Source organism: Zarconia sp. (assembly GCF_057467645.1).
On the sequence record NZ_JBRJXU010000162.1, the window covers coordinates 1 to 57,671 of the forward strand.

At 48.9% G+C, this 57,671-nt stretch carries 45 protein-coding genes (1 of these 45 running past the window's edge); 20 read left to right on the top strand and 25 right to left on the bottom strand.

Annotated elements, in window-relative coordinates; translation table 11 throughout:
* Positions 1–3,897, bottom strand: a 3,897-nt coding sequence (locus tag AC2215_RS23790) for a WD40 repeat domain-containing protein (protein WP_486812505.1), incomplete at its 3' end; no start/stop codon positions are given.
* Between the two features lie 607 nt (positions 3,898–4,504).
* Entirely contained in the window at positions 4,505–6,505 is a 2,001-nt protein-coding gene (gene tkt, locus AC2215_RS23795; protein ID WP_486812506.1) for a transketolase, read from the bottom strand.
* Between the two features lie 24 nt (positions 6,506–6,529).
* On the opposite strand from tkt, the gene AC2215_RS23800 reads away from it, so the two are divergent.
* Positions 6,530–6,730 (top strand): hypothetical protein, encoded by a 201-nt coding sequence (locus tag AC2215_RS23800; RefSeq protein WP_486812507.1) that lies wholly within the window; start codon positions 6,530–6,532, stop codon positions 6,728–6,730.
* Here AC2215_RS23800 and fabF read toward each other — a convergent pair.
* The 8 genes from fabF to AC2215_RS23840 form a co-directional block, all read right to left on the bottom strand.
* Entirely contained in the window at positions 6,707–7,960 is a 1,254-nt protein-coding gene (fabF, locus tag AC2215_RS23805; protein ID WP_486812508.1) for a beta-ketoacyl-ACP synthase II, read from the bottom strand. The genes AC2215_RS23800 and fabF overlap by 24 nt on opposite strands.
* Positions 7,961–8,106: 146 nt before the next feature.
* Positions 8,107–8,358 (bottom strand): acyl carrier protein, encoded by a 252-nt coding sequence (gene acpP / locus AC2215_RS23810; RefSeq protein WP_486812509.1) that lies wholly within the window; start codon positions 8,356–8,358, stop codon positions 8,107–8,109.
* 430 nt (positions 8,359–8,788) lie between these two features.
* Positions 8,789–10,264, bottom strand: coding sequence for a hypothetical protein (locus tag AC2215_RS23815; protein WP_486812510.1), 1,476 nt, complete (start codon positions 10,262–10,264; stop codon positions 8,789–8,791).
* A gap of 542 nt (positions 10,265–10,806) precedes the next feature.
* Positions 10,807–12,099: an aspartate aminotransferase family protein gene (locus AC2215_RS23820; RefSeq protein WP_486812511.1), complete on the bottom strand. Its 1,293-nt coding sequence runs from the start codon at positions 12,097–12,099 to the stop codon at positions 10,807–10,809.
* Between the two features lie 177 nt (positions 12,100–12,276).
* Positions 12,277–13,323 carry a Gfo/Idh/MocA family protein gene (locus tag AC2215_RS23825; RefSeq protein WP_486812512.1) on the bottom strand — a complete coding sequence of 349 codons (1,047 nt, stop codon included), beginning with the start codon at positions 13,321–13,323 and terminating at the stop codon, positions 12,277–12,279.
* 155 nt (positions 13,324–13,478) lie between these two features.
* The gene (locus tag AC2215_RS23830) at positions 13,479–14,531 is read right to left on the bottom strand and encodes an NAD(P)/FAD-dependent oxidoreductase (protein WP_486812513.1); all 1,053 of its coding nucleotides are present in this window, start codon (positions 14,529–14,531) and stop codon (positions 13,479–13,481) included.
* Positions 14,497–16,755: a hypothetical protein gene (locus AC2215_RS23835; protein WP_486812514.1), complete on the bottom strand. Its 2,259-nt coding sequence runs from the start codon at positions 16,753–16,755 to the stop codon at positions 14,497–14,499. The genes AC2215_RS23830 and AC2215_RS23835 overlap by 35 nt, the downstream gene beginning before the upstream one ends.
* A 387-nt stretch (positions 16,756–17,142) precedes the next feature.
* Positions 17,143–18,507 (bottom strand): peroxidase family protein, encoded by a 1,365-nt coding sequence (locus tag AC2215_RS23840; protein ID WP_486812515.1) that lies wholly within the window; start codon positions 18,505–18,507, stop codon positions 17,143–17,145.
* Between the two features lie 1,099 nt (positions 18,508–19,606).
* On the opposite strand from AC2215_RS23840, the gene AC2215_RS23845 reads away from it, so the two are divergent.
* Entirely contained in the window at positions 19,607–20,698 is a 1,092-nt protein-coding gene (locus AC2215_RS23845; protein WP_486812516.1) for a hypothetical protein, read from the top strand.
* A 6-nt stretch (positions 20,699–20,704) separates the two neighbouring features.
* Here the strand turns inward: AC2215_RS23845 and AC2215_RS23850 are convergent, their stop codons facing one another.
* Positions 20,705–20,917 (bottom strand): DUF6464 family protein, encoded by a 213-nt coding sequence (locus tag AC2215_RS23850; protein WP_486812517.1) that lies wholly within the window; start codon positions 20,915–20,917, stop codon positions 20,705–20,707.
* A 1,175-nt stretch (positions 20,918–22,092) separates the two neighbouring features.
* On the opposite strand from AC2215_RS23850, the gene AC2215_RS23855 reads away from it, so the two are divergent.
* Positions 22,093–24,531, top strand: coding sequence for a right-handed parallel beta-helix repeat-containing protein (locus AC2215_RS23855; protein ID WP_486812518.1), 2,439 nt, complete (start codon positions 22,093–22,095; stop codon positions 24,529–24,531).
* 517 nt (positions 24,532–25,048) lie between these two features.
* On the top strand, positions 25,049–25,627 hold the full coding sequence (locus AC2215_RS23860) for a Uma2 family endonuclease (protein ID WP_486812519.1): 579 nt from the start codon (positions 25,049–25,051) through the stop codon (positions 25,625–25,627).
* Positions 25,628–25,857: 230 nt separating this feature from the next.
* On the opposite strand, the gene AC2215_RS23865 is transcribed toward AC2215_RS23860, so the two are convergent.
* From AC2215_RS23865 to psbH, 4 genes are all read right to left on the bottom strand, one after another.
* Entirely contained in the window at positions 25,858–26,121 is a 264-nt protein-coding gene (locus AC2215_RS23865) for a DUF3146 family protein (RefSeq protein WP_486812520.1), read from the bottom strand.
* A gap of 197 nt (positions 26,122–26,318) precedes the next feature.
* Positions 26,319–26,912: an aminoacyl-tRNA hydrolase gene (gene pth / locus AC2215_RS23870; RefSeq protein ID WP_486812567.1), complete on the bottom strand. Its 594-nt coding sequence runs from the start codon at positions 26,910–26,912 to the stop codon at positions 26,319–26,321.
* Positions 26,913–27,222: 310 nt separating this feature from the next.
* Positions 27,223–27,495: a TatA/E family twin arginine-targeting protein translocase gene (locus AC2215_RS23875; RefSeq protein WP_486812521.1), complete on the bottom strand. Its 273-nt coding sequence runs from the start codon at positions 27,493–27,495 to the stop codon at positions 27,223–27,225.
* Positions 27,496–27,700: 205 nt separating this feature from the next.
* The gene (gene psbH / locus AC2215_RS23880) at positions 27,701–27,892 is read right to left on the bottom strand and encodes a photosystem II reaction center phosphoprotein PsbH (protein WP_486812522.1); all 192 of its coding nucleotides are present in this window, start codon (positions 27,890–27,892) and stop codon (positions 27,701–27,703) included.
* 84 nt (positions 27,893–27,976) lie between these two features.
* On the opposite strand from psbH, the gene psbN reads away from it, so the two are divergent.
* On the top strand, positions 27,977–28,108 hold the full coding sequence (psbN, locus tag AC2215_RS23885; RefSeq protein WP_486812523.1) for a photosystem II reaction center protein PsbN: 132 nt from the start codon (positions 27,977–27,979) through the stop codon (positions 28,106–28,108).
* A gap of 251 nt (positions 28,109–28,359) precedes the next feature.
* Here psbN and AC2215_RS23890 read toward each other — a convergent pair whose 3' ends face one another.
* From AC2215_RS23890 to AC2215_RS23900, 3 genes are all read right to left on the bottom strand, one after another.
* Entirely contained in the window at positions 28,360–28,743 is a 384-nt protein-coding gene (locus AC2215_RS23890; RefSeq protein WP_486812524.1) for an SH3 domain-containing protein, read from the bottom strand.
* Between the two features lie 205 nt (positions 28,744–28,948).
* Positions 28,949–29,254, bottom strand: a complete 306-nt coding sequence (locus AC2215_RS23895) for a hypothetical protein (RefSeq protein ID WP_486812525.1) — start codon at positions 29,252–29,254, stop codon at positions 28,949–28,951.
* An 80-nt stretch (positions 29,255–29,334) separates the two neighbouring features.
* Positions 29,335–29,772 carry a secondary thiamine-phosphate synthase enzyme YjbQ gene (locus AC2215_RS23900; protein WP_486812526.1) on the bottom strand — a complete coding sequence of 146 codons (438 nt, stop codon included), beginning with the start codon at positions 29,770–29,772 and terminating at the stop codon, positions 29,335–29,337.
* A 349-nt stretch (positions 29,773–30,121) separates the two neighbouring features.
* Here AC2215_RS23900 and AC2215_RS23905 point away from each other — a divergent pair, with 349 nt between their 5' ends.
* A complete protein-coding gene (locus AC2215_RS23905) occupies positions 30,122–30,751 on the top strand; it encodes a hypothetical protein (protein ID WP_486812527.1) in 630 nt (209 codons plus the stop codon).
* Positions 30,752–30,912: 161 nt separating this feature from the next.
* Here the strand turns inward: AC2215_RS23905 and AC2215_RS23910 are convergent, their stop codons facing one another.
* Positions 30,913–31,476 (bottom strand): Uma2 family endonuclease, encoded by a 564-nt coding sequence (locus tag AC2215_RS23910; protein ID WP_486812528.1) that lies wholly within the window; start codon positions 31,474–31,476, stop codon positions 30,913–30,915.
* A 103-nt stretch (positions 31,477–31,579) separates the two neighbouring features.
* On the opposite strand from AC2215_RS23910, the gene AC2215_RS23915 reads away from it, so the two are divergent.
* Both AC2215_RS23915 and AC2215_RS23920 read left to right on the top strand, forming a co-directional pair.
* On the top strand, positions 31,580–32,398 hold the full coding sequence (locus AC2215_RS23915; protein WP_486812529.1) for a SirB1 family protein: 819 nt from the start codon (positions 31,580–31,582) through the stop codon (positions 32,396–32,398).
* A 183-nt stretch (positions 32,399–32,581) separates the two neighbouring features.
* The gene (locus AC2215_RS23920; protein WP_486812530.1) at positions 32,582–33,355 is read left to right on the top strand and encodes a transposase; all 774 of its coding nucleotides are present in this window, start codon (positions 32,582–32,584) and stop codon (positions 33,353–33,355) included.
* Positions 33,356–33,502: 147 nt separating this feature from the next.
* Here the strand turns inward: AC2215_RS23920 and AC2215_RS23925 are convergent, their stop codons facing one another.
* Both AC2215_RS23925 and AC2215_RS23930 read right to left on the bottom strand, forming a co-directional pair.
* Positions 33,503–33,961 carry a DUF4168 domain-containing protein gene (locus AC2215_RS23925; RefSeq protein ID WP_486812531.1) on the bottom strand — a complete coding sequence of 153 codons (459 nt, stop codon included), beginning with the start codon at positions 33,959–33,961 and terminating at the stop codon, positions 33,503–33,505.
* Positions 33,962–34,140: 179 nt separating this feature from the next.
* Positions 34,141–36,255: a S8 family serine peptidase gene (locus AC2215_RS23930; protein ID WP_486812532.1), complete on the bottom strand. Its 2,115-nt coding sequence runs from the start codon at positions 36,253–36,255 to the stop codon at positions 34,141–34,143.
* 243 nt (positions 36,256–36,498) lie between these two features.
* Here AC2215_RS23930 and AC2215_RS23935 point away from each other — a divergent pair, with 243 nt between their 5' ends.
* From AC2215_RS23935 to grxD, 3 genes are all read left to right on the top strand, one after another.
* Positions 36,499–37,176, top strand: coding sequence for a hypothetical protein (locus AC2215_RS23935; protein WP_486812533.1), 678 nt, complete (start codon positions 36,499–36,501; stop codon positions 37,174–37,176).
* Positions 37,177–37,312: 136 nt separating this feature from the next.
* On the top strand, positions 37,313–37,573 hold the full coding sequence (locus tag AC2215_RS23940; protein WP_486812534.1) for a BolA family protein: 261 nt from the start codon (positions 37,313–37,315) through the stop codon (positions 37,571–37,573).
* Between the two features lie 62 nt (positions 37,574–37,635).
* Positions 37,636–37,959 (top strand): Grx4 family monothiol glutaredoxin, encoded by a 324-nt coding sequence (grxD, locus tag AC2215_RS23945; RefSeq protein WP_486812535.1) that lies wholly within the window; start codon positions 37,636–37,638, stop codon positions 37,957–37,959.
* Between the two features lie 146 nt (positions 37,960–38,105).
* On the opposite strand, the gene AC2215_RS23950 is transcribed toward grxD, so the two are convergent.
* From AC2215_RS23950 to AC2215_RS23960, 3 genes are all read right to left on the bottom strand, one after another.
* Positions 38,106–38,936 (bottom strand): SAM-dependent methyltransferase, encoded by an 831-nt coding sequence (locus AC2215_RS23950; RefSeq protein ID WP_486812536.1) that lies wholly within the window; start codon positions 38,934–38,936, stop codon positions 38,106–38,108.
* Positions 38,937–38,968: 32 nt separating this feature from the next.
* A complete protein-coding gene (locus AC2215_RS23955) occupies positions 38,969–40,366 on the bottom strand; it encodes a hypothetical protein (RefSeq protein ID WP_486812537.1) in 1,398 nt (465 codons plus the stop codon).
* Positions 40,367–40,872: 506 nt separating this feature from the next.
* Positions 40,873–42,315, bottom strand: coding sequence for a sodium/proline symporter (locus AC2215_RS23960; protein ID WP_486812538.1), 1,443 nt, complete (start codon positions 42,313–42,315; stop codon positions 40,873–40,875).
* Positions 42,316–43,036: 721 nt separating this feature from the next.
* On the opposite strand from AC2215_RS23960, the gene AC2215_RS23965 reads away from it, so the two are divergent.
* Complete coding sequence (locus tag AC2215_RS23965) at positions 43,037–45,493, top strand: GH116 family glycosyl hydrolase (RefSeq protein ID WP_486812539.1); 2,457 nt, start codon at positions 43,037–43,039, stop codon at positions 45,491–45,493.
* 36 nt (positions 45,494–45,529) lie between these two features.
* Here the strand turns inward: AC2215_RS23965 and AC2215_RS23970 are convergent, their stop codons facing one another.
* A complete protein-coding gene (locus AC2215_RS23970; protein ID WP_486812540.1) occupies positions 45,530–46,141 on the bottom strand; it encodes a Uma2 family endonuclease in 612 nt (203 codons plus the stop codon).
* A gap of 204 nt (positions 46,142–46,345) precedes the next feature.
* Here AC2215_RS23970 and AC2215_RS23975 point away from each other — a divergent pair, with 204 nt between their 5' ends.
* From AC2215_RS23975 to AC2215_RS24010, 8 genes are all read left to right on the top strand, one after another.
* Positions 46,346–48,409 carry a dynamin family protein gene (locus tag AC2215_RS23975; protein WP_486812541.1) on the top strand — a complete coding sequence of 688 codons (2,064 nt, stop codon included), beginning with the start codon at positions 46,346–46,348 and terminating at the stop codon, positions 48,407–48,409.
* Between the two features lie 143 nt (positions 48,410–48,552).
* Positions 48,553–49,080: a hypothetical protein gene (locus AC2215_RS23980; RefSeq protein WP_486812542.1), complete on the top strand. Its 528-nt coding sequence runs from the start codon at positions 48,553–48,555 to the stop codon at positions 49,078–49,080.
* A gap of 5 nt (positions 49,081–49,085) precedes the next feature.
* Positions 49,086–51,752 (top strand): DEAD/DEAH box helicase, encoded by a 2,667-nt coding sequence (locus AC2215_RS23985; RefSeq protein WP_486812543.1) that lies wholly within the window; start codon positions 49,086–49,088, stop codon positions 51,750–51,752.
* A 245-nt stretch (positions 51,753–51,997) separates the two neighbouring features.
* Positions 51,998–52,327, top strand: coding sequence for a hypothetical protein (locus AC2215_RS23990; protein ID WP_486812544.1), 330 nt, complete (start codon positions 51,998–52,000; stop codon positions 52,325–52,327).
* Between the two features lie 184 nt (positions 52,328–52,511).
* The gene (locus AC2215_RS23995; protein ID WP_486812545.1) at positions 52,512–53,072 is read left to right on the top strand and encodes a hypothetical protein; all 561 of its coding nucleotides are present in this window, start codon (positions 52,512–52,514) and stop codon (positions 53,070–53,072) included.
* An 80-nt stretch (positions 53,073–53,152) separates the two neighbouring features.
* On the top strand, positions 53,153–55,240 hold the full coding sequence (locus tag AC2215_RS24000; protein ID WP_486812546.1) for a dynamin family protein: 2,088 nt from the start codon (positions 53,153–53,155) through the stop codon (positions 55,238–55,240).
* 203 nt (positions 55,241–55,443) lie between these two features.
* Positions 55,444–57,126, top strand: coding sequence for a dynamin family protein (locus AC2215_RS24005; protein ID WP_486812547.1), 1,683 nt, complete (start codon positions 55,444–55,446; stop codon positions 57,124–57,126).
* A gap of 46 nt (positions 57,127–57,172) precedes the next feature.
* A protein-coding gene (locus tag AC2215_RS24010; RefSeq protein WP_486812548.1) for a Uma2 family endonuclease crosses the window boundary here: on the top strand, positions 57,173–57,671 show its 5' portion. Its footprint extends 251 nt past the window's final position; the window shows 499 of its 750 coding nt (coding positions 1–499); it begins with the start codon at positions 57,173–57,175; its stop codon lies beyond the right edge, outside the window.

The window sequence follows — 57,671 nt, forward strand, 5'->3', positions numbered from 1 at the left end:
ACCTTCAAAGGTTTCCAACAGTTTGATGGATTCTCCCTGACGCTGCCACAGTTGAATCGTGTTGTCTTCACTGCTCGATGCCAAAAACTGACCGTCGGGACTAAAACGAACGCTGTGAATCTGGTCTTTGTGGGCGCGAATCGTTTTGATTAGCCTCCCGTTGAGCTTCCAGAATTTTAAGGTGGCGTCCCCAGCACTGACGACAAATTGACCTTGAGGATCGAAGGTCACTGCATTCACGTCCTGGGTGTGTCCTTTGAGGGTCGCCACTAAGGTTCCATCGAGGCGCCACAACTTGACGGTATCGTCGCTACTCGAAGAGGCGACCAGTTGACCGTCGGGGCTGAAGCTCACATCGAGTACCAAACCGTGATGACTCGATCGCGAATCGCAATTTTTCCCCTTCGCCAGCTCGGGTGTGGTTTCGGTATCCACAAACGTCCGAATCAGTTTTCCCTCTCGATTCCAAAGCTTCACCGTACAGTCTTCACTACCGGAGACGAGGTATCGACCGTCTCCACTAAAGCTCAAAGCGTAGACTTTATTCCGATGACCTTTAAGGGTCGCAATCGGGGTTCCATCGAGTTGCCACAACTTGACGGTGGCATCCCAACTCGCAGAGGCGAGGAGATCGCCATCGGGGCTGAATCGGACTTTGGTCACCGGTTCGTCGTGAGAAAGTTTGCGGGCGAACGTCCCATCGGAGCGCCACAATTTAACGGTACGATCGGTACTGGCACTGGCAATGGTTTGACCGTCGGGACTGAAGCTCACATCCCAGACGCTATCTCGATGGCCTTCGAGACGATTGCGCTCTTTGACGTGGTGAACGGCTTGCTGAAGGGTGGTCAAAATCCGCAATCGGGTTCGATCGTGTTTCTGTTTTAAGCGATCCCATTTTTGCCAAGCTCGCAAGCTCTCCATCAGGGTATCGACCTTGTTGGGGTTCGACAGGAAAAAGACTTCAGCGGCGATGGTTTTGGAAATGACTTCTTGCTGCTTTCTTTGATTTTGCAGTTGTGTATTTTTGGCAACCACGCGCTGCCAGGAGAGGACGGACAGACAGCTCAAACAAGTTAAACCAGCGACAAGCCATTTTAACTGACCATTGCGCCGTTCGAGTTGCCGTTGGCTAATTTTTTGCGCGGCTTCGCTGCGAGCGAGTCTTTTGGCGAGGTTGACTTCGATACGCTGGCGGATCGGGGCGACTAAATAGTCGTGGACGAGTTGGTAGCGTTCTCCCGACTCTTCTCGATGGCGAAAAATCAGACCCGAACCTTCAAAAATATTCAGGATCAGTTCGAGTTGTTGGGGAACATCGAGGGGGGAATGCCTGGGTGTAATTTTAGAAACAAAGGAGGTATTCGAGATTATCGGACTGGACACGCCGATGGCATTCGAGAGTTCCTGTCGGGTTCTCAAGGGACGGTTATTTTTCTCATCCACCAGGGCCGATAAGACTTTCCAGGCGGCTTTGGCGTTCTCCGAACCGCAATCGCGGATAATGTGTACCAGCGATCGCTCAATGAGTTTGTCTTTGGGATTCGACCCCAACAGCCAATATTGACTTAACGAGGTAATATCTTCTTCTTGCAATTGCGCCCCCACCAATTGCAGTTCGATCGGTCGCACTTTACCCAGTTCGCTCGATAAATCTCGTACCAGTTGTTCGATCAGATCGGCATCGAGTTGAAAATGAGTTTTTCGGGTGAGTTCTTGAATAATATTGCGCGCGTCTTCTGGGAAAAAGTTGCCCAATTGATAGCGAATATTTTTATCGAGGATGTTATTGTTAATCGCATCGAGATTGGGAAGCCGATCGAAGTCAAGTAAATAATGAAGATAGTCTTCGCGCAGGGAGAGGATAATTTTGACAAAGGGAAGATTCAAGCACTCGCATAAAAACTCGTAGAAGTCTTTACGATTGGCTTGATGGCCGTAGACAAAGAAGAATTCTTCAAATTGATCGAAAATTAAGACCGTGAGTAAGTTACAACTGATATTTTGCCGCAGTCGATCGAGAATGGCTTTTGGCGACCAGTTGAAGCGCTCGTCGGGTTCTTGCAAATCTGGGAGAGGCTGGCAATCCCCAGCGCAAGCAGCGGTTAACCGCTGCCCCAGTTCTCGACTCCAGTCGGTATAGGTGGGTAACACCACGGGGACGACGGCTCGTTCCCCGATCGCTCTTTGTTGCAAGGTGGGAACCAAGCCGGCATTGAGAATCGAGCTTTTTCCCACCCCAGAATTACCGTGAACGATCGTCAGTTTGTAATCGTCGCGGCTGACGCGCTCGAGCAAGCGGTGGATATCTTGCTGGCGGCTGGCGGCCGTAATTTCCTGGGCAACGGTGGCCGTGCGCGAGGTTTCCCAAGCCGGATTGCGCGTTTGCTGCTGTGGCTGTAGCTGCGCCGCCCCGATAAAGGCGCGAAACCCGTATTGGTGTTCGATTTTGTGCTGCTCTTGCTTGATGGTAAACGCATCTAAATAGCGACCCCGATTGAAGTAGAGCGATCGCAATTCTTGCAAAATTTGGATGTAGAGTTGCGGATCGTGTTGGTGAAGGGGGGTATCGTCGCGGACGCGAATGTCTTTGGCGATTTCGAGATCGACGGTGGCTAATTGAGCGTTACCGAGGTGGTTGCGAGATCGAGCGAGCAACAAGCAATAGAGGGCTTTATGTTGGGGTTTGGGGGTGGCAGCGCGTTCGATAATTTGCAGGGCTTGTTCGGCAAATCGCTTGGCAGATCGCCATTTGAGACGACCGAGAGCCACTTCCGCTAGAAAACCGTAGTCTTGAGCCAGTTGAACGTCAAAAGAGGCTTCTTGGATTTTGGCTAAAGTTTGATGGAGATCTAAGGATTTTTGAGCTAAGGTTTCGAGTTCGCTCCAGGCTTGCAACTGCCGCAGAACCTGACCGAGTTGACCGATCGATTTCGCCACCAAATCCTGACGATTCGATCGCTCGAAGGTCTCGATGCACCGTTCGAGAAATCTGCGCGCGTCTTTCCAGTGACGCTGATTTTGACCCGGATGCAAATCCGCTTTACGGCAGTAACACAGACCCAAGTAGAAGAGTAAAACCCCCTCGCGCTCTTTAAATTGGACGGGGTTGAGGGCGTCGGAGGATGTTGCGCCCTCGATCGGTTCTGCTTGCCAAAACGCCAAACTGCGCTCGAAGTGTTCTAAAGCCAGATCGAGCTGGTCGTTGGCATAGTCATCTCGACCGAACACAAATTCTAGACTGGCTGCCAGAGAGGGCTCTAAACAAATGCCGCGATCTTCTAGGTCTTTTTGTGCCAGGGTTAACACTTGGCGGTGGGGGGAACCCATTGCCAAATTCAGTGCCTCGTTGGCTAAAAAGGGATTCGCACCCACTTCTAGGGCTTTGGAAAAAATTGTTTCCGCTTTCTGGCGTAAAAAATCGATCAGTTCTTGGGTGGAAATTTCAAATTTGATAGAACTGGCTGCCCAACTTTTAAAGTCTGGCGCGTGTCGAATCAGCTTTTCTAAAACCCAATCGTTGACCCATAAAATTAAGGGAAATGGAAATCTCTTGCGAAATTCTTCTCGAACTTGATTCGTTGAGTTCAAAACGCGATCGATTTCCGTCACCGATTCTAAGTTAAAAATGGCTAAAGCCTCGGGGCGATTTTGGCTCAGACAATCTTGAATGGTGGTGTAGAGGGTTTGGACGGAATCGGGTAATTTAAATTCTTTTAGGTCGATGGATAACTTGGTTTTGACTCGATCTGACATTTGCTCTGCCAACCAAGTATAGTTGCAACGAACGAGAATTAGGGCAAACTGACCTTGAGATAGAGAAATAGCTCGGACAAGAGTTTTTAACGAGCGTTCGTTGTAAGCTGCAACATCATCAACAGACAGCAAATTTTTCATGTTTCGCTAAAGCGTTAGAACGAGCTAGAATCGAGCGAATTTTTAAGCACAAATTGATATTGTGTCGCACTAAATTGGTAGGCGAGAGCATTGAGGCTAACTCGTCCATTTTAACGATTGAGACTTCAAAGTGGAATGATGGGTAATACCCACTATGTACGTTAAAAACTATTTTTTTTTATGAATTCACAAAGTTTGCACGATTTTTAGCATCGGGCGATCGCAGGCGACGATATCGTTGTATGCGCTGATGTATCTGCAAGGGGTTGAAATCCAAAATAAACCCGGACATTTAAAGCTACTTTAAAGCGCTCTTCACTTCGATTCAGACACCCCATCGATAGCTCCCTCAGCCGTCTGATACCTTCAGTGAGGGCGATCGCGGATATCTCTGTCTATTTCTATCGTGCGTTCGCTCCTCTTTTCCCAAACTTTACGTTTCCATCGATTTGCGCTCTCTTTACTATTACTTGAAACTTCAAAAAGAACGCACTCAAAACCATCGATCGGGTCGAGCGGACTTCACACTTTTGAAAAAAAAAGGTGGGTTACAACCCACCTTTCTACATTAAACTTTCACAATTAAAGCGATGTTAGAGAATTCGCTCTAGAGTGCTTCTGCTTTCGCAACAACGTTATCGACGGTGTAGCCGAATTTCTCCATAGCGATGCCGCCGGGTGCGGAAACGCCGAAGCGATCGATACTAATGGTATCGCCCTCGGAACCGACGTAGCGCTCCCAACCGAAGCTGCATCCCGCTTCAACGGCCAGACGCTTGGTAACCGCTTTCGGCAGTACGGACTCGCGATAAGCCTCATCTTGCTCTTCAAACAGCTCCCAAGAGGGCATGGAAACGACCCGGACTTTCTTGCCGGATGCGGAAAGCTTCTCGGCGGCTTTCACGCACAGGGACACTTCACTACCGGTACCGATCAAAATCAGATCCGGCGTGCCGTCGCATTCAACAACAGCGTAAGCACCTTTTTCGACCCCTTCAATAGAGCTACCGGCTAAATTGGGTAAGCCCTGGCGGGTGAAAGCCATCAGCGTCGGACGCTTGCGATTGGCGATCGCCACCTTATAAGCTCCAGAGGTTTCGTTACCATCGGCCGGACGCATGACGATTAAGTTGGGGATGGCTCGCAAAGAGGCAATCGTTTCCACCGGTTGGTGGGTGGGACCGTCTTCACCCAGGGCGATGGAATCGTGGGTCATAATCCAAATCGCACCCGCTTCAGACAGAGCCGACAAGCGAATCGCCGCCCGCATGTAGTCGGTGAAAATCAAGAAGGTGGCACCATAGGGAATCAGACCGGAATTATGCAACGCAATCCCGTTACAAATGGCTCCCATGCCATGTTCGCGGACCCCGAAGCGCAGGTTGCGGTTTTCGTAGGCTCCCTTCTGGAAACTTCCGGACACCTCCATGAAGGTGAGGTTGGAGTGAGTGAGGTCGGCAGAACCGCCCACCAGTTCGGGAATCACCTCAGCCAGAGCATTGAGAGTAATCTCAGAATTCTTACGAGTGGCAAGGGCTTTATCTTCAGGGGTGTAGGTAGGCAGTGCTTTCTCCCAACCCTCAGGCAGCGTACCGCTGGTGATGCGCTCGAACTCGGCGGCATCGGCGGCATACTTAGCTTTATAGTCTGCGTAGGTTTTTTCCCACTCGGCTTCAGCTTCTGCACCGCGATCGACGGCTTTGCGGAACTGAGACAGGGCATCTTCGGGAACCACGAAGGGCTCGTGGTCCCAACCTAAATTCTTGCGGGTGGCCGCCACTTCATCGCCGCCGAGAGCCGCACCGTGAACGCCGGCGGTATTTCCCTTACCAGGAGACCCGTAACCGATGGTGGTGGTCACTTTAATCATCGTCGGCTTGTCGGTCACCGCTTTGGCTTCTTCGATGGCTTTGGCGATGCCATCGATATCGGTGTTGCCGTCTTCGACGTGAAGCACGTGCCAACCGTAAGCCTCGAATCGCTTGCTCACATCTTCAGTGAAGGCAACATCCGTGGAACCGTCAATGGAGATGTGGTTATCGTCGTATAGGGCAATCAGCTTGCCGAGTCCCAAGTGACCGGCCAACGAACAGGCTTCCCCGGAAACCCCTTCCATGTTGCAGCCATCGCCGAGAATGACGTAGGTGTAGTGGTCGACGATCGTCGCGTCGGGCTTATTGAACTTGGCTGCTAAATGAGCTTCGGCCATTGCCAAGCCCACACCGTTAGCAATTCCCTGTCCCAAGGGTCCGGTGGTGACTTCTACCCCTTTCGTCTCGAAGTTTTCCGGGTGTCCGGGCGTGACCGATCCCCACTGGCGGAATTGCTTGATATCGTCGATGGTGACGCTATCGTAGCCGGAGAGGTACAGCATGGCATACTGAAGCATGCAACCGTGACCGGCAGACAGGATGAAGCGATCGCGATTGAACCAATCGGGGTTCTTGGGGTTGTACCGCATGATGCGATCCCAAAGGACGAAAGCCATGGGCGCGGCCCCCATCGGTAATCCCGGATGGCCGGATTTCGCTTTCTCTACAGCGTCAATTGCCAGAAAGCGGATGGAATTAATACAAAGTTCTTCGAGTGATTGGGTGGCAACAGCCATAGTCTTCTATCTTATTGACAACGTTTGAGCAAGGACTGGAGTCAGTTGTACGGGATGCAGTTCGGACTGCCCTTTATAATTTCTTTATCATCCCACTACCGGGATGAAGCGGCAAGAGGGCGCGGCAAAATGTCCCATCATCTGGTGATGTTTTCCGATATTGCCTTAAATCCTCTCGATCGCTATTTTGAAAGGCAAATTTCAAGCATACTTCTGGAAGACTAACGTCACGTTATGACCGCCGAAACCGAAGGAATTGGAAAGAGCCACATTCACGGTTTTGGCACGGCTGCCCTCGGAAATGTAGTCTAAATCGCATTCGGGATCGGGTGTCTCCAAGTTAATCGTCGGTGGCATCCGATCGTTTTGAATCGCCAACACCGTTGCCACCGCTTCGATTCCACCGGAACCACCCAGGAGGTGTCCGGTCATGGATTTGGTCGAACTAATGGCAACGCGACGGGCGTTTTCTTCCCCTAATGCCTTTTTGATCGCCAAGGTTTCAGTCTTATCGTTGGCGGGAGTACTGGTTCCGTGAGCGTTAATGTAATCGACGCGCTCCGGTGCCATCTGCGCGTCCTTGAGCGCCAGTTCGATGGCGCGGGTGGCACCGGTTCCTCCCGGAACGGGTGAAGTAATGTGATAGGCATCGCAAGTCATGCCGTAACCCACGATTTCCGCATAAATCTTCGCACCGCGACTGAGGGCGTGTTCGAGTTCTTCGAGGAGTAAGATACCCGCACCTTCGCCCATCACGAAACCGTTGCGATCGAGATCGAAGGGACGACACGCCCGCGCCGGATCGTCGTTGCGCGTGGACACCGCTTTCGCCGAGGCAAATCCCGCCACCGATAGGGGGGTGACGGCCGCTTCTGCCCCCCCGCAAATCATCGCTTGAGCGTAGCCCCGTTGAATTAAGCGGAATGCATCTCCCACGGCGTTGGAACCCGCCGCACAGGCGGTCACCGGACAGGAGTTGGGACCTTTTGCCCCGATGTGAATAGCCGTTAACCCCGCCGCCATATTGGCGATCATCATCGGCACGGTGAAGGGCGAGCAACGAGACGGACCGCGAGTTAGGTAAACCTCGTGCTGTTCTTCCATCACATCTAGCCCGCCGGTGCCCGTCCCGACCATCGTGCCCACCTGTTCTGCATTCAAGTCGTTGATGACAAACTTCGCATCGGCGATCGCCTGTTTGCTGGCAGCCACCGCAAATTGTGCGAAGCGAGCCATACGTTTGGCTTCTTTTCGCTCCATGTATTGATGGGGGTCAAATTGTTTGACCTCACCGGCGATGCGGCAAGCGTGTTTCGATGCATCGAAGAGGGTAATCGGACCGATACCGTTACGCCCAGCTAGCAATCCTTCCCAATATTCTTCGGGGGTATTGCCCACTGGTGTAACCGCACCCAGACCGGTAACAACAACACGTTTGGTTTTAAAGTTTGTCATAATCTCAGTCAGTGGCGAGGGATTCAACACCCAGAATGCAAAACAGAAGAAGGGACTGAGACTTCACGGTGTTGGCTTTGCTGTGCGCGCGCGGAGCTCAGTCATTAATTCAGGCAAGCTGAACTTAGGCGGTGGGGACTGTGATGTTATGCCACAGAAGCGGTTTGCTCTTTGATATAGTTAACGGCTTCTTGCACGGTGGTAATGCCTTCAGCGGCTTCATCGGGAATTTCAATCTCAAATTCTTCTTCCAGAGCCATGACGAGTTCGACTGTATCTAGGGAATCCGCACCTAAATCATTCACGAAGTTGGACTCGGCTGTCACTTCACTTTCTTCAACTTCTAGTTGTTCGACTACAATTTTTGTAACTTGGCTCAAAATGTCGTCTTGGCTCATGGGGATATTTCCTCGTTAGGTTGCGCTCGGGAGCTTGAACGATCGATGGAGATCGACTCAGTCTCTCGAATCGCTTATGTTATCACAGTTGCCATCAAAGGGTTAAAACAATATGACGTTCTAACCACCAGGCATTTCTCATCTTATCGGAAAGCGTGACTTTCTATCGCCCGATAGGTCTACGAATTGAGGAAGGTTTGGGGGAAAAGGCCATGAAAAAGCTTGCCAGGAACATCGTTACGCCACGTGCAGCTTTTCGCTCGAATGGGGATGGAGGAAGGCACGCCGATTCGCCATTTCTCTTTCCCCATGCAAGATTTTAGGCAATTGAGTTGAACGTGCCACTCGTTTGAGCCATGTTTTGGCAATTTTTGATTCGGCTAAATCCTCCCCCAACCCTCAATCGATTGGGGTGAATTCAATGGCAAACTTAACGTCGCGATGAAGACTCGCTTCCAGAGTTGCGAACGCTGACGACTTTACCGAGGAGATCGTACCAAAAACTCGCTCCCATAGAAATCGCAAGACCGCTGACAACCCAACCGATGAAGCGTTTGAGATAGGGGAGCGGCCAGCCTTTGTTTTCGCGGGCTTGTTCGGCGACAAGATTGGAACGCCAGCCCAGGGGAAGCGACGCTTCATCGAGAGAATCTTTCACTTCTTGGGATAATGCTTTGAAATCCTGGGCGGTGGGTTGACGACCGCCGGCGACGAATTGACCGGCATTTTCGGTAATCGCCGCGCGCAAGACGGAGTTTTTCGACAAACTTTCAGTGATGTACAAACTATCGGCATTGGTTGCTACGGCAACAATAATCCCAATTAATACAGCAATCCCTCGGGCATTACGCTTGTAGACGCCAGAGGAGCGGCTCATGGAAGCATCGAACCAATTTTCAATTTGTAATTGCAGTTCGGACACCTCATCTTCAATGTTTTCTTTTCGAGATTGGATGCGATTGCCTAAAGCCGCCAGACTATTTTTGACGGGTGCGGGCAATTCCGGCAAACTTTCGATGACGTCGGTAATGCCTTGATGGGATGGGCTATTTTTATCTTCGAGGGCTTTTTGCAATTCAGAATACATTTTGGGCTTATCCTGAATCATCTCTACCACTTCATTCATGCTCGGTTTTAAGGATTGAATTAAGACCGAGCGTTCGGTTTCGCTATAATTTCTATCTTGAATGTACTGAACCCGATACAGGAAAACGTTGAGGTAGGTTTCCGGCTGTTCGATATAGTTTTGACAATTTTTCAAAAAGGTATCGAGCCGTTGATTCATCCGATCGAGGGTATTGGGTAAGTTGACCCGCCGCGTGCCAAAATCTTGGACGCTGGTTTCCCAGTCTCGATCTAAAGCTTCCAACTCTTGCGTGACGATCGAACGAGCAGAATCGCTTAGATCGATCGCTTTGAGAATTTTTAAAATATCTTTGAGCTGTTGCTGTTTGAAATCTTCCAGGCGAGCCATCGTCACGGCTTGACCGATTTCTTTTAATTTAAAAGTGTCGATTAAGGTTGTGGCAAAGGCTTCAGCAGGAATGTAAGAAGGAGCGCTAGAATCTTTTGTAAAGGGATTTTCCGCACCGGTTAAACGATAGAATAATGAAATAAATAAGTTAGCAAACTTGCGGAATCCAATTGCCAATCTACCTTTGGCTTCTTGGTTTAAACTACTGATGAGCGGATGGTGATAAAGTCGATCGCTTAAATTTTTAATCTCTTTGGCATTGGGAGAAACTTGACCGCTAGCGAGCATAATCTCGATCGAGTTTTTGAGATGTTCTGCCCGCCATTGCAGCAACGTCGTAATTAATTCTTGAATTTCTGAGGCTAACAGGCTTAAAGTTAAATAGGTAAAAATTAAGCCGATAGCAATATCAACAACAAACGGTAGATTCATCCTGCATTTTTCTCCAACTTGACTCGGTCAGTAGACTTTCGCAACCCTCACCAAAAATTAAAAGGAACCCAGAACTCGTGACATTGAAGGCTCTTTTCCTTTTCCGCTCGCCCTTTTTTTGACTTCTCCAAACGTCAGTTTTCCTGAAGTTGCCTCGCCCAAAAGCCCATTCTCCGTAACATTCGGCGGGCTGGAAATTCGAGGAGATGATGTGGACTCGCACATCGAGAGCAAGGGTACAACACCGGGGTGAATCTCCTCGCGGGTGAGGAGGGCGCTCTATTTCTCACCCTCATCCGAAGCTGTCAGATCTAAAACTGACGTTTCTCAAAAGGGTCTGATGGCTTCATCCAGTTTAACCCGCACTCGGTGCGATTTGGGCATCGAACACAGCCAAAAGTATTGTTGCGAAAGGGGTTTGACCGTTACCTCCCTTCACCCCCAACATCCACCTTCACGAGTATGCATCCATCGCGAGGGCAGTGGCGATCGCTTGGGTTTCAAACCCTTTTTTCTCGGTTTGTCGAGACGAGGCAATCGTGCTAAAAATAGTCATTGGCGATCGAATCAAACACCGTTTCCATCGCAGCGAGTGCCTTTTCACATAATTCCTGGGAAATACACAACGGCGGATTGATGCGAATCTTAGGACCGTAGCACATCATAATGATGCCAGCTTCGATCGCCCGTCGGAACAATTCCCCGGTAATTTCCTTCTCCACAGGACGGCTGGGGTCGCCATCTCGCACCAGTTCGATGCCCAGCATCAACCCCGTCCCGCGAACGTCGCCGACAAAGGAGTAGCGTTCTTTAAACCCTTGAAGTTTTTCGAGGAACCACCCACCCACTTGCCGGCAATTTCGATCGAGTTCTTCTTCGACAATAATTTGCAGCGTTGCTAGAGTCGCTGCACAGACGATGGGGTTGCCGCCGAAACTTGACGAACTGCCGCTGGCTTTCGCGAAGGGTTCGGCACTAGAAAACTCGTCGTTGGAAATCAAACCGCTGATAGGTAAACCGTTCGCCATTCCTTTGCCGACGATGACGACATCGGGATCGATTCCCGGCGCACTAGAGGCAAACATCTCCCCAGTTCGACCAAATCCGGTGATGATTTCATCGACGATGAGTAAGGCGTTGTAGTCTGTGGCAAGCTGCCGCAAGGCGGGTAAAAAGGGCGGTGGCGGGACAACGTTGCCGTTAGTTCCCTGAATGGGTTCGACAACGATGGCGGCGAGGTTTTGGGCGACTTCTCGTTCGACGGTTTCTCGGGCGAATTTCACGCATTCGAGGTTGCAATCGGGGTAAGTTAATTTGAAGGGACAGTGGTAGCATTCGGCGTAGGGAACCTGGGTGTAGCCGGGAGGTAGGGGTCGGTAGTCTTTCTGAAAGTCAACGCCGCACAGTCCCAAAGACCCTAAGGTTTTGCCGTGAAAGCCGCCCCAAAAACTTAAGAAACTGGTTTTTTTCGTATAGGATTTTGCCAGTCGCAGAGCAGCTTCTACCGCTTCGCTACCGCAAGAAAAGAGCTGGAAGCGATCGAGATTTTCGGGAGTAAGGGTCGCCAGAAATTGCCACAGTTCGGCGCGCACTTTGGTACTGAAGCTGCCGACGATAACTTTCTGAAGTTGTTCGGTGACGACTTTAATAAAGTGGGGGTGAGAGTGACCGATACTACAGACCCCAACCCCAGCAAATAAGTCGATGAAGGCGCGTCCTTCTTCATCCCATAAAATTGCCCCTTCTCCTCGATCGAGAACTAGTTGCGATCTCGAGGCAATTTGTTGGATTCCAGGCATTAAAAACTGGCGATCGATTTCAAATACTTCTGACATTTTTTTGATTAGATATAATTTATATTAATTTCGATTGTGTCATCTAATATGATTAAATTCTTAAAATAATTATTTTATTTTAACTCTGTTTTTACTAGTGTTTTGTTTATTTTTAATGACACTTTCTAAGTTAATCAAAAATTAATTTTTTATAAAAATAAAATCTAAAAACAACGACTAAACCGCGATTTTTAACGTCGGGCTATAAGTTTCTAGAGGCAACCAACCCCCACCATTTTTACTCGATAGATGAGCTTTCTCGATTGCCTCGGCAACGAGCCCCGCCTCCAAAAGTGACTCTGGCTCGAAATTCCCAGTTTTAATATGTTGTTGAACATCGCGAATGACAGCTTTAAACCAACTCGAATGGGATGGATCGTCGAAATCCGTGGGAACAATGCAAGCTTGATAATTACCGTGACGATCGATGAGCGTGACATCATCATTATCGATACAAATTTCTCCCAATGTTCCCTGCACCCGGAACGAAGATTTACGCGCCGATCCGATCCAACTCAAACTTATTTGCAATAAAATGGGATGCCAATCCAAACAAATTAAAGCTGTATTTTCAGTTTCATATTCGTCGTTTCCTAAATTTTTAATATGGGCAGAAACTCGTTTCGGACAACCACCAAAAAGGGAATGAGCGATCGACATTAAATGAACGCCGTGGTCGATGGCAATACCGCCACCCGAAATGGGTCGATCGCGCCGCCAGTGGGGTTGCCATTCGGAAACGCCCCGCGCGTGACTGACTCGAAAGACTTGAAATGACGCAAACAGCGGATCGCCAATTTTCCCACTTTGAATTAACTCCGCCGCACGTTGAACGGATGGAGCAAATTTATAGTTATGACAGGGATAGAGCAAGCAATTTTGCTCCCGTGCAAATTGCGATATCTCCTCAAAACTCGCTCGCTCGATCGCCAACGGTTTCTCACATAAAACGTGTTTTTTCGCAGCCAGGGCTTTCCGGGTTGCATCCAGGTGAAAGGCATTGGGAGAACAAATATCCACTAAATCGATGTCATCCCCTTTATCTTGCAACAAATCCTCGATCGATTCGTAAACGTCGATATTTGGATGCAGTTTCAATGCCACTTCTCGACGTTCTAAAACCGGATCGACCACAGCTATTAGACGCAGATCGTCACAAGACTGATACGTGGGTAAATGACCGTTTTGAGCAATAAATCCGAAACCAATCAGCGCAATTTTCACTGTTTATGCCGAGTTTTGAGGGAAAAATGTTAAGTATCCTATGATACAACTCTTCTGTGGCTTGGAGAGCTTCGGGGGCTTCGGAAGCATCGAGAGCATCGGGAGCATCGGGAGCTAAATCTTCTCCCGTTTCTCCCCTGCTCCCATTTCTCCAATTACGCCACCCAAACCGGTGGTTCGGGCAAGGTGGCGTAAAGTTCGCGCAACCGCACCAAATCGCTGCTAAACCAGCCATCGATCCACTGACGGTATTGTGCGACGATCGCATCTTCCCAAGCGCCGTGTTGCAAAATCTTAACGATCGCCTGTCCGGCCATCATTCCCGACATCACTGCTTTGAGAACGCCGTGGGAGGAAGCCGGATCGAGTACTGTTGCCGCATCTCCGACGGTAAAATAACCCGGTCCGGCTGGCTTGGCGACCGCTCGCCAGGTGACATCGGCCCTGCGGATTCTCCCCTTGGGAACCAGCCCGGCAAACTCTTGGGGCATCCAATCTTGGTCCAAAAACTGGGGAGAGAAAAATAGGCGAGTCCATTGATAGAGGTGGGGCCGTACCTTTGCCGTCCACGTCCAACCGCGATCGTCAGCAACAATAGCTGGGGCGCGATCTCGGGCGGGACAGTTGCCTTCGCCGTAGCCGTAGTAAGCCGTCAGCCGGGGGGAGTAGCGAATCACTTCCATTCCCAACTGCCGCGCCAGCCAATGTCCGCCTCCTGCCGCATCGATGAGGAACTGCGATCGCACGGCCCCAACAGAGGTTTGCACCCCCGCCACGCGCCCCCCTTCGACGAAGAGATGCTTCGCCCGACAGGGTTGGAGAACTCGCACCCCCAAGGATTGGGCCCGATCGAGCAACATCGAGTCTAAATCGGCGCGCCAAGCCTGGAACCCCTGCCAGGATCCCGTTCGATCTTCACCGAAGGGAACGAAATGACGAGTTCCACTCCACTGCACCCAATTCCCCTCATGGCGCAAGAATCCCGCTTCCCGTACCGGTTGGGCGACTCCTAACTGTTCCAATAGCGGTTCGATGCCGGGGTGAAGGGTTTCCCCCGGGCGTTCGCGGGGAAATCGCTGCCGTTCGAGCATCATCACATTTAACCCATGCTGAGCGCACCAAATCGCGGCCGCAGACCCGGCAGGTCCGCCGCCAACGATCGTGACATCCGTCCTATAGCGTTCTAACCGCTTCCCAGATTCCATCATTTTGCAGTACCAAAACTTGGGGTAGAGACCCCACAAACACAACAATGCGAGCGCGAATTTCGTAATGAACTTTGCGCAAATCCGCCGGATGGGGCAGTTCGCCGCCGCGACGGATAAATTCAACCCGATATACGTCCCCTTGCAGCCGAATCCCGGTTTGCGCCTCGGCTTCCTGGCGTTGCGCGGCAGTCGTTCCCACCTCCCGGAATGAGAGAACCGCCCACAAGTGCTTTGCCGAACCGCCAATCCTCGCCCCGCCATAGGCCCGCGCCATGGTTAAAACTCGGGCGGTATACTCGCGAACGTCTACCTTCCCCGTCAATGCCAGGGAGAACTTGCTATCGAGGGTATTCTCTACATAATCCACGTAGTCAAAGCGGGTGTATTCCACCACCGGTTGGTTTTCCCGCAAGACCACGCGGGGACCATCGACTCCATCCCAAGCGGAATCGTGAATTTCCGTGTCCGTCAGGGGGCTGACGGTGGGGAAAATCTGAGAGAAGCTGCGTCCGGCATCGGGGGCAACCGCCGGCCAAAAGGTACTCAAGGCCGCGCAGAGTTTGGCATCCTCGGGGAACGGACTGCCCAACCCGTAAGCTGCCAAATGCTCCGTATCCCCGGTGCGATCGCGGCTGGTATCCCATCCCGGCGCGAACACCCCAGCCGCCCCATCGGGGAGGTAGGCGTGGCGTTGGGTATCCCCCAGACTCGAGGGCATCTGCCGCACTTCCCCCTCCAGCACCATAGACACGATCGCCGTTACCGTATCGTCTTCAGGCCGAAAATCCGCTCCATTTAACTGGAGGTTCGGGGCGAGGCGTTCGTCGGCTAAGGTCAGCGGCGGGGTTTGCCACAGGGTCGATCGCAACCCCTCCGGTACTCGCTGCAACCACCACTCCATGAGTTCTCGCTGGTCGCAGTTGGGGTAGAAATCCGGGGCCGTCACCATGGAATAAGCCGGGATGGTACGGGGCAAAGCTGTGGCTAATTGGGGACAGGACACCTCGATCCACCCATCGCCGGTAAAGTCGATATAGTGTTGCGCCCGATAGTTCCCCCGGCGCACTTCGTCGGCGACATCCGGCACTTGGTTTAAGTCTCGACTCCGGCCGTCCGGGAGGATTTGATGGCGGACGTGGACGTATTCCGGGGCGCGGCGCAGTCCCCCGTCGGGTTCCATCAGTAGACTGGGGGCCCAAGGGTTACGGGGATTGGGGGGTACGCGGAAGGTGAGGGGTTGGTTTCGATACTGGGCAGCTTCGATGAAGTTGGGATGCACCACCGGAACCAATACTCCCGCCCCATATTCCCCATCGGCCGACCATTCGGCAATTGAGTCGGTAAAGATGAAGGGAGGGTTGCTAATATCCGGTTCTCCCCAATCGCTGTCGTGACCTTGGTTTTTGAATTCGAGGTGAATGCGCCGAATTTTTTCGTTGACGTGGTGGGCATCCAACGTCACCCCTAAATCCAAGCCGCGAATGCATTCCGGACCGTCGAAAAGTTTGTGCAGGGGAACCCAAAATTGACGATCGCGATCGCTAATTTGTCCCCCTCCGTAGAGTTCGGGATGCTTCTGGCGGAAGCTGAAATTCATCGGTCCGAAGGTCTTTTCTTCCCCCCCACGCTGGACGGCAATGTAGGCAGAATACCGGGCTGGCAACACCCGAAAGGCGCGATCGTCTCCTTCGACAAAGGGTAAAAACCCCCGACGGCGATTATCGTATCGCGGGGCTGCCGTTCCCACGCGGGCAACACCCGTTCGGGAAAAACACAGATCTGCATGTTGGCGGTGGACGGTTTCCGCACCGGGACGGTATTCCGAGGCAAATACGACAATGGCCATCAAGTCCCCCTCGGCCCGATTGATGAGGTCGGCTAGGGATGGGGGACGAACGCCGAAGACGTAGTTTTCGATCGCCTCAATTTCTGCAAGGGTGGGAAATAGGGTTAAATCTTCCCCATTTGCCCCCTGGGTGACGTTGGGAGATGCCAAGGCGTGGAACAGCAAACTGCGGGCGGGATTGCCCGGTTCGATACCTCGCCTCCCTTCAAAGGCAAAATCTTCAAATCCAGGTAGGCTGCGATCGATATTCGGCAGTTCTCGGATCAGTTCCGCCGCTAAATCCGGGGCGGTGATATCCAATCCGTGGCGCAACATTAAATCGCCCCAGCCAGCAGTTGATAGGCGATCGCAAATTTGTTTAATGGTATTGATTAGCATTTTTTTATGGGGTGTAGGGAATGGGGAATGGGGAATGGGGATAAGGGGTGACTGTAGGGGCGCGCGCATTTGGGCGATTAATTTTTGCTCAAACGACACCTCATCAATCCAAATGCTTCGCCCTCTCCGGGTTTAGGGGAACAACGAAGAATATAGGTTTTGGGAGGAGACCCCCCGATTCCGGGTTTGACAGTCAATCTTAGGGGGCGGACAGAATCATCCCAACCCAACACGACTCGCGCCATGCCGCTCACCGATAACCGAACGAAGAATCAACGTTACGGGAGGGCGTTAGCGAAGCCATGCGTGAGGGCTATAGCATTCGGGCGCAGATTAGTCGCGAGCAATGGACTAACCTGCCGAATGCTTTGCCCCTACAGACCTCCATCAAACAACCCCGGAAAACTTCAATAAGTCCACCATCCCAAACTCTCCACTGCGCTGACCGAGGGTCGGTTTCCACATCGGGGCCTGACGCAGGAACGACATGCGATCGCCCTCCAACATCCCGATAAAGACCTCTGCGACGATGCGACCGCCCACGGGACCGAGGGTGCGACCGTTGGCGCGCTTATCCGCTTCCCGGAGAATGTAGAACCACAGTGGCGTGCGGTGTTCCATCCCCACACCCAAATCTGCCAAATCTGAGAGTTCGTCCGACCCTAAGGGATCGAGGAACATCGCTAAGGCCACCGCTTGTCCCGAAGGCAAGCTGAAGGTGAGGTGGCGCAACAGGTTCCGCTGGGCGAGGGAACTGGGGTTGCTGGGCATATTGGGGGGAATGAAGGGCAGGCGGAACAGCGGACTCGATAGGGTGGTGTCGATGCGCTTGCTGTACTGCGGGGTACTGCCGTCGATGCTGAAGAAGGTGCGCCAATCCACTGCCCGATCGGCATCGATGCGCTTATCTCCAGACAGGTCGTTGCTTCCCGGTGCGCCGAAAATGGGAACCTCGGCACCATTATTGAAGGTCTCGTTGATTTTGAAGCTGGGTCGCACTTGGCTGTGGCCGAAGCGATAGGCGGCGACGGAGAACTCGACGGGAATGAAGGGTTGGTTCGCCCAGTGGTAGAACCGGCGACCCCGGAACAGAACATCTTCAACGACTTCGGGTCCGACGAGGTTGGGTAAGAATTCGTGCAACACCATCCACTGATAGTGCCAGCGCACTTGTTGCTGGGCTTCTTCTAAGTCTGCCCCTTCTGCGTCGATGACGGCGTTGTGGAATTGAATGAAGGCGGCGTGCAGTTGGGAAACGATGAGGTTTTCGTCGTTGCGCGGATCGCCAATTAGGGCGACATCTTGGGAGTTACGGGGCAAATCGTTGGGGAAACCGGGGTCCGTGAGGAGTTTACCGCTCATCGGTCGTCCTTTTTCATAGAGGAACGGACTGGCTTCGGCACCGGAACCGTAGAGACTATCGAGTTCGAAGACGGGGGTGCGGAAGTTTTCGATCGATTCGGGATCGACGCGCCGTTCCAGACTGGAAGTGGGATCGAATGTGAGATCGTGGTCGATAAATTGCCCGAGAAAGGTAGCCCCGGATGGCAAGTTGAAGTTATCGAGATTGGCATCATCTCCTTTATCCATCGGACCCCCAGCTTTACCCACTTCCATGAGGGCTTCTCGCACCCGTTCGGTATCGGGTAAAAAGGGCGGCAGGGAGGGAAAGAGTCTGCCGAATTTTCCGGTGTTAAAAAACTTAGAACGAGGGGGAACGATATCCCGTAAAGACATTTGACCGTGTCGCATTATATTCTCCTGATGCGTGTGGGGGGAAATTATTGAAGTCGCGAGAAGGTTTGGTTGATGGGTAGAATTTGCACCCGAATGCTTCGCCGACTCAAAGGGCAATACCAAGGCAAAACTCAAAGGACAAACTTAAAGTGCAAACGTCGCTTTTGATGCTGGATTTCCAACTCAAGAGGGTTGCCAGGTTTTAATAAATTCACAAATTCAATTTGACCTTTGGTCTTCAGATCGGACCGTAAATTTTGATGGTTTGTCCGAGTCGCCTTGATGTCATATATCTATCGACAACTTTTGTCCTCTATCCGGACTATCCCCTGATTCTTTAGATAATTTATCGTTGTTATTTCTAGTGTGTCCTCTGAGGGGGAATCTGACAGTATCCTCGAGGGGTACTTCCTGGAAATCTCCCACGCCTCGGGCAATCTATCGCCACCGCGACATGACTCGCGAACGTTGGCAGGAGGGAAAAGACCTCGGGAAGATGACACAGTTGTCTGAATTGTCAAAGGTCGTCGTGGTGAGTGCGATCGCTTTAGAAATCCTGTTGAGTGAGTCTCGTTTCTCGACCTGGTTTTTCGATCGCGACACTCGCATCTCCAGCCGCGCATTGTGTAACGAAATATGTCACGAAATGTGTCGGTGCGCGCCCAGACCAAAAACTCCAGAAAATCAGATTGGAGCGAGAATGGCGATGGGTTGCAAAATTCTAAGCTCTCGCAGCCCGGAAAAAGTTAGAGAAAATTATCAAAATTTTCCCGAACGAGCGATAATTATTAAAAAAAGCGAAATAAACCTCGATCGACATTCGATTGGATTCTATATCCTAACGATCGGTGCGATCGATGAGGGGATCGATTTTTCTAAGCTACTTAAACATTAATATAATATTTTAAGAATTTCAACAATTTGCGTTAAAATTTAAATTCATAATAAAACGATACTGAGTTCTCAAAGATGCATAGCAAGAGCGGTGGTTGTTCCATCGAACTTCTATGCCAAGTTACTGCGGCAAAATTCAACTCAGCGGCGTGGAGATCGATACAAGTTCTAGAAACGCGGGTTGAGCCAACCCATCTCATCTGTCTATAGGAAAATACCAATGTCTACATCTACCTTGGCCGGTCATAATTCAGCCAATGAAACCCTTGCCAAGCAATGGGCGAAGAAATACGTCCAGAACCTAGAACTTGAAACCCAAGACGAGCAACTTTCCGATCGACTCAAACTCACCAAACTCGTCTCCCAAGCCGGACGAGAACGCACCGCGCAAACCCTCTGCGATACTCTCCGACTCGTCAGCGCTCAAGCCTGGAATAAAACCGAAGCGCTACTAGCGAGGGAAGTTCAGCGACATCACATCGATCCCAAACTCATCAATCCTTGGGATATTGCCGCCGACTCCTTTCGCATCTACGATAAAGTTTTAGCGGTCTACACCCAACAAGCCAAGCCGCAAAATATTTCCGTTTCTGTCGCCATGGGGGCGGGTAACGGTTCCGGGCATTTCTACGAACAGGAAGTGGAAGTGGAAACCGATCGCGTCCCCCCCAGCCGCCTCGCCACGATCGTCGGTGGGGATATCGGCGTCATTCGCAAAAAGTATACCGCCACCGATCCGCGCCTAATTGGGTTTGTGAGCATGCAGTTTCACTACACCAGTCAAATGTTGCTGGAGTTACTCTCTCCGGTGGAACAAATGCTGGTGGGATCTTATTTCAAAGTCATCGACGACCACCTGTACATGCCCCTCCAACGGGCTTACGAAGCAGCCGCCAATCTCGACTACAATTCGCCGATTTTGCAAGCGGTACAGCATTGGTTACCCTTGGGAACGGAAATCGCCACCTCCGTGTGCGGGCGCGCCGTCAGGCAGTATCCCAACTACATCAGCTATACAGGTAAACTCAGCAACCCCGTGGTGCGGATTTCAAGCATTCGAGATGTGGAAATGTTTCAAGTGTATCTGTGGGTTTGCGCCCTCGAAAATAGTATCGACGTGGTGCAGGAAGAGCTGTTCCCGTTGTGCGTGATGCTCTATCCCCCCCTCAAAGTCAACTGGCATCTGGTGCGATCGCTCATCGATTTACTCTACCAAGAAGTTCGCCATCGCCTTCAACCGACAGAACTCAATATCTTCAGTTCCTATCTCCATGCCTTAGAAACCATGTTCTCGCCGGAGGTTCTTGGGTAAAAACGGTCAGGTTTCGGGGTCGTAGTCCGAGCAAGTCGCGCAAGGGCCGCCAGGATTGACCGCACAGAGTAGAAATGCCGAACTCGCGTTGTAGCGGCAAGTTCGAGTCCGATCGATCCGACCGGACAATCGCCAAATGCGCTGGCGATAATCGTTAATTTGGCGCTTGATGCGGTCGTGAGACAGGATTCGCAGTCTCTGCTCGATCGAAGAGGACATGATTGGGCGCTCTACATTGATATTGGATTCGTAAAATCTCTGAATTTAACATCAGTTTTGCTTAAGCTACCTCGCCGGGATGTAGACTTTGGGTGACGTTCGGGGGTCGGCCAACCTCTTGAGAGCAAAGCGACCACACTGGCTACATCTGGTTGCTCAGGAGGAAAGTACTCTATCCCCATTCTCCATACCCCATTCCCCGCCTTCACTGGAAACAGTTTTATCCAAAACTGACGTTAACTTAATTTTAACTCTCCCATTGGGCGATCGTCGAAATGACGCACGCTCGATCGTTCGTTGTCGATTCTCTTCATCTTTTCATATTTCCTCCCCCTCTCTCTCCGCATTTTTACCCTCTTCTGGATTGCTCGTATCTTTGACCCTATCCCACATTCAGGAAATTCGATCGAGCGAGAATTAAAAATGATGGTAAAAGTTTAGTCAATTTTGCCAAAAGTTTCCGGAAATGCGCCTCAACTCTTGAAAATAAATATATAAACAGATAGCTATAGCCAACGATCGATAGAATCAGAGAACCACTCTATTCTGGTAGGCCGTCAGTCGATCGCATGAGTCAATCAATTGCAAGCGATCCGCGATCGCAGAAGCGAGATCGCTCGCTCGACATTAACTCCAAACATTATTAAAAGCGATCGATCTTTCCAGATCGGCAACTTTTACATTCTTTGTAAATGGATCGCAAACGAATGAAAAATCCTGTCAGGGCTAGTTGAGCGATCGGTTCAACCTGTCGATCTTTAGCCTCCATAATTTGCAAGCAGCATTTTTAAATCGCCCAAAGCGTTCAGTATCAATCGATGTGCGAGTTTTAACCCAGTCACGGTCGATCGACGATCGACAATTTCCACATACATCAACTGTTAAGGATTTTAGGCATTCATCATGCCGATAGTAAATCATTTAGGTTCGCCCAATTCCAGGTCTCGAAACTGATTTTTTGGGGCGAGTTATATCTTGAAATCGATAAAATGTAAACATTTTGTGGAGAGAATTGAAAAAAAAAACAAACGCGCTATACTCTAAGCATTCAATTTTTCGGAAAACCGAAATTCTGAAATACATTTCTGTAACTAATTGAGTATTTTTGTGAGTTAAAGCGACCTTCCACAGGGTGTTTTTACCAAAATGGCCAACCTTATCTCTGTGGAAAAATCATGGCAAACATTACAGGCACGTTAATTCCCGATCTTATTATTCCCGGCAGTAATCTAGCAAACGGACAGCTCATTCCCGATCTGCTTGATGATGATATTATCGAAAGTCTTGACGGAGATGATGTTATTGCTGCGTTATCTGGTAACGATCGTGTTTCTGGCGGTAATGACGACGATTTAATATTTGGAAACAGCGGAGACGACACTCTAGAAGGAAATTCCGGTAACGACACACTCTTCGCCGGACAAGATAACGATCTCGTATTTGGAGCAGATGGCAACGATTTGCTTTTTGGCAATCGCGGTCAAGATAATATTCGTGGTGGTATTGGAGACGATACAATTTTTGGGGGAAAAGACAACGACCTCATTCAAGGGGAAGAAGGAAACGACGTTCTTCACGGCGATTTAGGAGCTGACACTGTTAATGGTGGGGGTGGAGACGATACGTTTGTGGTGGCTCGTCGCGCTGATGCTCTCGATGCAGCTTCCACTGGCGGCGCTTTCGAGCAGGATGCCGATGTCTTCCAAGACTTCCGCGAGCAAGGCAATGACGTAATTCGCCTCGAAGGAGGACTGACCTTCGCCGACTTGCAGTTCACCGACCAAACAGTCAACGGCGTTTTCACCGGCAATGCGATTATCCGCGATGGGGGCGGTACGGGGAACTTCTTGGCGGTGGTTGAAGGACACAAGGCCGCCACACTGGCAGCCAACCCCCAATGGTTCGTCACCGACCCCCCCACGCCTCCTACCGGCACACCCGGAACCACGGACTTATCCGTCACAAAAACCGTGACACTGGCGAACGATGTGGATATGGACGGTCAGTTCGACCCCGGCGACACCGTTCAGTATAGCGTTCAGGTCAATAACGCCGGACCGGCGAACGCTACGGGCGTTCAACTCACCGAGACCCTCCCGACAGGTGTTACCTTCGTCAGCGATAGCGCCACCAGCGGCACCTACGACAACTCTACTGGCATTTGGACTGTGGGCAACGTCAATAACGGTGGTTCCCAAACCCTGACGGTACAAGCCACCATCGATGCGGGGGCCACCGGAACGATTACCAATACGGTAACGGGTTTAACCGGGGCGCAAACCGACCCCAACGCGGCTAACAACACCGCCAGCGCACCTTTCATTGTTAGCGTTGCCGGAGATGGAGATACGGAAGACCCCAGCACCCCGGAACTCGTGGATGGCGAAACTATTGTCGTACAGCAAAATGGGGCGACGGGTTTCTTCGTCCAGGCCACGGATAATGCCGGCACTCCCACCTACTCTGTTACCGGAACCACCCGTAATGGTTCGACGGTGCTGACGAATGTTGTCGATGTCAATTCCACCACTGGAGAACTGACCGTCCTCGATGCCTCTCAATTCAACGGCAGCGACTTCCTGGATGTGGAGATTACTGCGACCGATGCGGCTGGAAACACCACGGCCGGGACGATTCGCATCTTCGCCAACATCAACGAAGCGGTCAATTCTGTCAACTCCAAGATTGGGGATGGCATGGATGATAGCTTCGGCGATACGGCAGTGGATACGGTGTTGGTGGGACCGGGGAACTTTGGCACGAGTACCATCAGCAAATCGGTAACCCTGCGCGGTGCGAATAGTGGCGTAGATGGAGATAGCAGCAGTCGCGGTGACGAATCTGAGATTGCCGGACTTGTCAGTTTTGTCGGCTCACCCACCAACGTCACCATTGATGGATTCGAGTTCAATGGTAGCGGACGCATTGATGGTAGCAATGCCGGCAATGGTCTGACGATTGAGAACAATGTTTTTGACGGTTCGATGGACGATGCGATCGAGATCTTTCCTGGCGCTGGAACTTTGATTACCAATGTGGCGATCCGCAATAACCTGATTCAGAATACTTTAGAAGAAGGAATTGATGTCCATCGCATTTCCGGGTTGATTAGTGGTAATACTTTGGAGAATATCGATATAGGGGGTTTCGAAGAGGGTATCATTCTGAACGGAAATGTGAATGGTTTAGTGGTTTCCGATAACGACCTCACCAATATTGAAGGCTCAGGAATCCTGCTCACTGGGGGAGCGGCTAATGGGCTTACCATTCAAAATAACCGAATCGATATGGCCAACCAAGGTAACTTTCCGGTTGATGGGGGCATTGATGTGGTTGCTGACGGTCATACCAACTTGATGATTTCGGGCAACGCAGTAACTAACACCAACAATGGCGCGTTGTACGTTGAAGGGGTTGGGAATCCCGTGACGGCAAACGGGAACATCTTCGACGATGCAGATGCCACAGCAGACGGTATGGCTCCTGCTTCTATCTTCAATGATGACCCGATGCAAAGCGTCTTCAGTATCGGCAACACTCTCGCCAACAGCGTACCCATCGGTGCGGGTAACATTGCTGGAGGCGGTGCGGCTGATGTGATGTTGCTTGCTTAATTCGCGGCCTTTATAGCCAAGCGCATAACAGTTAGGACGAGTGAGATTCCGGTTTAGTTTTTAGAAATCGGGTAGGGGTCAACGGCCATTGACCCCTACAGTCCTTGCGTTACCAAATTGAATGTCCTAAGCGCGCCGCACTTGGCTATACATTCCTAAAAATTGTCTGCGCATAACCGAACAATTCCACCTCATCTGAGGTGGTTTTTTGGGTTGTGGATGGGTGGGTTTTGACGGAAATGGGCGGGATATCTTCGTATGATGTAGGGGTCGGTTGAGCCAACCCATTAGGCCTGCACCCAGCAATAGAATTCAAAATCATATGACATAGACGATCGAATCATCCGGTTTAACCATGACGTATCGGGGCAGATTTTCACCAAAATGCGCATTCATCCTTTTTCGTGCTGTATTCGTTGGGTAAATTCATGGGCGGGTCGTAGATTAACACTATCGCTCCTGCTCTCGATCTCCTTCGATACAATCAGTGTAGCGAGTGGTAGGGGACACATCTGAAATGTCGATCGAACTGACCCGGCGCAAATTTACTGTCGCAGAATACCATCTGATGGGGGAAGCGGGGGTATTTTCCCCAGGCGATCGCGTCGAACTCATTCGTGGGGAGATTATTCAGATGGCAGCCATTGGCAAAAGGCACGCAACTTGCGTTCGGCGACTCATCTATCGATTAAGAGATTTACCGAAAAAACAAGCTCTTATCGACGTACAAGATCCTGTCGAACTGCCACCGGATAGCGAACCCCAGCCGGATGTCGTGCTGTTGCAATTTCGCGAAGATTACTACGAAACTGCTCATCCTAGGTCATCGGATGTATTGCTCCTTGTCGAAGTGTCCGACAGTACGATCGAATACGATCGCGAGGTCAAAACTCCCCTCTACGCTCAGTCTGGCATTCGAGAAGTGTGGATCGTTAACCTCGCAGAAGATTGCATCGAAATCTATCGCCAACCCACTGCTAACGGATATCAATTCGCTCAAAAAGCCCATCGAGGAGAAATGGTTTCTCCCCTGGAATTTCCCGAATTCGAGATCGATGTCAATTTTGTGTTAGGGACTTCAAGCGCCCAAAATTGACGATTCTTGCTTCTGTGTTTAAAACTTATAGTCAGGTCGGTGGGCAGTTCGATCGCAAATGTAAAAATACAGCCACTGCACTTAAAACTGCCCACCCTACAAATATTTGCTTGCGATCGAACTCTCTGAACCCGCGCCTGACGTTAAGACCGTTTCTAGCACAGCAAGGTGTTTGCTGAGTACTGAATGCTAAGTGCTGAATGCTAAGTGCTGAATGCTGACAACGTCCCTTAAAACTTCGCCCGAATCGTAAAAGAATAGTCTCCTCCCGGTTCGAGTTGGTAATCCCATTTTTCGAGAAACCGACCTAGGGGTTCTTGAATCAACGCTCGACCTTGAGAGGGTTGGATAATCAGGCGATCTTGACGGAAGCACCACCGGAACTGCCACGCGAAGTCTCCCGCGATCGCCTCCCCTTCCAAGAAACCCTGCGGTATGGAGCGATCGGTAATCCGAATGTGGGCTACGGTTTTAGGCAATCGATTTCCACTCACCCCGACACTGCAAGCTAAACAACTAACGTTAGAGGTATTGGGAAACCGAAATTGAAATCGTTGAAACGCTGATTGGCCGTCGATTTCAAGGATTTGTAGCTCAAAACGATAAAAGCCTCGCCTGGAGAGGATTTCAAGGATTTTCGAGCCGATCGCCCAACAACTGTGTTGAATGAAACGTTGACTTGACTGTTGAATTACATGTCATTCGCGTTACGGCTATTGTACAGACTCATTGCTTTTTCAACACCCTGTTTCTGGCTCATTTCCACCGCATCCATCACTAAGTTAAGAACCTTTGACGCGAGAGAGGCTTCTGTGGGGGAAAATTTGCCTAACACGTGGGAAATCGAGTCGGGGTTGTCGGCGTCTGCGGGTTTACCGATGCCGATGCGCAAACGGGAGAAATTTTGGGTATTCAGGTGAGCGATCGCGGATTTCATGCCGTTGTGTCCCCCAGCCGAACCCGATAGCCGCAGCCGTACCCGTCCCAGGGGTAAATCCATCTCGTCGTAGATAATCAGGACCGATTCGGGGGGTAGCTTGTACCAACTGGTAACCGCACCGATCGATTCTCCCGATCGATTCATGTAGGTTAGGGGTTTGAGCAGCCGGACTTTCTCGCCGTTCACCCCCCGTCCTTCAGCAAATTCTCCCTTAAATTTACGGTTTTCGGTTAGAGTCATCTGCCAGGATTTCGCCAAGGCATCGATGGCCGCAAAACCGATGTTGTGTCGAGTGCGATCGTACTTTTTTCCCGGATTTCCCAACCCAACTATGAGCTGGGGAATGACGAGGGGAGGTGGAGTTACTTTTTGGGATTGGGAACTTTGAGGCTTGGAATTTTGAGGTTGGGAATTTTGGGTTGGGGATTCGGGCACGATCTCAAATGACGCTCAAATGATGCAGAATTTTTGATAATCTCTCGGTCGCGTTGGTTTGCCAATGCCAATTTTCTAACTCGATCGAGTTAGCACTTTGACAATCAACTCAACGGAAGAAACTCAAAGGATTCCGAGTACGATGTTAAGCCAGTAGAAGGTCGATGGATGACACCTTCCAAATGCACTCGAAATGCCATGTTTTCAATCTCGCTCGAGATTAACCTTCAGAGGAGCGAGAATTTTCCTCGGAAGCCGTTGCCGTTGCTTTCTCGGTGGAGTTGTTCGTACTCACTTGGGGTTCGTTTCCCGAATCAAGCTGTTTGACTTCCCGTTCTAACTCTTTTTCAAAATCTTTGGTGGCATCTTGAAAGCCGCGAATGGCTTTACCCAAACTGCTACCGATTTCCGGTAACTTTTTCGGTCCAAAGACCAACAAGGCAAGAACCAGAATGACGGCCATTTCGGGTAAACCAATGCCAAAAATATTCACGTGTTGCCTCCTGCGTTTTAATCGCTTGTCGATCGAGCGGTATCGTTTTGACTTCGATCGGGTGTTTTGCTTCGATCGAGTTGATGCGATCGCCCGATAACGAATATCACAAAAAATCCCGGCTGTCAACCGGGATACCGATCTAAATATTGAAACCGCATCCGAACAATAGACTCCAAATGAAGCGTTCGGTGTGGCTCTATTTCTACATCCAGTTCACATCTACATTCTCGATGATGAGGGAAGAGTTGTAAATCTGTAAGATAATCAGCAGAAAAACAAAAAATAATCCCATAAAGACTGCCATAACCGGCGTAGTGCCCCAACCCGGCGCAACTTTACCGTATTCGGAGTTTAGAGGCTTGAGAATATCTCCCAACCGAGTTCTTTGTGCCATAACTTACCTTGAGTATGTCTTGACGATATTTTTTAACGTTTCGTAATATTATAAGGTATAGCAGCTCGTATCTTAAATCAACTTATGGAACCCGCAACAGTTCTTAGTGTTTCGATCGTATCCGTCGTGATCGGCATTACAGCCTTCACTATTTATACCTCGTTCGGTCCGCCCTCGGAAGATCTCAGAGATCCCTTTGACGATCATGACGATTAAAAATCCCTTGCATAAAGATCGCTTGAACGAGTGTGAAAACCAAATTGAATCCAAGTGAATCCAAAAGTAAATGCCATCCTCTGTAAGGATGGCACTTGACTCGTTCAAAAATTCAGATAGCTTGTTGTCGTTGTCTTGAAGTAATATCCACGAGGGATAAAAGTGGCTGTTGCTAGATTCTGATTTGGACGCTTCTTTCTACGATGTCTTGTATCGAGTAGATATCAGTGTCAACTGAGCTATGCTCTACCTTACCAGTGAGCGGAGTAAGGGCAGTAGCCGAGGGTAGACTGACCGAAGAGAGAAGCGGGAATGTAGCCCTGATTGCCAACGCTATCAACGATTTCGAGCCACATATTACCGTCGAAGCCATCAATATTGCGACGTACCAACGTCACCTCTTCGTTGGGGTACATTTGAGCCACCACATCGCCATCGTAGCTAGGCATATCGCGCAAACCCACATAGTCGTCAGAGCTGATATTCATCCGACGGCAGACATTCATCACCGGACCCGATTGAGCGATGGTGTCTTCAGTGGTCTCGGGGGTCGCTGCAGCAGCGCTAACGGGAATCATGGAGGTGGCAGCTAGAGCAAGAAAAATTGCGGAAGCTTTAAACTTTTGCAAGTTCATCAACTGTAATCCTTAGATATTTGCTAGATGTTTGCTGTGTTCGTGATTCAAATCTAGCCTCACCAAAAATGAAGTGTCTTCAGTATTTTTGCGACCGTACTTTTGCGGTCGTATTTTTTCTAGATACCGATCGTATTTTTGAGGAGAAAACAATACATCGATACCAAAAACCTCTGTTTTTTCATTTGTTTCGATCGTAGAGATTTTAGCGCCCCACGATACAGGCAATCAACTCCCCCAAAATTAAACAAACTATCGAATAAGATCGAATTAACCACTGCCAGAATCGATCGCCCCAGCGACGGGACAGCACGCCTAACAACCAGCCAACTCCCAAACCGATACCCAACCAGACAATAACGGCTTCCAACTCCACCCTCATGACACCGGAAAGTAAATAATTCCCAAATCCGATCGCGAACGCTCCAAAAAATCCGATCGCAAATCCCCAGATAAACCGAACTCTTGCATCTAAAGCAGCGGATTGACGATCGCTTATTTTTCTTCTCATCTTCAACTCAAACCTTTCACTCGAATTTTTTTCTCTATTTTCTAGAGTTTCTATTTCGAGGATAGCCGAGTTGCATTGCTTCACTCTCCGCTAATCTGCACCGATACCGTTCGGCTGCGGGGGCCGTCCAACTCGAAAAATAAAACCGATTGCCAAGTTCCCAATCCCAATTTTTTATCGATAACGGGAATCACCTCGCTGGTACTCAACGTCATCGCCATCAGGTGGGAGTGAGCGTTTTCCGGTTCGTCGGGAGGAACCACCCGTAAGTGCAAGTCATTGTGCAAATACTTGTCTTCCGGTGGGGCTAACTTTTTTAGGTAAACTTTGATATCGTCGAGCAATCGGGTTTCGTATTCGTTAATCGCAATGGCGGTGGTGGTGTGGCGAGAAAAGACCAAAACTTGACCGTTGGTAATGGGACTCGATTCGAGCAGTTGGGTAATTTGCGGGGTCAGGTTGTAGATACCGATGCCGGTTTCAGTGTCTATATTGAGAATATGATGCTCGATCGACATATCGGATGGGTGCAGAGTTTGTGCGAAAAACTAGATCGATGGTACATCGGTAGGTTTGTTCGAGGCAATTGATGCTCGATCGAGAAAACATATCGAAAAATCGTTCTAGAGGGCGATCGCATCACAATCGATAATTATCGATCGCATTTTCAAAAATGTTTGTAAAAAATGTTTGAAACCATACCCAGTTCTCGATCGGCACGATGGGCATTACTGCACGATTTTATCGATCGCTGGTATAGCACTACGCATTTAGGTTAGGACACGACTATCTCTGTATTCCCCTCGGGGTGTTGAGCAATTTTCCTGAATGTCCTAACGGACTTGCGTAACGCTATATCCACCGGTGATGATGAATGATGGTTATCCAGAGGCAGAAATCATTGCTGCCGAACGCAGGCTTCAGTTGAAATTACCAACAGCATTAACCGAGTGGTATTTCTTATTTGGAAATCGATACGATCTCTGGCAAACTCAGGATTCTCTTTGTCCCCCCAGTCAGTTATATCTCGATGAAGATGGGTTGCGATTCTATTATGAAAATCAGGGCTGTTTTCACTGGTCGATTCCTACTGCTAACCTCGATGATGACGATCCACCGGTGATTCTCGATTTGGGCGGAGATTTAATGCAAGTCAACAGCAGTGTTTCCGAACACGCGATTCAACGACTTTTATACGAGACGAAGTTTCACTATTTTGGGGGTAACGGAACTTGTGGTTCTAAAATTTTTCAGATCGTTGCAGAAAACTTTTGTCGGTGTGCGTTACCAATTTGGTATGTATTTGGTGCCAGTATTCATTTTTTTACCCGTTCCGATCTGATTATCGAAATCTGGCACTATAGAAATGAAGCGGAACCTTCGGATTTATGGTTTACGACTCGAACGAAACAACGCTGTCAGGAAATGGTCCAAATTTTTGAAAACAGTGGTGTTTTTTTTGACACGATATTAGATGATAAAATTTACCTGTCCTAGTATATATAGCATTTCTCATACTTGTGAGGTACACCTTAAATTACACAGCCATTCATTTGAAAAATCGATAAGCAAGTACTGTACCTCATGAGTGTGAGAACCGCTATATATATAAATAAAAATAGATGATAATTGTGTAAAACATAAAAAAAATGAGTTAATTAATCTAACAGCCATCCGAATAATTCTTCAATCGTCAATTCTATTTCAGTGGCAAATGAGGGAACGGGTAGCTGCTGTTCGGGTCGATCGAAAACTAAGATTTTATCCTCTTGAAGATAGACAAAAACCGTTTTCTCCTCTGGATCGATAAGCCAGCCCATTTGGGCACCAAAACTGATACAGTGCAAAATATTTTTGGTGACTTTAGTTTGACTTTGACCGGGAGATAAAATTTCCACAGTCCAATCCGGTGCATAGGGAAAAATATTGGCAACTTCGCCATTGTCGTCTCTGGCAATTCTATCCCAAATAAAAACCGAAACATCGGGCACGATCGACGCACCGCCAAACGTACAGGGCAGTTCGGAAAATGCTCGAGCAATTTTAGCTCGTTTCAGAACCAGATTTACCGTTGTTGAAAACTCAGTTTGAATCGAGCTATGTTTTCCTTGAGGCATAGGTTTTGAGATGATTTCCCCGTTAATATATTCACTAGGGGGTTGAGTTTCGGGTAATTTCAAAAAATTTTCCAACGTCAACGGTTTAGAGAGAGCGCGTACCATTTGAGTCAGACTTTAAACGTTTCAGTGAATTTAGATATTATAAACGATCTCATTTTTGAGATAATTATAAAAAATATTCTCATCAAAAAATTAACCCTAAAACGTGGATTTTTCCTTACCCCGACAACACTTTTATCAAGCCATCCACCCTCGAGACGATCGCATCGATTTAGGCGTCGCTGCCTTGTGTATCGCCCAAGAAGAGTATCCAGAACTCGATATCGAAGAATACCTAAACGCCCTCGATACAATGGCTTTGGAGGTGCGAGAACAGTTGCCCATCGAAGCCTATCCCCTGCGCGTCATCCGCTGCATCAACCGCTACCTCTACGAAGATTTGGGCTTTGCGGGCAATCGCGATGACTATTACGATCCGCGCAACAGTTTCCTCAACGAGGTACTCGAACGGCGTACGGGAATTCCGATTACGCTGTCACTGGTGTATCTAGAAATTGCCAAACGCATCGAGTTTCCCATGGAAGGAATTGGGATGCCGGGACATTTCCTAATTCGTCCGGTATTTGAGGGTTCCGATATTTACGTCGATGCCTTCATGGGTGGTGAGGTGCTGTTTCCCGAAGATTGCCAAGAACGCCTCAGCCAAATTTTCCAGCAGCCAGTGGAATTGCGATCGGAATTTTTTCAACCGGTGAGTTCTCGTCAGTTTCTGGCGCGAATGCTGATGAATCTTAAAAGCATTTACCTGAGCCGCAAACAGATGACAAAAGCCCTTGGGGCGATCGATCGCATTCTGTTACTCTTTCCTGAAGCATCGACGGAAATTCGCGATCGCGGTTTGCTCTACTACTATTTGAAACATCCCGAAGAGGCGGCACGGGACTTGCAACGATACCTGGAACTGCAACCCCAGGCGGAAGATGCCTCGGAAATTGCCCGTATACTCGATGGATTGCGGGGGTAGGGTGTGACGCGGGGAATTCGGAATTCGGAAAAGGGGAGAATCGAGCAAACCCAGAACACTGGGTAATATCAGATCCGGGTAAAGAACTGGAGTTTAGACAAAAGTGCGATCGTAGAGCACTCGACTTGAGGGTCGAGCACTCAATGGGGGAAGCTCAGATTACTCACTAATCTCAGTCAACCCATGAAAAGTTTGACCGGGCTGAAAGAATTTCGCAACCGAGCCTACTGCCTACTGGGTAATGGCAAAGATGGCTTATTCGATTTGATGGATGCGACCATCACCACTAGAAGTGTACCCAGCTTTGCGGAACTCTCACTCTCACCAGTATTTCGTCGGCAATGGTCGAGTCGCCCCCTGGTACTCGGGCGGAGTCAGCTACCGAGTGGAGAACTGATCGAACTCTACGCAGAGCACTTGCCTCAACCCCCTCAAAATACTCAACTCGTGCTCGCCGGAGACCACACCGCATGGTCGAGGCTGTGGTCGCCAACCCTCAAGGAACGTACCTATGAACATCAACCCCAGAACCGTCCGGGAGCTAAACCGGTAACTGTGGGGCAAGGTTACAGTACGATAGTTTGTATCCCCCAAATGCAGGGAACTTGGGCACTCCCCTTGGTGCACGAGCGTATCACCAGCTTTGAAACGCCTCTTGAAAAAGCTGCATTACAGCTTAAACAGGTCTGTGAAGTCCTCCAGGAACGACCGATATCGTTGTGGGACTCAGAATACGGTTGTGCTCCCTTTGTTCAAATGACGGCAGCTCTCCCTTGTGACAAACTCATGCGCCTACGCTCCAATCGGGTACTCTACGGTCCACCTCCAGATTATTGCGGTCGCGGTCGCCCCCGCAAGTATGGCCAGAAGTTCAAGCTTCATGATGCGACGACCTGGTGGCATCCCCACGAGGAAACCGATGTAGAGGATGAAAAACGGTTATTCAACCGGATTTGATATAACGCGGTGATGCGCACAGCACAGAAAGAGCAGCATCAAGGGAAACCTAGAAGACGGGAGCAAGATGCTCCCACTGTGTACGGTTGACTCCTCTCCTGCTTCCCCTGCCTCCCCTGCCTCCCCTGCCCCCAAACCAAAGCTCCCTCAAGAACCGGAGGATTGAAGGCGGCGGAGTTCGTTCTCGATGTCGGCTTTGAGTTGAGCGTCGTCACTTATTCTTTGGGTCACTTCATTAAAAATGGTGACGTTTAACTGTTCTCGTTCGACAATTTCTTTGGCTTCCCGGCAGTAGTTAACGGCAATGCGTTTGATTTCGCCGCGCAACCCGGCAACGGTATCGGGATTATCGCAAATCACTTGAGGTGGGGGAGCGTCGCTGTTGGCTTCGGCAATTTGGTCGTAGGCGGTTCGGCGCAGTCGATCGATTTCTAAAACCGATCGAGCGTAGGCAGCAATGGTTTGTTCTTTATCCAGAACGGGTTCTCCTACCGGTTCGGTTTCCGCGATCGACTCATCGCCGGCCGCACAACTGGCTAACAGCGTCGAACCGAGGGCAATGGCGACGAGCGTTTTTATCCAAACAGGACGGGAGGATTGACGCATAGTTGTTACCTTTGGTGAGGATGAGGAAGATGGGGAGATGCTCAGATGCAGAAGCTGGTGAGAAGAGCGTCGCCACTGACTCATTGTCAATTGTTCATTGTAAAAGGTCTGGGGGCGATCGGATTTCCAACTCTCTTGCGAGACTCCCCACGTCCCCCTTCAGATTAAACTCCCAGAATTTAAACTCCCAAAATCAATTTCCACCCATTGAGCGTACCCGTATCTCTCGGAACGCGATCGATAACTCGCAGTTGCCAATCTCCCTTCGCCGAACGACCCAATAGGGTTTTGAGAATCGGCGAATTGCTTGTGGAGTAGCGGGCGCGCAATTCCTTTTGACACCCCAAACTGCGACCTTGCAACAACACCGGAGAATTGCCCGGCGCGATTAGGTAAATTTCCACATCTCCTAAGAAATCGTGTTCGAGATACACTTCCACTTGCACGTCCAAAACCGATCGCGAATCTCCCACGCGAATCCGACTGGTGGCACCGCGCGCATCGTTATCGGGAATGGAGTAAGCGCGATCGTTCCGTCCCTCCAGGCGCTGGCTGACTGGGGCGACAGTGGCATATTCCCGCTGGGCCGCCCGCACCGCTTTGTAGGCATTCACCTTACCGTAACCGAACCATTGGGAATGGCCGCTGCTGTCGTACGTCCCCAATTTATGTCCGAATTGCAAATCGGCGGCGGGATCGACGATTTTATCGGTCGTATCCTGCAAAATCTTCTTGACCTCAAACGCCGTTAACTCCGGATTCACCGATAGCACCAACGCCGCCACCCCAGCTACCACCGGACAGGCACTCGACGTACCCCCAAACCCGCTGGTGTAGTCCCCCGGGTCGTACCCCGCTGCCCCCAAGCGATCGGCCGTGAATACCCCCAAACCGGGTAAATACTGGCGCACTTCCGGGGGCGTACTGATAAATCCAGTCGACTGAAGCCACATTCCCGGTGGGGCGTTATTACTCGGGGCGGAAACGGAAATATTCGGTCCCCAGTTGCTGTAGGCGGCCTTCTGATTCAAGCTGGTGGTGGCAGATACGGCAATCACATCCGGATGCACCGCAAAACCGCTCAGCCATTCTGTCCGACCGGCGATCGCATTGCGCGGCCATCCCCGTTCGTTGACAATTCCCTGAGTCGGACGGTTGGCATTCCCCGCAGCAAACACCACCACGCAGCCCTTGCCGTTACGACCCTGGGTTGCCGCCCGCGTCACCGCCGCCCGTTGGCGCAAGGAGAGGGGGAAGTACACCGCACTCGCCCCCCAGCTACAGGAAATCACGGCCGCCCCGTGGGCGATCGCCCAATCGAACAGTTTCTCGATCGAAGCATCATCTAAATAGCCCGAGGTGCGAATGGGCATCAACGCGCAACCGGGGGCGACGCCAACCACACCCTGCCCGTTCTCTTCGGCCACGCAAACCCCGGCACAGGCGGTTCCGTGATTATCAGAAGCCCGTCCGGGTAGGGGCAGGAAATCCTTATCCTTGAAATCGCGGGGGGCGACAATTTTACCGGGGCCTTGAAAATCCGGGTGGTCGATTTCCACGGAATCATCGGTCACCGCGATGACAACAGAGCGATCGCCCCGCGTAATATCCCAAGCTTGTTCGACGGAAATATGGGAGTTGCTCGCCAGTTGGCTGCCGCCGGTATGGTGCAAGTACCATTGCCGGGGGTAGAGGGGGTCGCGGGGGCGGTAGTGGGCGCTGGTGGGAAGAATAATATTCGGTTCCGCCGTCAACACCCGAGGGTGGCGCATCAAGCGATTGGTAATTTTGACCGGATTTTCCGTGGCTTGCTTTGTCACTCGATAGACGTAGGTGTTGGGAATACCTAAGATGGGTTCGACTTGGCGCAATCCCACCTCAAGAGCGATCGCTTCTTGTTCCTGGGTGGGCGTCTCGGGGTCGAATTGAACGACAATCTCGTTGGTGAGGTAAATCGGCGTTTCCGGGTCTTCTCGAATTTGATAGACGTGGCTGGCAAACCCAACGCTGTCCAGTTCTCGAGCGCGAGAAATGGCTGTTTCGAGTTCGCTGGGTATGACGGTAAATTCAATCAGGGGAATCCGATTGCCCGAACCGAAGGGAATAAATTGGTATTGTTCGATTCCCATGGCATCGATGACATCCGACGATTTCGCCCCCGCAGCAGTCGCGACCGTAAAGCGATCGTTTACCTTATAGAGAATCAGCTCTTCTCCCCCTCGCTGGAGGATAACGCCGATATTATCGTCGGCAACGCCAACACCAGAAAATTCTGCGATCGGGTCACGTGTCATAATTGTGCATCCCTATTTTGAGTTATCGAAATTGTCCGCTTAGGGCAGAGAACTCAGGAGAATTTGGAATCGGAAATTCGAACTCACTTCCAAGAGTCGATCTCTCCCGAAGCCTCCCCCGCGATTGCCTGCCCCCTTCGCCTCCGAAGCCTCCCTCTCCCACCCCCCCATTCCGCAACGAAATGTTACTATAATCGGGAACTTGCCTAAATGATGTTCTTACCTCAGCATCAATTAAACCTCATGAGATCTGAAACTGCTCGATACCTCAGATATATCATCGGCTCAATGTCCGTGCCAATTCTGGCAAGCTTTGTCTGTTCGGTTCCAGCTGGTGCCTGGGAAAAACCCAGTTCCTCGGCTCAGTTGCCCGCCACGGAAGAGAGTCTAGAAATTATCGAACTCGATGCAACCCCAGAATCCCTCGATCCCGATGCAGAGCTGACCCCGGACGAGCTTCGACCCTTATCTCTCGATAGTACCGTACTGAGCTTGCCTGGAGCGGAGCGTTTAATTGAGGAAGCCAAAGTCGCCGTCGGGCAGCAAAATTACGAGCTAGCGTCCCAAAAGCTACAGGAAGCGCGGCAAATCCTCAATCAGTTATCGACGTACTATCAAGAGTTAGCTGCCAGTTTTTCAGGAATCGATAACCGGGTATTCGAGAGTCAGCGGGATATGGCCCTCCAAGCGGCTCAACTGCGCGATCGCGCCACCTACGAACTCGCCGTCCTCCACCGCGCCCAAAATAAGCCGGAACTCGCCGTGCCGCTGCTGGTGCAGATTATCCGCTCCCAAAATCCCACCCGCGATTTGGGTCAAAATGCTTATCGCCAACTATTCGAGCTAGGGTTCGTCGATGCTCCCTATCCCCGTCCCCGCAACGCTCAAAGCGCCCCTTCGACGTTGAACGCTCAAGAGTAAACCTGCCGGGGTATTATCTTGGCGATCGTATCGATGACCTCGAATTTCCACAAACTACGACAATTTAGACTAATTAGACTTAATTAGATTAAATTAATAATTGACGTAATTATGCCCGCGAAATGGAGGTGACAAGATGATGAATCCCGATCGAGTTGAGGAGATGATTAAATCGGCGCTAGCAGATGCTCGCGTGGAAGTTCGCGATCTCACCGGAGGCGGCGATCATTACGAGGCGATCGTTGTTTCTTCTGCTTTCGAAGGAAAATCTCTGGTGAAACAGCACCAACTCGTGTACGGCGCGCTCCAACAAGCGATGGCATCGGAAGCCATTCACGCCCTCGCCCTGAAAACCTACACGCCTGAAGCTTGGGAATCCGCCGTTCGAGCCGGATAGTTCCGTTTTTTTCTCCTCAACCATTTCCAGACCCGCGACACTTTAATTTTTCAGAAAAAATAATGACCCCCGAATTAAAAGAACGCATCGATACCCTCATTAAAAGTGAGAAGATTTTCGTATTCATGAAGGGCAATAAACTGATGCCCCAATGTGGTTTTTCCAATAACGTGGTGCAAATTCTCAACGCTTTGGGAGTGCCCTTTGAAACCTTTGACGTTCTCGAAGATATGGAGATTCGTCAAGGCATTAAAGAGTATTCTAACTGGCCGACGATTCCCCAAGTTTATGTCAATGGAGAGTTTTTGGGCGGTTCGGATATCTTAATCGAAGAGTATCAAAAAGGCGAACTGCAAGAAAAGTTAGAGGTTGCCCTGGCTTCGTAAACGGGTTGGCTTCGGGTTGGGCGCGATCGCCGTAATTCACCTCGATCGAATCACGACACTATAGGGGTCAACGTCTGTTGACCCCTACCTATTACTACACCTATCCCGTAACAAAACAGGACGAGTTTCAGAGTCGGTGAAGGTTTCTATTTCTGGAAGTGAAAAAATCCCCATTTTATGATGTCTTGATTTCCCGCTTCAATCCATGAATTTAGGCGATGGTTCATTTTCTCGAAAAACTCCTGACTCCATATGCTTTTCTCTTCGCTTTGTATCTCTTTCATTTTTTCCAATAATCGTGAATAATTGATGACAATGTTCTGGGATAGGTCAATAACCTGTATTTCTGATAATATAGTTTTGACAGCTAAATCTCTGTAAGTTTGACGTGGATAAAAGTTGGTTATGGTGGAATAAAAATCTTTTAATTGCCGCTGGTCTTCTGAGAGATTGTCATTACTTGTGACAACAGAGAATATCAACTGACCGCCATCCACTAAAATCCGTTGGACTTCTTGGAAAACTTGAATAAGATTATTACTGTGAAAAATTGCATCTTGAGACCAGACAATATCGAAAGAGGAATCTGGGAATGGTAAATCCTCGAAACTGCCCTCACAAACATCTATAAAGCTGGAGAGTTTCTGTTCTTGGTTCCGCTTTTGATTTTCAATATTTTGTTTCGTACTAATATTTAAGCACGTGACATGGCATCCATATTTTTTGACCAAAAATCGTGCGGCTCCACCGTAGCCAGAACCCAAATCTAAAACGCGAGAGTTGCTGCTAATTTTGACAAGGGATGCCATTGATTCTACAGTTCGCTTTTTAGCGATTTCTAGTGGTTCGTCTTCCCGTTCGAATAAACCAATGTGAACGTGTTCTCCACCAGAAACCTTTTGGTAGAATAAATCGGTATCGTCTGTATCGTAATAATTTTGATTTAATTGAGCAATTTCTGAGTAATTTGCACCCATAACTAGCCTCTAAATTAATAAAATAAGATATACTAACGGATTGACGAAAAAAAGTCCATCGGCAATCCCTGCTTTTTTTGTCGCTCGACCGCCCATTCCGGTTCCGGGTTCAAAGACAAAGACATCGTGCCATCTTCAGCAACGTTATACACCCACTCATACCCCGGACACACGTTAGATTCGAGGTTGGGAAGGGTTGTAGGCCATTTTCCCGTTTCGGCAGCCAAGGCCTTCGCCTGCACGATTTTCTGAGTCAATTCCAAATCCAGCATATGCTTTTCGGCTTTCACCACCTGATTTAGAAAAGATAGCAGTCCAATTTTGTTTGCGGGGATATTCCAAGCGGCAGGCTGTTGTTTACTCTCGACGACATCAGAGGCGCAGATATTCGGCGGTTTCGCTTGGTACTGTTCGATACCGTACTTCTGGACTTGGTACGAATCAATAGCCGTGAACCGCAGCCAGGGTTTAGTAACCGGAGATAGCAGCATTCCCTTAACCTTTTCAACTGTGCCTTGAAAGCCAGCCTGGATGGTGTGAGAATCTCCAAATTGAACCGTTTTAAAGATTTCTCCCGGGGCAATGTTACGGGTAGCATTAAATATCAAAAAAAATTCCCCGTGAATGGATGCAAGCATCGACTGGGAGTAATTGTGTGCGACTAAACGTTCTTGCCATTCAACCGGCAAATTACCCAATTTTCGCATCGTTCCCGCGAGATAGCGTCCGTTCATCAGACCAACCAATTGACCGATGAGGTAGGGATTATCTTGGAAAGAGGCGTGAATTTGCCAAGCGGCTTCAAGCATTTCCCGCGCGGCCTCAGTTTTTCCTTGGCGCTGTTTTTCGAGAATATCTAAAGCAAGGATTTGTTGCAGGTACATACTTGCTAAGTAACTCGGCAGCGCAAATTCGTAATCTCCTTCTAAAATGGGAGTGAGATTGGTTTGCCAAACTGGTGTGCCTTGACTGGCAATGACTTGCCGGATTTGTTCGAGGGTGGCGGCGTTGGTTTTGAGATATTCTTGAAGTGCCGTTGGAGGCGGATCGATTTCGTTCGTGGGTTTAGCGATTTGTGCGTCAATGTATTCTTCGAGTGGATCGGAAATAACTTCCCAGGCTTGTTTAGAACTGGGTTCGACCTCAATATTTTCAATTTGTGGCGCATATTCGCTGTTGGCATCTTCGGGCCAGGAATACAAATCGAATCCTAACTTTGCCGAGAGGGTTTTGAGGGCGATCGCCGTTTCGTTGTACTCGGTTTGGACCGGAACCTGTTGGGTAAAAGCTTCTAATTCTCGTTCGATTTCTTGTTCTCGTCCGTCGGCAACATAATTGGCTCCCACGATCGAGATGGTGGTGAGTCCGATGGCAGCCAAAGCCGATCGCTTAACGATCGGATTGTTGAGAATTTTGAAGATTTTTTTCATGGATGGTTAACGAACGCTCAACGAACGATTGCAAGAAAATTTTTCAGATTTCTACAAAAAACGATCGATAATTTTTCTCTAGATTTGAATATTTACGATCGCAATTCAGAGTTTGAATATATTATTGAATGTTTCTCCTAATTACGGTTTTAGCTATAACTCAGATTGAGTGTCAAGTCTTGGATTGGCGAAGAGCCAAGGCCAAGATTCGATTTTGTCATTCACTGATATTTCGTAAATCTTCGATGGAAACGATCCGTTTTCTGATTCCATATCTTTTTGCTTCTCCCAGTTGGCAATGTAAGTCGATATCGTAGTTGGAAAATTGTTCGTGATTCCATATCTCTACTGAGGTGCAGGTTGCTCTAAGATTCTGGGATATAGTTTAAGACTTGATAATTTTGTGCGATCGAGATCTCCAGTACATCATTTTGGAGATCTCGATCGCATTAATGTTGACACTAAAAGCGATCGCCAACGGTTTCAGGTCTGGGCGAGATTGTTAACTAATGAGTTTTGTCGATCGGCGATCGAAAAATGCTCTTCATCAACACCTCATGCAGTAACAACCCGACGACAAAACCCGGAGCAATTTCGTAGAGGACGTCGCTATATCCTAAAACTCGCCAGACGATCGTGGTGGTTAATCCGGCTAACATTGTCGTGCTTAAAGCCAAGTAGTGTGTCCGTGTTTTGATTAAGATAATCAGCATGGCTGGACCGATCGAACCGGCGACAGCACCCGCAGCAAATAGAATTAAAGAAAATACGGTTGCAGAAATATTCATCGTTGCAATCACAGCCACAATCCCAACTAAGAGAGTTGCCGCTTGTTCGTATTTGATGCCATATTTCTGGGACATCTTGAGATGAAAAGCAGGGGAAATATCTCTAGCCAATGCACTCGAACAAACCAGAAGTTGGGAATCTGCCGTTGAGGCAATTACAGAAAATACCCCCGCTAGCACGATTCCCACGAAGACTGGCGGAAAATTTTGCATTGCATAAAAGGGTAAGGCTTGTTCGGGGTCATTAATCTCGGCAATTAACACGCGGCAAATAATGCCGAACAACAGCATCGCAATCCAGGTCGAATAGACATAACCGAGATATGTCCACCTTGCTTGTTTGGTTTCCTGTGGACTTCGACCTGCGAGTAATCTGACTAAAACTTGGGGCTGAGAAATATCAAATCCGAAGCCAAAACAGAAAAACCCCACCATCAAGGCAAGTAGTTCCCAGGGGTTTAATCCACCAGTCAAACTGAGGAGATTCGGGTCGATGTCATTGAGCCTGGAGAGAATCTCTGAAACTCCACCCCCAGCGATTAGGGCAACAGCCAACATCCCAAAGGCAACAAACATCACCACAAATGCCTGTACCACGTCAGTCCAAATCGATGCTCTGAGTCCTCCAGTCACGCAATAGACCAGAATTGAGCCAGCGGCGATCGAGGCTCCAATATTGGGGTCAATCCCAAAAAACACGTCCAAAGTTTTAGCAGCAGCAGCAAATTGTCCGGAAGTATAGGCTCCAAGAAAGACAATCGTTATTAGAGCAACAATCAGAGTAATCAAGCGTTTCCCTTGAGGGTTTTTAGCGGTTGCTCCCAAGAATTCAGGAACTGTTTGGGAGTTTTGCTCCACAGAAAGGTGATTGACTTTATCCGGAAAAAATGTCCAAAAGGTTAGCTCGCCTAAGAAGGTTGGAAGAACAATGAGCAGAGACGAAATTCCCGTACTGTAGGCGACTCCCACGGCTCCCACCATAATCCAGCCACTGTTCCCCGTCGCTCCCGCACTCAGCCCGATAAAGATTTTGCTAAAGGAGCGATTTCCGAGTAGGTAGTCTGCCTCTGTATTGTTAGAAATTTTGGCAGCAATAGCACCAATCCACAAGAAAACGATTACAAAAACTGTGAAAGTAAAAATTGTAATGATATCGTTCATCTAGAATTATTTCTTGTGAAGGTGTTAATGAGGTAAGATATTTTTTTGCTCGGTAGAAATTGGGCTAATTGAAATAAAATTTATCGTGATTAATGTATTATTTGTTTTGATTTTATTTTTTGTGTTATCCAATAAAATTGTTAGCCATATTTTTATTGTCTAGATAAAAATCGAAGTCAGACCAGAATATTTCATTTTCTACCCTTCTCTAGGAGAGGGTGCTTTGGGCTGTACTTTTTGTCTGGATAGCTTGCTACCCCAATAAATCGTTTTCCTTTATTGCTTAGACCATTGCATCCCCATTCAGTGAGAATCCATTCATGACTCAGTTCAAGTTGACTAGGGGAACAACCGACCCATGCCGCAACAGAGCTCTAATATTGATTTGGGTTTCAAGATTTTAATCAAATCTTCATAAAGGGAGAAATTCATCTTGAATGCATTCATGATTTCATTATAGAAATAGGTAAATTTGTTATATTTTGATTGGCTTAAGTTTATGTTATTTATTATCTGACTAGTACCGATGGGATTATATCAGTAAATAAGAGAGTTACAGCAGAAAAGCTAAGAGAAGATCGGCCTCGGTTGCTTTGAGGATGTACGCAAACACACCAAATAATGAGAAAATAGCGCCTAAACGTCAATCTCGATCGAACTTTCCCCTCAATCCGGACTCAATAATCTCGATCGAGTTACGAACTTTCCTATAGTCGTTTGTATGCCATCGATCTTCCCACCCGCTCAACCCACCATCCCCCCGCACACCTGGAATCGTCCCATCGGCTTGGGTTGGGAAAAACCCTATACCGTTCGCTACAGCAGCAATCTCGATGATGGTCCTTGGCATGGGATGCCGTTGGGGGGATTTGGTGCTGGTTGTATCGGTCGTTCTTCGAGAGGGGATTTCAATCTCTGGCATCTCGATGGGGGAGAGCATATTTTTCGCCAACTCCCCGCCTGTCAGTTCAGCATCTACGAAGAGGCGGCCGGAACGACTCAATCCTATGCTCTGTGTACCGAAGCCCCTGAAGATGGTACGCTGTCGGCATGGAACTGGTATCCCCAAACTCAAGATAAAGATGGAAAGTCCGTCGATACCGGAACCTACCACGCCTTGTATCCCCGCAGTTGGTTCGTCTATCGCAACGTCTTTAAAGCAGAGATTACTTGCGAGCAGTTTTCACCGATAATTCCGGAGAACTACCAAGAAACCAGTTACCCGATCGCAATTTTCGATTGGACGATCCACAATCCCACCGACGAACCCATTGTCGTTAGCATTATGCTGACTTGGGAAAATATTGTCGGCTGGTTCACCAACGCGATTAAATCCCCGGAAGTGCGGGTTCGCGACGATGGCAGTCCGGTGTATGAATATCAGTCGAAGTGGGGAGATAGCGAGGGGAACTTCAATCGCTGGGTGGAAGACTTTTCCCGGTTGGGTTGCGTGATGAACGGGGGAAGCTTGGGGGAAGAACCCGAAGAAGGGGAAGGACAAATTGCGATCGCCACGGTAACCAATCCGATCGTCGAAGTCTTCTACCACAACTGCTGGAACCCCGACAGCGACGGCGATGAGGTGTGGCAGCATTTCGCTACCGACGGGTCTTTGCCGGGTCAGGAAGACGAAACCCCCACCCCGCCAGGAGAACGCTTGGCTACGGCGATTTCCGTTCGTACCACCATTCGACCCGGCAGAACCCGCAAAATCCCGTTTCTGCTGTCCTGGGATTTCCCAACCACCGAATTTGCCGCCGGAATCAAATACTATCGCCGCTACACGGACTTTTTCGGTCGCAACGGGCAAAATGCCTGGGCGATGGTGCGCACGGCCCTCAAGCATTCCGACACTTGGAAGGAAGAAATCCAAACCTGGCAGCAGCCGATTTTGGATGATGAGGGGTTGCCGGGTTGGTTCAAAATGGCCCTATTTAACGAACTCTACGACCTTACCGATGGGGGCACCCTGTGGACGGCGGCCGACGAATCCGAAGCCATCGGCAAGTTTGGGGTGTTGGAGAGTTTAGACTATCGCTGGTACGAAAGTTTAGACGTGCGCTTGTATGGATCGTTTGCGCTGCTGATGCTGTGGCCGAAGCTGGAGAAGTCGGTGTTGCGTTCCTTCGCACGGGCGATTCCTACCAGCGACGATACACCGCGCGTCATCGGTTACAACCAAGCTGCCGCCATTCGCAAAGCCGCCGGGGCTACCCCTCACGATCTCGGTGCGGCTAACGAGCATCCTTGGGAACAAACTAATTATACGAGCTATCAGGACTGCAATCTGTGGAAGGATTTGCCCTGCGATTTCGTATTGCAAGTGTATCGAGATTTCTTGCTGACGGGGGGAAAAGACGATCGCTTTTTATGGGATTGCTGGCCGGCGGTGGTAGCGGCGTTGAAGTATTTAAAAACCTTCGATCGCGATGGGGATGGGATTCCCGAAAATGGCGGCGCGCCAGACCAAACTTTCGATGATTGGCGATTGCAGGGGATTAGTGCCTATTGCGGTGGGTTGTGGTTAGCGGCGTTGGAGGCGGCTGTTGCGATCGCCGAATATTTGGCCGCGCATCCGGAACCCTACGAATTTTCTCCGGAAGAATCAGTAACCCCACCCGATCCAGAAGAGATGGGGAAAGTGTACCAAACTTGGCTAGAACAGGCAAAACCCCTCTATCAAGAAACCCTCTGGAACGGTCGCTACTATCGCCTCGACAGTAAAAGCGGATCGGAAGTGGTGATGGCCGATCAGCTTTGCGGGCAGTTTTACGCGCGGCTGCTGGGACTGGCAGATATCGTCCCCGAAGAATGCGCTGTATCGGCGCTGCAAGCGGTCTACGAGGCGTGTTTCGTCAAATTTAATCAAATTAGCTCAAATGGGGGCGATCGCCTGGGAGCGGCGAATGGGGTGATGCCTGACGGTTCCCCGGAAGACCCGAACGCCACTCATCCCCTGGAAGTGTGGACGGGGATTAACTTCGGGTTGGGGGCCTTTTTGATGCAGATGGGAATGAAAGAGGAAGCGTTTGAGATGGCCCAAGCTGTGGTGGGGCAGATTTATGCGGGGGGTTTGCAGTTTCGGACTCCGGAGGCGATTACGGCAGTTGGGACGTTCCGCGCCTGTCACTATCTCCGGGCAATGGCGATTTGGGCAATGTATTATCAAGTGCGGTGAAATATTTCTGCGTTGTGAGATATTTTCCCTTTACCCCTAAAAATTGATGCGGCGATAAATTTCACTCATCGGCACTTCCACCTTTAAACTGTGCAAAACGATCGACCCCTCGATACCTTCATAAACTTGCCAGGATGCACGATCGTTTCCTTCACGATCGAGATTGTAATACTGCTCGATATAGGGTTCGGTTTGGCTGACGAGTAAGTATTCTTCAAAGCTGGGAATCGATCGATATTTTCTGAATTTGTCGCCTCGATCGTACCCTTCCGTCGAGGGAGATAATACTTCCACAATCAGTAAGGGATTGAGAATTTCGTCGGTGCGATCGCCGTTAAATTCCGGTTCGCCATGAATAACAAAAACATCAGCATAAGTTCCACACTGATATTCGGGAATCCAGATTCGCAGGTCGCTGTTGTACGTTTGAAAGTGAGTATCACGCAGAGTCAGGTTCAAATGGGTTGTGATGTCTACAGTAATACGGCTGTGGGCTGGGGAACCTCCAGGCATGGCAATTATTTCTCCGTTGCAGTATTCGTGGCGTTCTTCGGCTGTTTCTTCGAGCGCCCGATATTCTTCTAGACTGAGGTGAGTTTTGGTGACCTCTGCATCGATATTGGCGGGAGTTGTTGGGGTCGAAACCACGATCGCACCTCCAGAATAGCTGGTGTTTCAACTATTATGAACGAAACAGACAAGCGGCGCGTCCTAGTGCCTCTACGCGGAATGAAAAATGAAAAATTCTTACTAAATCAGGTATGACAATCAAAAAACCGGTCGATGAGTGGCGATCGCCTATAAATCCCCCGATACAATGATGCGCGTCCGTCTCGCATTCCTCAGACGATCGTGAAATCTGCAAGCTTTCTAGAAAATTTAGAGCAAGTGGCCGCGGTTCGCACTCAAGCCGCCAGTTGTTTGAGCGATATCGCCCACACCCTCTCCCAAGCGCAACAAGATAGTAAATCTGGTTCGTTGGAAGTCAAACGGGAAATTGAAGATATGACCGTGGCAAGCGAAAATCTCCGCAAAGGGCGGTTTCGCTTGCTGGTTCTCGGGGATATGAAACGGGGGAAAAGTACGTTTCTCAACGCGCTGCTGGGGGAGAAACTGTTGCCCAGCGATGTCAATCCTTGTACGGCCTTGCTGACGGTGTTGCGTTACGGAACCGAGAAGCAAGTGACCCTGCATTTCAACGACGGCAAACCGCCTCAAAAGCTGGATTTTAAAACCTTCAAACGGGAATATACCATCGATCCGGGGGAGGCGAAACAGTACGAACAGGAGCAAAAATCCGCGTTTCCCGATATCGATTATGCAGTGGTGGAATATCCCCTGCCTCTGTTGCAACAGGGGGTGGAAATTGTCGATAGTCCCGGTCTCAACGATACGGAAGCCCGGAACGAACTATCTTTGGGGTATATCAATAACTGCCACGCCATTCTCTTCGTGTTGCGATCGACTCAACCTTGCACCCTAGGGGAACGGCGCTATCTGGAAAATTATATAAAGGATCGGGGACTGACGGTGTTTTTCCTGGTCAATGCCTGGGACCAAGTGCGCGAAAGCCTCATCGATCCGGACGACCCGGAAGAAATCGAAGAAGCGGAATACAAGCTGCGGCGGGTGTTTAAGTCCAATCTAGCCGACTACTGCAAGGTGGAAGGTCACGATTTTTACGACGAACGGGTGTTTGAGATTTCGGCGTTGGATGCCCTGCGCAAGCGCCTCAAAGATGCCGATGCGGACTTGGCGGGAACGGGATTTCCCAAGTTTCTCGATGGGTTGGGGACGTTTTTGACTCAAGAACGGGCGGTGTCGGAACTGCGGCAGGCGAGGACACTGGCGCGGCAGGGAAACGATCGCCTCCAGGAAGCCATTGACGTGCGGGTTTCATTGCTCGATCGCGATGTGAACCAATTGCGGGAGAATATTGCCGCCGTGGAACCGGAATTCGAGCAACTGACATCCATTCGCGATCGATTCGGGGCAGAAATTCGCAACCTTCGCGACGGCAAAGCCCAAACCGTCGCCGACTCGTTTCGCAGTTACGTGCTGAATTTAGAGCATACCTTCGAGGCGGACTTCCTGCGCTACCAACCCAACTTGAATATGATGGATATTCTCGATGGCAATCGGCGGCGATATTTCGAGGAAAATCTCAAACAAACTTTCGAGCAATATATTAACGATAAGATTGCCGATTGGAGTTTGGAAGCGGAACGAGAAATCGATCGCGGTTTTAAGGAACTGTCGCAACTGGCGGCGCGCTACGGCGACGATTATGCCAAAGTCACCGATACCATGACTGAAAAACTCACCGGGCAACCGGTACGGACAAAAAACCTCGGTTCGGTGGATGAAAATGACGCACCTTCCTGGGCATCCTGGGCGATGGGGTTAGTATCCCTGGCTTCGGGGAATTTAGCCGGGGCAGCCTTGGCGCAAGCGGGGTTTAATTGGAAAAATATCCTTCTGAATATGGTCGCCGTCGTCGGAATTGGCGGGGCGATTGCCACCCTTTCGGGAATCGTGTTGGGCCCGATTACCCTGATGCTGATTGGGTTGGGAGTAGGGGCGCTGCAAATGGATTCGGCGCGCAAAAAGCTGGTGGGCGCGACGAAGCAGGAGTTGGTGAAGTATTTACCGCAAATTGCCCGAGAACAATGGCAACCGGTTTACGATGCGGTGAAGGAATGTTTCGATGCCTACGAACGTGAAGTGGGCGATCGGATTAACGATGATATCAACGCCCGGAAGGCAGAGTTGGAGAATTTAGTCGAGCAAAAAGAGCGGTTTGAAATCGATCGAGAGGCGGAAGTGGCGCGATTGCAACGGTTGGGGACGGATGTGTCCGATCGAGTGGCGCAGTTGGAGGCGGTGTATCGGGAGTTTTTGGCAATGGCGGATTAATTCAGGTATCGGGTCTACAACTCAACGATGGGATTGGTTGATTATCCAAGCCGGCTAGTAAAACGGTTAAAATCTAAGGAGGCTAGAAACTGCTCAAAATTAGCCTCCTAAAACACCATACAAACTTTTAGGTCTGAAGAAATATGGAAATTTCCAATATTAGTTTCTTGGCTCTACACAAATTTGAAGATGATACTGCTATACGTGGAGCAATTTTAGTGACCGATCGAGACACTAAACCGATAGAATTCAGAGTAACAGCACCAGTTCGTCCAGAGAAGTTTCAAAAGATACTTTACGGCGAACTATTGGATGAGCATATATCCGTTGAGCTAATTGGCTTACCTTTATTAGATTCTTTAGAACAGACTCCAGACGTAGTGATTACTCAGAATCATTTATTTTTAGGAATGAATAAAAAGCAAGAAATTCCGACGATTCTCATGTTGAAAGAAGATGAGCCTAATTTTCAAAAAGGCATAGCTACTCAACAACTGAATTTGCCCGACTCTACAGTGAAAATTGCAACTAATCTTCAATTAGAGCAAGAATTAGAAGAGATAACGCACATATTACAAGACATTTTCACCAAGAGGAATTTAATAGAACCATTTGAGCGTCTGAAAAGTGCATGTACCGATATACACGAGCGTAAATTAGGTGACAGTTAACATCTATGTTTCCGATCCGAAGCATTGCAAAACTTATTACTCGTTCCGCCTCAGGTGTTAAACCGCCAAAGATTTACTTAATTTCAAGTTGGAAGACACAAACTGCAATTGTTTATCGAAAAAGTTTTCGATTATCCGCTCTTTCGATTTCAGATAATATTTGCTTAACCCTTGCTAAAACTAAACTATCCAAAAATCTTCTATTTGAGTATTCTAATATTTTTGAAATTCAAGATTTTTTATGTGTTCCTAAAAAATTAGATTTATCTAATATTGATATTTTAAAACCATCAGTTATTAATTTTACTGATTGGTTTTTAGAAAGAGTAGATATCTCGAAAAATTACTTTAAATTACCAGGGAAAACTAAAACTTTTAAATACGATCGCATTGATACATTTATTCCTAAAATATTTAAAGATTTATTCGATTTGTTGACCGTTCCAGAAATTCTTGGACAGTATTTTGGTCAAGTTCTAGATAAAGATCACGATAACGAAAATTTAAATGTTGCAAGACGTAAGATAAATCAAGACAAAATTCCAACCCAAGTACCTAGTGAATGGGATATTTTAAAGCCCATTTTATTACCTCCCCTCTCACTAGAGTTTCCCCAAGAGTTAGATTTTTATTGTGAGCTTCGTGGTTATCAGCAACAGGGAATTAGTTGGTTGGTAGATCGACCATATGCTTTACTAGCGGATGAAATGGGGACTGGAAAGACAGTTCAAGCAGTGAATGCTTTACGTTTGCTATTTCGTCAAGGTAAGATTCGTTCTGCATTACTTGTATGTCCACCGGCGGTCATTGGTAGTATTAATTTAACGCTTGAAACTGGAAAGTCTGAAGGATGGAGTGGACATTTTTATCATTGGGCTTCAGAGCTTGAAGTTACTGTTATGCATGGTGGAAATCGAAAGCAGCGAAAAATAGCTTGGGAATGCCCATTCCATATTTATATTACAACATATGCAACACTTCGTGGAGATCTAAAAAATAATCTTTTACCCGAACATAAAAAGTTTGATTGTATAGTTATAGATGAAGCACAAAAAATAAAAAATAGCGAAACTAAAACCTCAAAAGCTATTCGTTCTTTACAATCAGAGTATCGTTGGGCACTGACAGGAACGCCAATTGAAAATAAAATAGATGATGTAAAATCCTTATTTGCTTTCATACATCCCAGTTTATTCAGAGGTGGAGTTGAGTATTCTCCTGAAACTGTAAAAAATTCTATCGAACCCTATATGCTACGTAGATTAAAGCAGGATGTTTTGCAGGATCTTCCTGATAAAGTTCGACAAGAAGACTGGCTAGAACTAGATCGAAATCAACAAGCAGATTACAACCGAGCACTAGAAGCTGGACAGCGTAAAATTGAAACATCTTTAGGTGTGGAGACAACGGCTCAAGTTCAAAAACATATCTTTGCACTACTGGTAGAATTAAAGCAAATTTGTAACTTTGCCACAGAAAAGTTAGAAAGTCCTAAAACAGAGCGTTTGCTCGAATATATAGAAGTTATTTCCGAGAATAATCAAAAAGTTTTAGTATTCTCACAGTATAAAAAAGAAGGCACTGATAAAATTGCAAAATTATTCGATCGTCATGAAATTCAATATGTTTTGTATACAGGTCAGCTTTCTAAACAGCAAAAAAATCAAGCAGTCAGTGATTTTCGCAGCAACCCAGATATTACAGTATTTCTTGCAACGATTGATACTGCTGGTTATGGCATAACACTTACTGAAGCCACATATGTTATTCACTTCGATCATCCCTGGAATCCAGCTAAGATGAATAACGCGGAGGATAGAACTCACCGAATTGGTCAAATACATGGTGTAACTATCTACAGCTTTTGGATGACAGGGACTATTGAAGAGCGGATTAGTAAAAAATTGACTGAAAAACTTCAATTAGTTAAAAATACTATTGATAATTTAGCTGTAGAAGTAATTGAAAATGCTATATCTACTGAAGATTGGCTGGATATCTTTGGTGTTCAGAACAACGATCGAACAATTCCTGTAGAAGCAAAGTCAGTCGATAAACCTGAGCCTAAAATACGTAAAAATACAAAAGCACGAGCCAAAACTAACTCAGCAGAACTACCTAACTCAAAATCTAGTCCATCTATTAAGTCGCCTACAGAGTCTAACCAAATGTTTAACGATCGCCTTCGAGCAGTTGAAAAAAATATAAATCTTCTTAGCCAGCAAATAGCTGATCGAGAGGAAGCAAAAAGTATTGCCCCCTTTGAGGATAAAGCTCGTATCATGTTAAGTATTCAGAAGCTACGTGAAGAGATGCTTCCTTATGAAAAAGAATACTGGGAGATTCTAGCTGCACGGGCAACTCAGATGCAGATCCCTGAGCAAGAAGCAGAAGTTGTAGTGGCAGAATTCGTCGAGCAAGTCGAAAAACTCCAAACTAGCAGTCAGTATCCTCCTGAAGTGCTGGAACTTTTGCAGAAAATTTATCTTGAAGTGAGTAAACCCGGAAAATCAGATTCGGCCAAACTTACGGGTGTATTATCAATGTTTCCACCATTTATCAACTTAGCTTACGAGGTTGACATTGACCCCAAACGTCTTTGTAGTACTCACCTGCCAACATTTACTAATTGGTACATGGCTTTAAGTCGAAAGGTACTCAAGTCTGACTGAGTTGTGACTTAGTGGACACACAGATGTAAACCCGATCGCATCTCCACTTTCCGACAATCCTCCACACCAAAAAGGCGATCGTTAAGAACTTTCAAGAATCGAACGGGGTAGACACAGGAGCACTACCCTGTTCGATGTGTTCAACCACACGAGGTTTACCCCAACTCTCCCATCGATCGCATAAAAAAGACTTGTTATATTGACAACAAATTGTCAGCGCATCTCAGCATCAAGGAGGAAAAACGATGGCAACACCCGAAGATCGAGAACGAGAACTCGAACGAAAAGAACGAGAACTGCGCGAAAGAGAACAAGCCATTCGTCTCAAAGAACTCGAAGACGAACTGAATAAATCCAGCGATCCACCCTATTACGAGACCGAAAAACACGAGAAACCGGAAGGGAAACTAAAGCGGTGGTCGAAAAAACTGACGAACATCGCTCAGTTTTGCGGCATTACGATCGCGGTGATCGTCAGTATTAAAATTGCTGCTTGGCTGACCACTGTAATTCTCGTTGGCGGAGTGGCATGGGTGGGTTACAAGCTGTTTGTTGAAGGCGATCGATCTTCTTAAGGCAACAGATGATGACAGAAAGTAACAAAAAAGTGGTTTCTGCATAATCGAGCTAAAAAGTACTGATAACTTCATGGCAGATCTATTGTTCGATCTCCGTCCGCTATTACCTCACCCATTCCATCGACGGTGAGTTACCCCTTTTTACCGGTTGACATCTAAAAACCATCGTAGGTTCAATATTATGAAAACCTGGCCGAAATGGCTTCCCTCTGCCAACTCCTGGATGAGTGCGGTTCTACTCGTCCTGTTGATGCGGGGAATCTCTGAAATTGTCAAAATTATCATGAGTTTGGGGGATTCCCTCGCTCAGATCGTCCCCAATTTAAGACTCGTTCTTTACGGCGCGGCGCTGCTATCGCCAATTGTGGCGATAGCCGTAACTCACCATTTACTCCACGGCGTTTTCGATCGCTGGTTTCCCGAAACTCGCATCCCCGAAGTGAATCCGACACGGGGTGTTTTTCCCAGTTTGATGAGTTGGTGGGAAGGTTTTTTTGGCTGGCAGACGATTGCGCTGATTACCCTCGTGGGGAGCTTGTTTCAGTTTCTTTTCGTTCCGTCTTTCAGTTCGCTGTCTTATCCTCTTTTTCATAATGTTTTCGGTACGTGGGACGAGCTAAAAGAGTTTTTTAAAGTGACCAATCTCGTTCGCATTTGTACGGCAGCCTATCTGTATCAATTCGAGCATTTAGTTCGTCAGCATTTGATGAGCGTTGGCGCACAAGCTTCTTCGGAAAATTGAGTCAACCATCGAACTCAAGATTTGATAACTTACGGTGCATCTACCCAAAAAAACAAGTAAATTCATAGAGAGTCATTTGAATGGGTAGTCAAGTTAAAACTGATTCGTTTATCGATAATCTCGATCGATTTTCTCAAACTCGATGGGAAATTGCCGATCGACTCAGCCACATTGCAAAAACGATCGAGCGAGGAGAAGAGGCAGGAGAAACGCGATCGGGAAAATTTGAACTGGATACAGAAATTGCCGACTGCAAAATGGCAAGCGAAAACTTAAAAAATGGGGTTTTCCGCTTACTGGTATTGGGAGACTTAAAGCGCGGAAAAAGTACGCTGCTCAATGCATTACTCGGTGACAAACTTTTACCCAGCGATGTCAATCCCTGCACGGCCATTCTAACCATCTTGCGCTACGGAACCGAAAAGCAAGTTACCCTCTTTTTCAAGAACGATCGACCCCCTCAAAAACTTGATATTAAAACCTTTGCCCGAGAGTACACCATCGATCCAGACGAAGCCAAGACTCTCGCAGCCCGCAACCAGCTTGCCTTTCCCGAAGTAGACTACGCAGTGATTGAATATCCTTTACCACTGTTGAAAAAAGGGATTGAAATTATCGATACTCCCGGTCTTAACGATACAGAAGCGCGAAATCAACTCACTCTCGGCTATCTCAATAAATGCCACGCAGTTCTGTTCGTTCTCGATGCAACTCAACCGCTAACTCTCGATGAGCGTCGCTATTTAGATAATTATATCAAAGAGCGAGGATTAACGGTATTTTTTATTCTCAATTTTTGGGATAAAATTCGCAAAGCGGCTGTCGATTTAAATGACCCAGAAGAACTCAAAGAGGCAGAAGCTAAAATTCGGACAGTATTTCAAACTAATTTAGCGCCATACTGTCAGATTGAAGGGCAAAACCGTTATGACAATCGCGTTTTTGAAGTGTCGGCATTAAATGCATTGCGCCAGCAGCTCAAATTTCCCGATCGCCCCCTGGAAGGAACCGGTTTACCGGCTTTATCAAACGCGATCGATCATTTTTTAACCCAAGAACGCGCCGTTGCCGAACTGCGTCAGGCACGCACCTTAGGTCACCAAGCCCATTCTCGCCTCCAAGAAGCGATCGCCCGTCGCATTCCATTATTAGATCGCAATGTAGAAGAATTGAAGCAGCAAATTCAATCCACTCAACCAGAATTCGATCGACTCAAAGAGATTCGCGATCGCTTCCAAGCCGAAATTCACCAAACTCGCGATTGTCAAGCCAAAGCGATTTCCGAGTCTTTTCGATCGTACATTTTAGACCTGGGCAAAACCTTTGAAACGGACTTCGTTCGCTACCAACCCGATTTGAAGTTTCTCGATGCTCTCAGTCAAGGAAAAAGGGACGAGTTTAAAACTCAATTCCAACGGGCTTTCGAGCGGTATATAAACGAGAAAGTTCTCGCCTGGGAACGCAGTGCAGAACGGGACTTAAACGCAGCCTTTTCTGGGTTGGCGCAACGTGCCCAAAGTTACGGTACTCAGTATGCCAAAATTGTCGATTCCATCTCCGAAAAATCCATCGGGAAAAATGTTCGCGTCGATCGCAACCTTGAAGATGAAAACACCACCCCCGGATGGGCAAACTGGGCGATGGGTTTCGTTTCTCTCGCATCGGGAAATGTCGCTGGCGTGGTACTCGCCGGGGCGGGTTTCGATTGGAAAAATATCCTCGTCAATTATTTAGGTGTGATTGGGATTAGCAGCTTTTTACTCATTTTTTCCGGAGGTTTGTTGGCTTCGATTGGTATTTGGGGCATTCCCCTACTCGGTTTGGGAGTCGGCGCGTTTCAAGTGGATAAAGCCCGTCAAGAGTTGATTCGCGCCACCAAAAAAGAGTTTGTCAAATATCTGCCGCAACTCGCCCGAGAACAACAGCAGGGGATTTACGATATCGTCATCGCCGGTTTTGAGGATTACGAACGAGAAGTTATCGGGCGCATCGATAGTGATATGGCTTCGCGCAAAGCCGAACTCGATAATTTACTCGAGCGGAAAGAATCCCATCAAATCGATCGCGATGGCGAAGTCGATCGTTTACAACAATGGGAAACTGAGGTTCGTTCCCAAGTCGAGCAACTCGACGGGATTTATCGAGGTTTCCTGGCACGAGCGAGTTGATTTTGGGTAAACATTTATATTAGTCGTGAGAGGGAGATGGGGAGAGGAGGAGAGGGGGAGACGCGGGGAGGAAGACAAGGGAGAATAACAGATTTTTCATTTCAATTGTCAATTTTCAATTTTCAATTAACTCTCCCCCTGCCCCCAATTCTCCCGAAGCCCCATTCCCCATTCCCTTAGATACCTACCCACTGACAATCTCAATGCCGGATCGTTCTCAAAACCTCATCCATCACCTTCAAACTGCACTCGGCGTTCTGGAATTGGACGACACCTCGTCGCTGTCGCAAGATGTGCGGGCGATGGCAGAGGCAGCGGATACCTCTCATTCGTCAGACAATTTTCAAATTGCGGTTTTTGGTCCGTTCAACTACGGTAAATCGACGCTTCTCAACGCCATGCTGGGGCAGCGAACGTTACCCATCGATTTGATTCCCACCACGGGGGCAGCGATTCGCGTCTGTTCTGGGGAGCAATTGACGACAAAAATTACCCTCAAAAATGGCAGACAAATTCAAGAGGATGGTATCGAGATTTTAAAAGAGTACGCCATTCTCGACGATCGCCGCCGAATGCGAGAGGATGTGGAATCGGTGGACGTGTGTTGTTGCCATCCGTTCCTCAAAACTGGCGTAGAATTTCTGGATTTACCTGGAACGAACGATCGCAGCCAACAAGATGACTTAGTTCGCGATCGCCTCTTAGGCGCAGATTTGGTGGTGCAGGTTCTCGACGGGCGGCAGTTGATGACCTTGGGAGAGCGGGAAAACCTGCGAGATTGGCTGCTCGATCGCAATATTACCACGGTCGTATTTGCTGTCAATTTCCTCAATTTAATGGAACCGGGCGATCGCAAAAAAGTCTTTAACCGCCTCTGTTTCGTTGCCGAAAGCTTTCGATCGCAACTGCCGGCTGGGATTAGCAACCTCTACCGCGTTGATGCCCTCCCCGCCTTGCGCGCCCGCTTGAAGGGGAACGCCGCCGCTGCCCAGGAGACGGGACTTCCAGCCTTTGAATCGGCACTGCAACATATCGTCTCGACGCAACTTTCCAACGGGACAACCAAAACCGAGAATCGCGTTTCTCGCTGGCGGGCGATCGTCGATCGCATTAAACCCGAACTGCAAGCCAAAATCGCTACCCTTGATGGGGAAATTGCCGCCAGCGAGCAGAAGCATCACGGCAAACGAGCCATTCAGCAAAAAGCTCAAAAACTGCTGCAACAAAGCCTGCAAGCGAGTCTCTCGGATTTCCAAGGTTGGCTGTACGCCCCCAAATTGGTCGATCGCTATCGAGGGGAACTCGCTGCTGCCATCGAGCAAGATCGGTTTTACCGTTGGGAAGCCGAGGTCTTTAAACCCACCGTGCGAAAATACCAACAGGCGATCGATGAATGTGTCGATCGCGCCTGCGAATTCTTCGGACATCCCCATCCCGGTAAACTCTCTCTCCCCTTCCCCAGCGACCCGCCAGCGCCTCCTAAAGCGACTGCAAGTTCCCCCTCATCTACCTCTTCTAGCGAGCCTTCTACGGTCGCTGCAGCGACGGGATTTGGATTTATTTTTGGGGGGTTACCCGGTGCGGCGGTTGCTGGTGGGACGACTTACGTTCTCAAAAAACTGCTCGATCGCGATCGAGCTCAATCGAAGAGTGCACCCACCGACGGCGAAATCGCTCAACTCTGCGAAACCGCCGCCGGGGAATACTTAGAATGCTTCAGCCGCGATGCCTTTGCCACCCTCGGCGAGTACGAAGCCGCATCCGAAGCCGTGACGCAACTGCCCCCAGAAACTGCTCCACCCACGAATACCCCCGCGCACCATCAACGACAACTCTGCCAGCGGGTTTTAGCTGACTTGGAAGAGGCTTTAGGGGCGATCGAGTAAAGTTGCGATAAATTAGTGAATATTGAGTGCCGACACGCAAATCGTCATGTTAGCCACCTCCCCCGATCGCAACATCACCTGGGAAAAGTTACCCGATGATTTCGTACTGCCCGACGACCCTGTGGATAATATCAACCAACCCGCCCTGGCTGCGGCTTTAACCGAAAGCTTGCAGCTTGCCGGAAAACTGCCCGAAACCGCCCTGACGTCCACCAACTACGGCATTTGCGCCACCCTCGACGGCAAATTTGTCGTCAAAGCCCCAGATTGGGCCTATATCTCCCACATCACCGTTCCCCGAGAGGAGGTGGTTCGCAGCTACACTCCTCGCCTTCAGGGGGAAATTCCAGCAATCGTCCTGGAGTTTCTCTCGGAAACCGACGGTGGCGAGTATTCCGTCAAGGAAACCTATCCGCCGGGGAAATTTTTCTTCTACGAACGGATTTTGCAAGTGCCCAATTACGGGATATTCGATGTTGAAGCGGGGGCATTAGAACTCTATCGTCTCGGCGAAACTAAGCGATATCGTTTGGAATCCGCCAACG

Excerpts from the sequence above, each read along its gene's own strand:
- AC2215_RS23900 (WP_486812526.1), bottom strand. The coding sequence starts at position 29,772 with ATGTCGATCGAGCATCATATTCTCAATATAGACACTGAAACCGGCATC.
- fabF (WP_486812508.1), bottom strand. The coding sequence starts at position 7,960 with ATGACAAACTTTAAAACCAAACGTGTTGTTGTTACCGGTCTGGGTGCG.
- AC2215_RS23815 (WP_486812510.1), bottom strand. The coding sequence starts at position 10,264 with ATGAATCTACCGTTTGTTGTTGATATTGCTATCGGCTTAATTTTTACC.
- AC2215_RS23855 (WP_486812518.1), top strand. The coding sequence starts at position 22,093 with ATGGCAAACATTACAGGCACGTTAATTCCCGATCTTATTATTCCCGGC.
- AC2215_RS23935 (WP_486812533.1), top strand. The coding sequence starts at position 36,499 with ATGAGATCTGAAACTGCTCGATACCTCAGATATATCATCGGCTCAATG.
- psbN (WP_486812523.1), top strand. The coding sequence starts at position 27,977 with ATGGAACCCGCAACAGTTCTTAGTGTTTCGATCGTATCCGTCGTGATC.
- AC2215_RS23905 (WP_486812527.1), top strand. The coding sequence starts at position 30,122 with ATGATGAATGATGGTTATCCAGAGGCAGAAATCATTGCTGCCGAACGC.
- AC2215_RS23940 (WP_486812534.1), top strand. The coding sequence starts at position 37,313 with ATGATGAATCCCGATCGAGTTGAGGAGATGATTAAATCGGCGCTAGCA.
- AC2215_RS23960 (WP_486812538.1), bottom strand. The coding sequence starts at position 42,315 with ATGAACGATATCATTACAATTTTTACTTTCACAGTTTTTGTAATCGTT.
- acpP (WP_486812509.1), bottom strand. The coding sequence starts at position 8,358 with ATGAGCCAAGACGACATTTTGAGCCAAGTTACAAAAATTGTAGTCGAA.
- AC2215_RS24005 (WP_486812547.1), top strand. The coding sequence starts at position 55,444 with ATGCCGGATCGTTCTCAAAACCTCATCCATCACCTTCAAACTGCACTC.
- AC2215_RS23920 (WP_486812530.1), top strand. The coding sequence starts at position 32,582 with ATGAAAAGTTTGACCGGGCTGAAAGAATTTCGCAACCGAGCCTACTGC.
- AC2215_RS23820 (WP_486812511.1), bottom strand. The coding sequence starts at position 12,099 with ATGTCAGAAGTATTTGAAATCGATCGCCAGTTTTTAATGCCTGGAATC.
- AC2215_RS24000 (WP_486812546.1), top strand. The coding sequence starts at position 53,153 with ATGGGTAGTCAAGTTAAAACTGATTCGTTTATCGATAATCTCGATCGA.
- AC2215_RS23965 (WP_486812539.1), top strand. The coding sequence starts at position 43,037 with ATGCCATCGATCTTCCCACCCGCTCAACCCACCATCCCCCCGCACACC.
- psbH (WP_486812522.1), bottom strand. The coding sequence starts at position 27,892 with ATGGCACAAAGAACTCGGTTGGGAGATATTCTCAAGCCTCTAAACTCC.
- AC2215_RS23925 (WP_486812531.1), bottom strand. The coding sequence starts at position 33,961 with ATGCGTCAATCCTCCCGTCCTGTTTGGATAAAAACGCTCGTCGCCATT.
- grxD (WP_486812535.1), top strand. The coding sequence starts at position 37,636 with ATGACCCCCGAATTAAAAGAACGCATCGATACCCTCATTAAAAGTGAG.
- AC2215_RS23840 (WP_486812515.1), bottom strand. The coding sequence starts at position 18,507 with ATGCGACACGGTCAAATGTCTTTACGGGATATCGTTCCCCCTCGTTCT.
- AC2215_RS23985 (WP_486812543.1), top strand. The coding sequence starts at position 49,086 with ATGTTTCCGATCCGAAGCATTGCAAAACTTATTACTCGTTCCGCCTCA.
- AC2215_RS23955 (WP_486812537.1), bottom strand. The coding sequence starts at position 40,366 with ATGAAAAAAATCTTCAAAATTCTCAACAATCCGATCGTTAAGCGATCG.
- AC2215_RS23860 (WP_486812519.1), top strand. The coding sequence starts at position 25,049 with ATGTCGATCGAACTGACCCGGCGCAAATTTACTGTCGCAGAATACCAT.
- tkt (WP_486812506.1), bottom strand. The coding sequence starts at position 6,505 with ATGGCTGTTGCCACCCAATCACTCGAAGAACTTTGTATTAATTCCATC.
- AC2215_RS23835 (WP_486812514.1), bottom strand. The coding sequence starts at position 16,755 with ATGCTAATCAATACCATTAAACAAATTTGCGATCGCCTATCAACTGCT.
- AC2215_RS23895 (WP_486812525.1), bottom strand. The coding sequence starts at position 29,254 with ATGAGAAGAAAAATAAGCGATCGTCAATCCGCTGCTTTAGATGCAAGA.
- AC2215_RS23890 (WP_486812524.1), bottom strand. The coding sequence starts at position 28,743 with ATGAACTTGCAAAAGTTTAAAGCTTCCGCAATTTTTCTTGCTCTAGCT.
- AC2215_RS23845 (WP_486812516.1), top strand. The coding sequence starts at position 19,607 with ATGTCTACATCTACCTTGGCCGGTCATAATTCAGCCAATGAAACCCTT.
- AC2215_RS23980 (WP_486812542.1), top strand. The coding sequence starts at position 48,553 with ATGGAAATTTCCAATATTAGTTTCTTGGCTCTACACAAATTTGAAGAT.
- AC2215_RS23950 (WP_486812536.1), bottom strand. The coding sequence starts at position 38,936 with ATGGGTGCAAATTACTCAGAAATTGCTCAATTAAATCAAAATTATTAC.
- AC2215_RS23850 (WP_486812517.1), bottom strand. The coding sequence starts at position 20,917 with ATGTCCTCTTCGATCGAGCAGAGACTGCGAATCCTGTCTCACGACCGC.
- AC2215_RS23930 (WP_486812532.1), bottom strand. The coding sequence starts at position 36,255 with ATGACACGTGACCCGATCGCAGAATTTTCTGGTGTTGGCGTTGCCGAC.
- AC2215_RS23995 (WP_486812545.1), top strand. The coding sequence starts at position 52,512 with ATGAAAACCTGGCCGAAATGGCTTCCCTCTGCCAACTCCTGGATGAGT.
- AC2215_RS23990 (WP_486812544.1), top strand. The coding sequence starts at position 51,998 with ATGGCAACACCCGAAGATCGAGAACGAGAACTCGAACGAAAAGAACGA.
- AC2215_RS23830 (WP_486812513.1), bottom strand. The coding sequence starts at position 14,531 with ATGATGGAATCTGGGAAGCGGTTAGAACGCTATAGGACGGATGTCACG.
- AC2215_RS23910 (WP_486812528.1), bottom strand. The coding sequence starts at position 31,476 with ATGGTACGCGCTCTCTCTAAACCGTTGACGTTGGAAAATTTTTTGAAA.